Genomic DNA, 57671 nt, shown 5'->3' with positions numbered 1-57671 from the left:
AGGCCTATTACAAACGTCTGGGCAATCAGATTGATGTACGCAATGGCGCCAGTTTACAGGCAAATGCTTACTTTGAAGGGGAGCTGCTCTTTGGTATAGGTAGAGCCTATGGCCTGGAAGGGCAGCTGCGCAAGAACAGCGGCCGGCTAAAAGGCTGGATTAGCTATACCCTATCCAAAAGCCAGCGTAGATTTAACGGGATCAATGAAGGAAACTGGTTCAATGCACGCCAGGACCGTACACATGATCTCGCCATCGTGACGAATTATTCCCTTTCAAACAGCTGGACAGTCAGCGGAACATTTGTCTTCCATACCGGAAATGCCGTTACCTTCCCGAGCGGGAAATATCTCATCAACGGCAAATCCATGTTTTACTATACCGAGCGGAACGGTTATCGCATGCCTGACTATCATCGTTTGGATTTATCCGCAACCTTTGATCCAAAGAAAAATAAACGCTTTCATTCCAGCTGGACAATCGGAATATATAATGTCTATAACCGTAAAAATGCCTATAGCATTGACTTCCGCGAAAACAAGGCCGATCCCAACCAAACAGAAGCTTATAAGATTGTGCTCTTCGGCATTATCCCATCGGTCACCTGGAACTTTAAATTTTAGACGTTATGAATGTTAGACTACCTTTTATCTTATCCAGTCTATTCCTGCTGATTTCGTCCTGTGAGGAAAAAATAGATCTTGATCTTCATCAAGCCGCAGCCCGTGTGGTCATCGACGCCCAGTTATCGGACGCCGGTCCCGTTCAGCGCATACGTATCTCACATTCCGTGGGATTTGACGACGCAGTCAATACTTCGGGCATCAAAGGCGCAACAATAAACGTCAGAGACAACCAAAATCGGAGCTATTCCTTTCAATATGACAAAGACGGCTACTATATCCACCGTAATTTTATGCCTACCGCAGGCCGGGTATATATCTTATCGGCCAATGTAAATAAGACACAATACATCGCAAGCTGTCAGATGCCGGCCTATGTTGCTGTTGACAGCACAGCTATTTCCCAAAAAAGTATCGCCGGGAAAAGCTACTTTTTTGCAGCGCTGAGCTTTAAAGATCCTGCCCGCGTTTCCAACTATTATATCTACATGCTATCAATCAATGGCGGACCGTTTCGTTTTGCCAGTGCACAGTCTGACCAGTTCAATGACGGGCTGAAGGTGACACATTATATCGCTGATCTCGAAACAGATCTTTCTCCAGGAGACCATGTCAGCGTTCGCCGCTATTGTGTGGATCAGAAAACCTATCAATACTGGAACGAATATCAAAGCAATACGATGAGTAATGCTCCCGGTAATCCCAGATCCAATATATCCAACAATGCCTTGGGTTATTTCTCGGTAGCCCCATCAAAAGAGTATAAATTACAGATCGGAAAATAATCGCTAGCTACGGTTATCACTTTCCTCCTGGCGGCCTTCGCTTATGAGTTCGTCCACTTCCGCTAGTTCACCCGGATCAAGATGTTCGATATCTTCGGCCTGCTCTTCTGAATAACGGTCAATAAAAAAGGTGCAACCCATTGGGAAATGGTCCGACCCTACCGAAGGATAGATAAACAGTTTGTCGATAAACACATTGGGACTATGGAAAAGCAAGTCCAAAGGCACCCGGAAAAACCAATAATTTGCGTGAAAGGTGGATAAAATCCCACGCCCTATACGGGCATCGATCAGCTTGCTGGTTTTCTTGAACAGTATGGAAGACCTGGCCCAGGCCACATTATTAAAGTCACCCGTAACCACTACCGGCATTTTATAATCGCGAACCCGTTTTGCCACACTAAGCAGGTCACCATCCCGTTCTTTGGAGTTTTCCTCCTCCGTCGGACTAGGCGGCGGCGGATGCACAGCAAAAAAGATAAAACGGTGCCCGTCCACTGTCTCCAACTCAGCTTCTATACTGGGGATATCATCCGCCACAAAATAGTGGACCTGACTTTTATTGACCTTGAGCTTGGTATAAAAATGCATTCCATAGGTATTATCCAAGGTCACCTTGACCGCATTTGGATAATCTGATTCCAAGATCCGCAGCGCCTCCTCCCATGCCGCATCACTTTCCATTGTCAGAAAAATCTGCGGTTTTTCTTTTCGGATCAGCTCGATGAAACGCTGGTGCTCCTCATTAAACTGCAGCACATTGCAGGAGATAATTTTAATGCTTTCCGAGGCATCTTTGCCTTTGTCGTATTTTTCCTTGCGCCAAAATTTCGTGTAACGCACCAGGATAAATATATGATAGGTGATCAATAGGGCTTGTGCGATCTGTATTCCCCAGATCCAGGGCGATCCGTCAAGCAAATAGAACCCCCAAGCCAAAGCAGGTACCTGAAAAACCAGCAGCTGCAACTTAATAAATTCGGCCACACGAAAAATCCAGTGCTGACTCTTGAAAAAGGGCAATACGCTTATGATGATCAATAAGCCCGAGAAAACAAGAAAAAAGGTTTGCATATTCATCCCAAAATTACTCCAAAGATATTGCATTCTTTCGCAGGTTCTATAGCGAATTATTATAAACTATAACCAGCAAGGCGGAAGAACGTTTACTCTATTTTGATAAACGCTTATTCTACTTAAATAATGGTTCTAAGAAACAAAGAAAACTTAGATAAGCCAGAATCTTTGGTATATTTTTTGAAATAGGGTGGACTATTGCACAATCAACACTAAATCGATGATTATCGTCGATATGATATACTATTAAATAGACAAATCCGTTTTATACAGATGAAATCAAACAAAAAAATAAAACTATCCAAGAAAAATTAAACCAAAAACATATATACAAAACTATGAGCAAGAAAAAAGACAATTCAAGATGGCTGAATGTGGCCATATCCTGGGGCGCAAGTATCGTCATCATTGGGGTGCTGTTCAAGATCCTCCATATCGGCGGCAGCACAGCCAATTATATGATCGGGATCGGGCTCGGTGTAGAGGCGCTGCTTTTCTTTCTGATGGGTTTCAATCCTCCGGCACCTGAACCCGACTGGACACGGGTGTATCCTGAACTGGATGATAATTTTAATGGCGAATTGCCTGTTCGTGGCAAAGCAGTTGTGGCACAGCCTGCAGGTCCGTCCGCAACAGCAGCACTTGACAAAATGTTTGCCGACGCCCATATCGAACCGGCAAGTATCGAAAGCCTGGGCCGTGGATTACGCGATTTCAGTGAAAAAGTATCCGCCATCAATAAACTCTCCGATGTGTCGCTGGCAACCGATGAATTTACACAGAAACTGCGCACAGCGACCTCAAAATTTGATCACTTAAGCCTTGCTTTTGAAAAAGCATCGGAAAATCTCGTGGCCATGTCCAATACCTCCGGTGATACCGCAAACTACCACGACCAGGTCAAAAACCTGACGAGCAACCTTGGTCAACTCAATGCCATGTATGAGCGCGAATTACGTGACTCTGCATCTCACCTGCAATCGATGAATAAGTTTTACGAGAACTTAAGCTATACCATGCAAAACTTCAACGAATCACTGGATGACTCCAAAGCATTTAAAGAAGAAGTGGGCAAACTGGCGAAAAATCTGAATGCATTAAATGCCATCTATGGCAATATGCTGAGTGCCATGAACCAGCCACGTGTATAATTTACCCTTGTATTACTTAAATCAGAAAAAATGGCTTTAGGAAGAGAAACGCCAAGACAGCGGATGATCGGCATCCTCTATCTGGTACTGCTTGCTTTACTGGCACTCAATGTACCGGATTCTATCTTGGACGCATTCAAAAATATCAACAATAGTCTCGAGACATCCAAGACCAATGTCAACACGGCTGTACAACAGCTGTTCGCAGCATTTGAACATACCAAATTAAAAGAAGAGCCGGCACGTGCCAAACCGATCTACGATAAGGCGAAAAAGGCACAGGCCATTATTGGCGAACTGGATAAATATATTGTTTCCCTTAAAGAAGAATTTGTCAAACAGGGCGGCGGCTATGATGAGGAGAAGGGCGATCTCGTGAAACGGGAAAATGAGGATATCTCACCCAATCTTATGATTAACGAGAAAAAAGGAACGCTCCTGAAAGACAAAATCAATGAGACCCGTACCAAATTATTGGCATTACTTACCCCTGAAGAGCAGAAATTGGTATCTTTTTCATTGGAAGCCAAAAATCCGGAGAAATCGGTGAACGGAAAAAAAACCTGGGAAGAAATCAATTTTGGCAGTGGCACGCCATTGACCGCAGCGATGACCATTCTGACCAAGATCCAGACCGACGCACAGAACGCGGAGTCTGATGTCGTCAAGATTATCCTGGGCAAAATGGATCAGGCAGTAGTCAATCTGGACAAATTTGCTGCAGTAGCTGTTGCACCTACCTCCTATTTGGTACAGGGGCAGCCCTACAAAGCTGAAGTCTTTTTGACGGCATCCGATTCAAAATCCCAGCCAGCCATTTCGGTCAACGGCTCTGCGTTACAGATCGTAGATGGCAAAGGGGTGTACAGCGTACCGACCAGCCGGGAGGGAATTTTTAGCTGGACCGGCGTGATCCGGGTCAAACAGACCGATGGCACCTTTAAAGAATACCGGACGCCACAGCAGACCTACCAGGTGGCACGGCCTTCGGCGGTGGTATCCCCGGATAAAATGAATGTACTGTATATCGGGGTCAATAATCCCATCTCCGTTTCTGCTCCGGGAACGCCTACGGATAAAATCCGGGTAAGCATGAGCGGTGGAAGCATATCCAGTGCAGGTGGCGGAAAATATAATGTGCGTGTCAGTTCACCGGGCACAGCCCGTATCTCCGTCTCGGCCGAAGTCGCACCGGGCAAAACACAGACCTTGAGTTCGACCGAATTCCGTGTCAAAAGAATCCCTGATCCGATTGCCAAATTTGCTGGCAAAACTGGCGGATCCATGGCCACTGTAGCGCTCAAGGCACAGAATGCTTTATTTGCCAAACTGGACAATTTTGACTTTGATGCTTCTTTCAGGGTGACCAAGTTTACCATGATCTTGGCCAAGCCACGTGCCGATGCGATCGTGCTGTCCACTTCGGGCGGACAGCTGAGCTCCAGCATGTCATCGGCCTTAAATGGCATCGTTCCGGGTACTCGGGTTATTTTTGACAATATCGTTGCCGTGGGACCAGATGGAACAGCAAGACAGCTCAATGCTGTCGCGCTAACAGCAAATTAGAAAAATCACCCCTACTATATATACATTCGGCCTGCACTTTGATTAGCGCAGGCCGTTTTTTTACCAAAAAGCCATTCCTTGATAGAAATGGCTCATAAAAAATATACTAAATGTTACTGTTATTTACGTTGACAATCAGCTGTCCAGACCTGGTCATCTTTGGTATAACCGATGGTTAATTTACCCGCATCAATACGGATCACGCCCGTACCGGCCGAGCCAATATTAATCAACACATTGTCTTTCTCTTCAAAGTCAACGCCATTGAGATTGGGAATACTATTGCCAAAAGCAAAGTTATAAGTATTGCCTGTTTTCGTTACGGTAACCGTACCGTCAGCAGAAGCTACATCCTTACTGTTGTCCTTTAGGTCGTCAAATGCGATTTTCCCTTCGTATTTACCAATAAAAAGGTTGTTGTCTGCAGGATCATCATCTTTGCTACATGAAGTAAAACCAATTACAGTTGTCAAAATAAGCATGCCTAAACCCAATGTTTGAATAAATTTTCTCATAGTTCGTGTGTATATGTTAATCTAAATTTTATTAAAACCAAGAGTTTAAATCCAAACTTTATGCCATTCCAGCATAGCGCAAATAATACCCGTATCCAGCAAGCTATAAAAAAGTATAAATACATATCCAACGTATAAATACCAATTATCCTTCAAAATGGGCACCTAAAGTAGATGCGCACTGTTCACTTTCGCCTGAAGATCCTATTCAGGACTCTACTCAATAGGAAGCTAACAAGTGTACCCATCAATGCTGTTAACGCCCCATTGAGCAGGTGCTTATAGTTGCATCAACAGTACACGCCACGCTACCCATCAGAACAGCGTCCCAGGGCGTGTCTTTTGCTTTAATAACCAATCATTACTCTTTTATGTACGATAAACTAGCTTTTACTATTGATGAACAAAGAATCAGAATCGAAATCCGAATCGGGCTGCCAACTTAGAATCAACCTATGATTACCTTTCCAATTTCCAATGTATCTGTTATTTATATCTTTTAGTTTCATGACAAGCGTTAATGATCCAAAGTTGCCTTAATGTTATTTCTGCTGCCGCATCACATTCCAAAAATTATAGTCCAGCATAGGCGCTTTCAGAACACCTACATGATGCCCTATGGTGACTATCTGACCGCGGTGATACGTTGTATGGATAATCAAATGCTGGAGGTATTCATACTTGGGAAAATTAGAAGAGAACCATTGTGATTCGATGAGATGAGGTTCATTCATCGCTTCAGTATTTTCCTTTACATAGGCAGCTAAAAGTTTGGCTTCATTAACGATGTTGTTCATTTCTGTTTCAACATCCACCGATGTAGCGATATAATCAAAGCTTGGTGTCGCCGTCCCCCTGATCATCGATGACCAATACAATTGTGTATCGCTAATGTGTTTGAGCGTTTTTGCAATACTACTGAAACTCGACGGACATTCTGTTTGTAACAATTCCTCAGGGTAGCCCCTCAGCCACGCAACTAACTGTTCGATGACCCAAATGTTATAATCAACACTGTTTGTAATAGATGTTTTTAGACTCATATTGTTTTTATTTTCTATTTAATAAATTAAAATTGGGAAATATTCAAAGATGCGTACCACACAGCAGAACGCTGCTAAACACTGGCTATTAACCAATTAAATATAGTGAATTTTATGACTTGAAGCTATACCAATAAATTGATCCCTCTTTTGCATTTTTCTATGCCTGTCCTAAGAGCTTTCTCCTTCCTGTCTTTTATTGTTTGCCGGATGGTAATTTTTTACCGAGAAATGCCCTATTATGAACATGCTTGGTAAAACTTATACCAAGGCACATTAAGACTGGTAAATTTCTTACCAGAATTGCTATACTATAAACACGGTTGGAAAAATTTATACCTAGATAGGTACTTGTAGATTTCCCATGAAAGTAGTGATTGCACCCTAATTGCATACAGCCTTTTAAACACCCACATTTAACTTCAAAAATAAATGTATATATTTATTGTAAATAATTATAGTAAATAACCAATAAAAAGTATACGATTTGAGACCTACTGAGGAAAAGACAATACAAGAAGCTTTTTCGAAAGTTCAAGAATTTTATAAGCAGCACGGCAGAACACCTATTCGTCGTGAAATGGAAAACATCAACACCATTGGACGACGCTACTTTGGGTCATGGAACAATTTTATTCTGGCGGCAGGACTTAAGCCCCGTATCAATAAAACAGCGGAAGAAATCAAAGCTGAGCTACTCGTCTTGCTAAATGACTTTTACAAAAAAAATGACCGCATTCCCATGCGCAGGGAATTTTCGGCAAAATCAACAAATGTCCGTAAATATTTTGGCACTTGGAACAAGTTTATAGCTGCAGCTGGTTTTGCCCCCAATGACCGCCGGATACCTTCTATTGGAAAGCTTAAAAACTCGCTGGTTAAATTTTATATCAAGCACCATCGTTCTCCAACTGTCGGGGATTGTGTCCATAAAAATGGCCTCTATAATTATAAGTCTTACTTTATCCATTTCAAGGTCAATACATGGGCAGATGTCCTTGAATATGCGGGCTTGCACTCTTATTTCAGAGTAACTACCATGACCGAATCCGAGGCTAAAGCAGCAGTAATCCAGCTGATCAAAAAGCATCATATTAAACACTATAAAGATTACAAACGGCTTAAACCCGAAAATTATCCTTCGGTCTGGTATCTGGTGGACAAATTTGGCTGGAACAACCTATGTTATCTCGCTGGGACCAAAATTCCGGTAACCAGGTTTAGTATCAAGGATTATTACCTCAGTCTCGCAAAAGAACTCGGCAGAACCCCGACGACGAAAGAACTGGAAGCCAAAATGGGGATAACTAGCGGAGCAATGACGTGGAAGACCGGTCAACGCTTGAACCATTTTATCCAATCTTTTGGTCAAAAGCCCGCCCATAGCACACCTGAACGATGCAAATTGAGCAAAAAGCAGCTCGTCGATCTCTATAAGCGTAAAAGTATTGAACACGGTTTTGAAAACGGCATGCCCCGATCAAAACTGTTTGAATTGACGGGATATACCAGAGATATTTACGACAATCGTTTTCACAATATCAATGGACTACGTGTGGCCTGTGGATTTAAAATCATTCCAGCAGCGTGTAAGCCCTATACAGCAGGAGAACTTAAAAATATTCTGAAAAAACCAACATATGCAAAGAAGCGTTAGGATCCGCCCGTCAATTCTTAATATATCTGAGTCCCATATGATTTCGATAAGCAGGTTTATTTTGTTCATTCAAAAGGAATGAGCAATCAATTTTAACGCTTTGTCTAAGAGTTTTTCTAACCAAATACTTAAATAATTTACAAACTTTAGCTAATTAAATATAAGCTAAGTTGATTTTTTTATATCTTTGATATTAATACGCAAATCTTTCTGTTTCAAACAGTATTATGACCAATAAACAACAGTCGAGAAAGCAATATCAGGGCGAAAAGAATAATAAAGAGCGGACCATGGGCAAGCTAATTGCTGCCGTTGGAGAAGTTCTCAAAGAAAAAGGTTACCCTGGACTTACCATCGCTAATATTTCAAAAAAGGCAGGTGTTGACCGTAAGCTTATTGGTTTATACTTTGGCACATTGGACAACCTGGTAGAAACATACATCAGGGGCAAAGACTATTGGCTTTCTGCGACCGTGAACGCCGTCGAATTTTTTGGGAATGCGCCCGAGGTCGGATCAAGAGGTTTTTTGGAATCGTTATTACTAAATCAATTTGAAGATTTTCTGACCAATACCGAAATGCAAAAGATATTAGCCTGGCAGATCTGCGAAGAGTCGATCCTTATGTCTGAGATTTCTCAGGAACGGGAAAAGATGAGCGCGCTGTTTTTCGCTTTTGCAGACAAGGAACTTCAAGGTAAGGATCTTGACCTGCGGGCAGTTGTCACAATTCTCGTTGCCGGTATTTACTATCTTGTTCTTCATTCGGTACATACAAAAAGTACCGTCTGTGAGATTGATATCTCCACGCCAGAAGGGTTAAATAGGATAAAAGATTCCATTAAGAATATTTTGGGCTGGGCTTATAACTCCGTGGAAGAACCCGCCAAATAAGTAGATTTTTAATTACAGCAGTTAATATAGGCATAAATCTAAGCTATCTATGCCACCAATAATTCCAAGTTTCCCGAAAATCTCTTGAATTCTACTCATTTTCAACGGTATCTTCGCTAACGAATTCACCTGCGGGACGATCCTCCAAGCGGGCAACGACCCTAAAGGCACGATAGATCTGATCTACCGAATAGTTGTGTTCCATTAACGTTTCAAAAAATACTTCGTTGAGTGTCTTTACCATCTTTTCAATCTGATCGTAGGACTGCAGTACAGTTATTGTAAATCTTATGCCGGAATGATTTTGGGATACGGCGGGAAATACCCCAATGTTCAGCAAAAATCCACGCTTGATCATTTTTTCCATAATACTATAAGCCAGCTCGGCTCTTGATGTTCCGACGAAGAATATACCCGAATCAAAATTCGATATTAAGGGCAATGAAGTTTCTTTAAATAAGGAATTGGCATATTTTATTCTATTCGCTAATTCGGTTTGAAGCACAGCGATTTCGTCTGTTAGATGAATCTTTGCCGAGGCTACTGCGGCACCCAAGGTCGCAGGTTGAAGCGGTCCTGAGGAGTTGAATGGTGCACCACAGGCACGCACCCGTCGCGCTATTTCCTTATTCGGAAAAACCAAAATTCCGCCCCCTGTCGCAAAAGCTTTGGCCATTGACGAAGCAACGATCATCCTTTCGTGTATCGTATGGTTGCTGAGGATGTGTCCCCTTCCATTTTTCCCCAATATACTCATACTATGTGCATCGTCTATATACGTATGGAATGAAGGATAGGCTGCCAACATATTAAAAATCTCATCGGCGGGACAGCGATCCCCAAACATGGAATAAATACCATCAGCAAAATACCAAACCCGGTTATGGCTTTTCTGGAGTATTTCGATACGTTCCTTCAATAAATCCAAACGATTATGACGGAGAACCTCAAAGTGAACTGGCCAATTTGCCCGGAATACATTGATGCCACTCAGGACCGAATTGTGGAGTTGCTGATCCGCAATAACCGCGTCACCCGCATCCAAAATCACAGGAATGGCAGACAAATGCGCGAGCGTGGTCGTAGGAGCTACAATCGTAGGAGCTTCAAAAATTTTGCTCATCAACTCTTCCAGTTCGCGGTATAAATCGATGGAAACATATGCCCTCGATTCGGAAAATTGCACCCCGTATTTTTCTACGGCATCTATTGCAGCACGTTTTAAACGTTCATCATGTTCCAGTCCAAGATAGCTACAAGAGGTAAAATTCACTAATTCTGCGTCATTAATACGGATGAGATTGTCGGTTGTTAGCTGGCCTTGTTGCGTTAAATGGAGAATACCTCTTTTGACCCCCTCAGAAATACTCCGATCAACCGCGTTCATAAAATTATCGTGGTTCATGTCTATGGTTTTTTATTAAAGTTATTGATTTCTTACTAAATAGTAGTGATATTTCTCGTTATTTGATCGTCATACTATCCCATGAAAAAAACGGATAACATTCCTGCTATCCGTTTTTCCCTATCACAAACACTTTTCTACAAATCGTCACGATAAATCATGATTCGCCATTTTGCCAATCACTACTTGTCCAAAACCGAAAAATCTGAATTCTGGGAGCGATATTCAGGCACGATATCCTTAATCAGCTGTACCAAATTCATTTTATCATCATTAGGATCCGCAGCTTTCGCAAATGCACATAATTGTTCTACCCGTGCTTTTTGCAGATGAATATCACTGGTATTGACCTTAGCAATCATAATCTTTTCATGATAGGTCTTTTCGGTATTCTCCCCGTTGGCCAAAAGCTCTTCAAAAATTTTCTCCCCAGGGCGAAGACCAACAATTTTAATATCAATATCTTCCGGATAATTATAGCCTTTGAGCCGGATCATTTGCTTAGCTAGCTCCATAATTTTGACGGGCTCGCCCATATCAAAGACAAATATTTCTCCACCTTTACCCATTACTGCAGCCTCCTGTACCAATTGGCAGGCCTCGGGTATGGTCATAAAATATCGGGTTATATTTGGATCTGTAATGGTTAACGGTCCGCCCTTGAGCATCTGCTTTTCAAATAAGGGGATCACCGAACCGTTTGAACCTAATACATTGCCAAAGCGGGTCACAATAAAATTCGTTCTAGAGTATATATTGACAGTAGATACAGCTATTTCGGCAACACGTTTGGTCGCTCCCATGACATTCGTCGGGTTGACCGCTTTATCTGTGGACACCATCACGAATTTGGAAACATTGTATTTATCGGCCAATAATGCCACGTTATAAGAGCCCCATACATTTGTTAGGATAGACTCATAGGGGTTGGCTTCCATTAGTGGCACATGCTTATAAGCTGCCGCATGGAAAACATAGGTCGGTCTATAAAATTGGAACAAGGTATCCATAAAAGCCTCATCGCGAACGTTCCCAACAACAAAGTTACAACGCGAGAAATGATCGCTGTTACTCAGTTCCTGTTGAATATCATATAAAGCAGATTCAGCCTGATCGAGCACGATAAGCTGTTTCAAATCGGTATGTGCAAGCTGCCGTACCAGTTCGCCACCAATAGAACCCGCTCCACCTGTGACCAGTACAATCTGGCCTTTCATCTCGGAAGCTATGGTAGGATTATCCAGATCAATGGCTTTCCGTCCCAGTAAATCCTCGATCCGTAAACTTCGGATTTGTCTTGTAGCCACTTCACCCGCCAATAGACGTGCCGTATCCGGAATAATTTTAACAATCAATGGAATCGGTTCGGCAAGCTTAAACACCGTGTTCAATCGCTCCGGTTTACGGTCATCCACGGCGATAATAATTTCGGAGGCATTTCCATGGCGCTGTGCAAATTCTTTGTTCAGTGTATTAATGTCGTGGATTTTAAATCCTTGGATACGATTACCGATACGATGTGGATTATCGTCCATAATCGCGACAATCCGGTATTTATTCCGCGAAGTAGTATGGATAAAGTGAAAGGTGGTATTTCCCATATTACCGGCACCAAAAAGAATCACCGGAATACGGTTATCTTTACCCCACATCAGCTCATGGTATAATGCGCGATACAGTACCCTACTGAAAGTCATGCCAAAACCGGCAATCAACGCGTGAAAAAGCAGCTGCGTATCCGAAAAAGGAAGCATATCATCATAGGATGGGTATAGCCACTCAATTACTTTACAAATCAGCGCAGTGGAAAAATAGGCCAATCCAATGGCCAGCACAATACGTTGCAATTCACGAATCCCAGTCTTATGGACAACACCTTTAAATGTGCCGAAAATACAAAACCATATTAAATATACTATCGAAACAAGTAGTGCCTGTCTGGCCATGTTGTCAAGCTCCACACCCCCTCTATGCTTAAAAATTAGCACATAACTGGCAAAAAAAGCGGCAGCTACAATAATCATATCCAATAGCAATATGATCCAACGCGGCTTGTTGATGGACAAGCCCCCTCTCCATAAATTACCCATCTAAGTATAATAAATCAACTATTCAGTAAATGACAAAACGCTCTTTTCGACGTTTTAGTATAAACGTAGTTAGAGACACGCGATACGATAATCAGGCCATTTATTGAGCCATTATTTGGCACGGCATTCTCTCTAAGCATAAGTCTATAAAGGTACTAATTTGTTTGAAGATGTTACCACTTTTCCTCTGTGCAGGTGGAATAGCCTCGAACATCGTAAGAATTTATTCCACCTACAGCTATGCTGAAACCCAAAGCTAGATATTTTTTCATTTCTTATTGACTATAGAACAGAATGCAATGGGAGATTTAGGAAAAAAGAAAGCGTTTATCACCGAGCTTTTAATAAGAGTGGATGCTCCATAATCCATTGAGGGGCATGATGCTATCGAAGATGACGTATACTGGATGATACACCATAAATAAGGCCGCGAAAATCTGGTATTTTCACGGCCTCAGCTACTATTAATAAATTAAACTGCAGCACAGCTAGCGATTCTGCAAGATGACTACCTCTTCCGCCTGGTCCGTCTGCCAAGTAACTGGCTTACGGCAAAGCTGACCAAAGTGCCCAGTGCAGCTGTCAAAAGCGTATGCAGCAGATCCCCTAAAGAGATACTCGCCCATAGCGAGCAGAGGGTACCCCCCAGCGCGCCCACGCGTATATCATTGATTTTCATCCTCCCCTCCTCTCTGCTCGTCTGGCGCCTTCTTTTCGCCGCCTTGCTCATCCGTGAGGGCCTCCATGATGCCCACGCCGATCGCCAGGTATTTTAGAATCGTCGGCACCTTGCCGGGCAATTTTACCGGAGCCAATAAGATTACCTGCAGCGCCTGGCCGATTTTATGAATTATTTTTTTCATCGCATTAAGTTCTTAACGTGATTTGATAGTTACATACACCTCCGCCGATTAAGATATGTGGAGAAATACCAGATCACCCATATCCCAAAGGCTATATACAAGCGCTTTGAGTTTAATGAGTGCCTTTTGGCTTTCTTCACCTCTCCCCTCGCCTGTGAGCGTCATTATCGGCGCGATACAGCCTTGCAGCTCCTGCTGGGCGTCATTTGCCGCATGGAACATAATCGCCTCACGGCCCAGTACATTGGTAATAGCGATCTGCTCTCCATTTTTCCGGAACTGCTGTTTTTTGAGCCTATAGGTCCCTGCCGGAATACAGCTCAGGCGCCGCAGGTTGTTACGGTCGGGCAGCTCTATGGTATGACAGATCTTTTGGTTATTGTAATATAAGGTTCCATTGGTGCCCTGAGCTCCATAAGTCCGGTGGAGCCTCAAGGTATGTTTGATTGACATTTTTTATTTTTAACACATCATTTTCCAAATAATAGGTATTTAATAGGTTCCAGCGATCAGCTAGCAAAGCACCGTAGACTTCGGGCAGCGACCCATTGTCTACGGTCTTTACCACAGGTGCCAGACCAGCATCTGTCAGTACGCTTCGCTTACCATTTATTAAGGTACATAGACCTGTTTAATGGTGAGCGCATTGTATTGTCCATTCGAGAGCGGGTAGTAAGCACCGTTCACCAACTGGAAGTATTCCATTCCCGCCAATAGTAGGACGGATTTGGCCGCATCCGCCGCCAGCGTAGCTGTCAGCCGCAGGTTCATCGGTGTCAAATCGTTCAGCTCTATATATGCTGAGCGATTGATAGCCGGTCGCTGATCGCTATTTTCACCATTGAATTCCTGTAGCACGATGGTATACCGCACATGTGTGGCCCCCTGTAGCTTGGCGATGTTTAGGTGCGGGATAAGCCCCATACATTCTAGGATTCCGTCACCACTTATTCGGTCGAAATCCAATAGGACCGGCACCAGGGATATCGAAGCTAGCTTGGTGCGGTCGTTGCATTCCAGGTCCTGCAGCATCACTAGATTTTCGGGCTTGAGTACACGTTCGCCCCGTGCACTCAGCGTATCGCTCTGCACGACTTTGAGCAGGCGGCTGGCCAGGCGAGTGCTGAATCTGCTGTCCGAATTCTGGAACAATGCATCGCGCAGCAGGTCGCGTAGCCGCTTGCCATACTGCTGTGCACGGCCAAACTCGCTGCCATTCTCCCGGGTTCGGGCAAAAGCAGGATCATTGGCGATGCGATCACCGGATACACCGGTCTTCATGCGAGCCTGAAAACCGACGGTCTTTGATTTGAAGAAAGAAAGGTCCCCGACGTTTCCTTCTAATTTGATTAAACTGACTTGTTTTGCCATGACATTATCTGATGTTGACAATACGAAGGTGCAAAAGCCTTTAATAAGACCGGGAAGAGATGGCAATAGGTGGAAAAAATGGCAAAAAATGGCTATAAATTTCAAAAAAACAGGTACCTTAAATTCCTTAACATGGCCTCTTAAAAGCCATGGAGAGGAATCAGACCCCTAGCTGCAGATCCGATCAGACTAGCCGTAAAGTATAGACCAAGCATAGATAAACCCGTAAGACAACAGGCTACAAGCGTATCGCGCCATGTACCATCTCCGGATGGGCTAAGTGTATCTTTAATGCGTCAACAGTGCACTGTTGACGCAGTCACAACACTGTATCTACGCTTAGGCAACGCTTTATAGACGCTATGTATACGCTTGATCCCCTTCTTTTTCGGTCAGATATGACTTTTGGAGCCTCCAAAAATCAAAGCAATGAAAAAACACACTCGAATGCTGATCTACCCCCGAGAGGCCGCTCCCCTATTGGGCAAATCCGAACGGCAGTGCTACCGTCTTTTTGAAGATATCCGGGCAGCCTACAATCTGCCACCTAAGACGGCTATCCCCATAAAATTTTTTGCAGCCTATTTTTATCTCGATGAGCTGCAGGTACAGGGTAGCCTGATTTAAACCATTACCCGAATCAGCTGGAGAGGGCTGATTCACTCATCAACCATCAGTCACCGCTCATCCACTATGTTTTTTTCCTCCAGCGGTAGCTGTTCAGGGGACATTGCAGCAATTTTCTTCTGGTTTATAGCGGTCTGTCCCGCAAGCCAATTTTTCCAGCCGGGCTGCTTCCTTCGATAGGATTCGCCATATTCAATCCGTTCCCTAAGGTGCAAAACAGTAAGTAAAGGTGTGTTTCTCCGTAGCATCTCATATTTTACGATGGCCTGTCCGGAGATCAGGTAGTTGCGCGAGATATGCTTGAGTGTAGGGAATATCCTGAGCAGATCACTCAAAGATTTTAAAGCCGGATGATATTTGGTTCCGTCCATCAGCACGATTTCCTGGAAAGAATCCTCACCTTTGCGGTGATGACCATAGCAATAGGCGATATCCTGTTCGAAAATAGCAATTTCAGCGCCGTTTACCTTAAAGTGAAATACAACATCCGATTGCCCCCCATGACTTATCCCAGCATTGCTATTTTGGTGGGGCGATGCTCTGCATTCAGCAATCTCCAACAGGAGCTGCTGACTGCGCGTCTCAGCTTGGATACGTGCCTGGATCTCAACGTTTCTTTCGTCCTCCAACTGTTGTACACGTTTCAGCTGGCGGCTGTTTTCCATCCGTAATTCGTGCAGCTCCAAAGTGAGTATATTTTTACCTTCGATGAGGCCATTGACCGTTTTATCGGTCCTGGCCGCCAGCAGTTCATATTGCTGGGCATCGTTTTTATAATGCGCTATTTCAGTCCTCAAAAATTCGATCTGCTGCAGCAAACGATCTCTGTCGCTGATCAGCTTCTGTTTGCTATCCGCACTGCTATCGAGTTGGTACCGAAGCATTCGGTTGGCCAGCCAATAGTTTAATATAACCAAGAGCAGTAGCATAAAAAGGATATCCCATTGAAAGCGGTGATCGTCGACGATGGTAGCCGGATAAACGAGCAGAATTAATCCAAAGGCGATGGTAGCAGGCAAGGCCACACCGCCAAGTGCATGGATCAGTATGGCCCTACCGACCGCACGCTGCCAAAAGCCCGAAATAAAAATCTGATAGCCAACCCAAAACTCAAGACTTAGGATGATCACACCGATCCCCAAAGTATTGCCTATTACTGCCAGCACATTCGGTTTAATAAGATAAGCAAAGGACATATTGTCGAAGGGAAAGAGCGCCACCGCAGCAGAAGCGATCAGCAACAGACCACACCACCACAAAATAGGAAAAACTTGTAAATAAGACTTAAGAGTAGGCGCCATGAAAATACAAACGATTTGGTTATATGGAATACACGTTAATCTATTATCACTCAAACGAACACAATATAACTATAAATATTATTTTCTCCAAAAGTCGATTGGATATCTCATTGAGGGGGTTGGATGAAAAAAAATCGGGTTTGGATTTTTTAACGAACAAAAACATCTCTTAAACCGAGTCTTAGGCTGTATATTGGCCATTTTAATTTGATATGATATGAAAAATCAACAATTCAGTTTTGATGGACCGGGTGTCCAGCTTTGGCAAAATTATCTTTATGCGCAAGGTTCTATCGTGATCGAAGAAGAAAGAGTCTTTATTAAGACCAAGCTATTGGAATGGCTTTCCGAGCGTTTTCAGTTGACCCCAGCACAGCTGCAGTATGCAGTCGACTTAGGAATCGCTGCACAGGACTATTTCGCTTCGCAGGTCGCTGATGCCATTGCATTGCGTACCCCAATTCTACTGGAACGCGAGGTTCCCCAAGAAGGTGCTGGCAACAGCAAGACCGGTAGCGTTACACAGCGCTTTACCCCCATGGGCGGAGATCCCGCTATCTATAACAGATTATTAATCACACAGTTCAATTACAGTTAATGCCATGGATAACCTAACTTATGAAAATCAATTCTATGCCATTTTAGAACAGTCCGGGCCTGTAGGGCCGGCCCTTCGTCATGAGCTCAAAAGCATAATACAGCCACAATTTATCAAGAAAGGAAAAATCCTGTTGGCGCAGCCTTATGATATGCATATCCTACTCGTGGGGATGGTCATCAAACGTCGCGATTATGCTGAAGGCATGTATATCCGGTCGGAAGTGCTGGATTTTATCGGGGCAAATGAGGCGATTTATCATATGCCTACCGAAGCAGATAGCTATTTTCAGGCCGAACTGGACAGCGTAGCCATGCTGATCCGTCAGCCCGATATTGTCGGCATTATCCAACGTCACCCGCGGTTTTCCGAGCAGCTCAATGCCATTCTCTCACACCTGCTTTTGGAACGCACCTTTCGGGGGAGGTTAATCAATATGAGTTCCAAAGAAAAAAAAGAAGCGTTCAGGCGCCATTATCCCCTGGCCACCCGCTATTGCCGTATCAAAGATATCTGCTCTTTTTTGGGGATCAACCCCAATACCTATTCGGGTTTGTAGGAAGCAAGTAGGGGAATAAAAGCTTGGGGGGATAGGAGAATGGAGGTTGAACACGATGAGATCCACAGAAATATGAGGTTATTTTCTCATAAATACGAAATTTAAACAGCTGCTTCGTCCGCTAACTTTACGTTAGCTGATCGGACGGACGGTTACCGATGTCTCCTCTCCCATCCGTAAGCAGATGACCGATCAGCAAAAAAGCTTTATAAAATCAGGCAATTGTGCGGGACAGTACAGTTAAAAAAGAGCGCTCCACAGCTACCTGGTACAAAGCAAGAGGAACGAAACAAAAATGGCAAGCATGAAGCAGTCACAGACAAATGGCAAAGGACAAGGATACGGGCATCGCCTGACGGGATGCTCCGGCTGCTCGGTTGTGGGCAAGCAGCTATGGGGCTATGCAGCCTTGCTGCGGGAGGCTAGGCCTTACCTTGCGGGGGATCGGATGATCCTGCCAGCAGCCTGTCGCTGTGCCGGCCTTACCATCAGGTGGTACAGGCGTAAATTTGCCGTATTCCCGCCTGGCGGTAGCGAAATCATTGGTCTGACAGAATAAGGAGTCCCACCGCCAGACCAAAGGGACCGCTACGGGCGGTCCCGGGGCCAATGTGCTGTCCACCTTTTGACCGATAAGGGCAACGGCATTGTGATCAATTCGTAAATCTATTTAGGCAATTTAAATCATACGATTATGGCATGGTTTTCATTTACGGGTACAAACCCATCAAATCCTACCCATTATTCAGCGCCATCCTCAACGCCGCCATCTTGTACCAGTCCAACGGAGCAGATGTGTGCATTGCAGGCAAATGATAATGGCAGTAATCAGCCTGTTATTACTGATGCGCTGAAAAATGAAATCATCAATTCCCTGCAAAATCAGGTTGACGGACCCAATGTCCGTCTAAAAACCAGATAGCAGGTTCTGAATTGGAAGACATCAGCGTTCGCTAAACTTTAGGATAGGGTATGGATGACCATACCCTATATTCTTATGTTGTGATCTGCTATTTATCCTCTTCAATGACCAGAACTTCGAGCTCGCCTGGTCCCACCTCTGCCCTGATGCCATAGACAACGAGCTGTTCGTTCAGCTCCGCCAGATTGTCATAGGCTCCCAACGTAATTTTATCCTTGCTTTTGACCAAATCCAGGACAGGTGGAAATACACCTGATAGATCTGTCATTACCGCTATTGCCCCAGTCCCTTCATACAGCATACCATCAAGGGGCCTTTGCCCTGTGTATGATTTCTTGGGACAGGGCCTCAGCACAAGGCAGGGTATTTCTTTCATGGCTTTATAACTGCGGATACCCAGAAAGCTGTGCAGGTCATTCAGTACCAGCATAGCCTGTGCCGAGTCCGTCCGGCGGATGGAATCCAGGCGCTCGTATGAAATTGCATATTCGGTATACCATATATTTCCTGTGTTGGAAATATCCTTATACCGGTTTTGATCTTTCACTTGCAGTACCAATCGCTCAGGCCGCGGGATATAGTCCGACTTTTTTATTTTGGCCCAAGCTGACATCACAGCACTATAGATCGAAACATTATAAAAGGAAGTGCGCTGTAGGCCGGTTACCGAATCTTTTTGAAAGCGCAACGATTCGAAAGGCACGCCATGCTGATATCCCGAAAGTGTTACGGCACCTTTAAGCTGCATTTCCTGGCGCTCCGACCCGATCAGTTTTCCCTTTCCGAAATCATCTTTTAACGGTAGATCAATCTTTCCATTACGGAATAGCTCCAAAATATGCTCTTCGGTGATCAGCTTACTGCCCGTGACCGCCTGTACTTTTCCTTTAAATAAAAAGACCACATGGGGCACAGTCTGATGTGGGAACCGCTCTTTGAGGTAGACATCCGCGTAGATCACAGGGAGATTTACCTTATTTTCTTTTAGAAATTCATTCCGATCAAAAAATTTTTCCAAAGTAGCCTTATCCTGCCAGCCGACGGTAATAATCTGGAGTTTATTTTTAAGCTTGTCCTGCAGCTTCTGCAGCCTGGGCATCGCCTGTATGCAGGTGCCGCAAAAAGTATCAAAGAAATCCAGAATAACCACTTTATCTTCTAATTTCTGTAGATCTATTTCCTTACCATCACCGCGCATCTGCTGGATGGCTGCTGGGGGCACAAAGGTATCCCCCACTTTAATCGCTTTGCTTAAGTCAATATTTCCCACATGCTGTGCATTCAGATATCCAATAATCATCAGTAGGATGTAAGTCAGTACAATTATTTTTAAAGCTTTCATTTCTATTTGTTTTGTCGTTAACGTTTGTTTTGTGGGATCTTCCCATTATTGACCACGATTTCAGGCAGCCGAAAAGCATATTTAGGGCTGTTTGGTTCCAAGCTGTAGACCGTGCCATGCACCTCCCGCTGGAGTATTTTTTCGAACCGGGGTTCCAGGTTCAATCTTTTGAGGTCAGACCAGCGGCGACCACGGAATATCAGCTCCCGCTGTCTTTCCTTTAAAATCAATGGTAGCAGCAATGCGGGATCCCGCTCGGCAACGGGTACAAATTGCCCCCTGACAAACCTCTTTTCCCCCAGGGCATTCAGCGCTGTCAATGCAGCATCAATTTTTCCGGTCCGCACCCCTGCCTCCGCTTTGATCAGGTATACCTCGCTTGTGGTGAGCCCCACAAACAGGTTTGCCATCGCATTGTCATAGCTACCTTTGTAACCATACGTATCTGCCGGGAATGCATTGGCTCTAAAAAACACCTGCTTTCTCAAGTCTTGCGACGAGTAGCTCTTGTGCAGATCACTATCCACCAGACCGTTGTCGAGACTCATGGCGGTAGCTGTAGCAGACACAGCAGCAAAAAGCACCTCACTATTGAATTTTGGTATCGGTAGATCTTTAGTTGCATCGAGCTCATTAAAATCCATCAACTCCGGTCTCAGCTGTAAGCAAGAGTCGGCATAGGCGTAGGCTTCCTCATATCTACCCATGACCAGATAGGTTCTTGCCAGGCCAGCATAGGCCGCAGGACGTGCAGGCCGTCCCTTGATCCCCTCTTGTACAGGCAGGAAAAGGGAAGCCGCCTGATAATCCCGAATAATCTGATCGTAGGTTTCCTGCACTGATGCACGCACCGAACTCCCGTCGATATCCGGACTCAAGCGCAAGGGTATCCCCATTTCAGTCGGGGCCGTAGCTGCCAGGTAAGCCGGAGAAAAGACTTCGGCCAGTTGCTGAAAAGCAAATGCGCGAAAAAAATATGCGATACCACGCAGATTTTTCTTTTTTTCAGTATCCGCATGTCCTTCAGTGTTTGCATCCCCAATAATCTCCAGGGCCTGATTGGCATTATATACGGCTTTATAGGGTCTTTGCCATTGGCTCACATCATCATATAGGACATCCTGCCAGGTATAGATGCTTCGGCCATGGAAGTCCAGCATTCCATCGAATGTTTCTGTGGACAGGCTATATTCATCCGCAGAAAGCTCACCATATACCGGATAGCCGGTATTCATGGCCGAATAATCATTGAGCAGTAGCTCCGCATCTTGCAAGCTCTTTGGGATCACCATTTTTATATCCGGCTTTTCCTCCAGAAATTTGCTGCAGCAGCAGCATGACAGCAGCGTAAAGAGGCAGCATAGTGAAAGATATATTTTCATGATTGTATGAATTAAAGATTAAAACTTAGACCTAATGAGGTCATGATCGGCTCGGGTATATTAAAGCCATACTCGCTATCGATCCCTCTTTTATTGGCCCTCCAGATTGTCCCTACATGCTGCATATACGCATAGACCTTGCAATTTTTCAGTTTAAAACGAGCGGCAGAGGGAATGTCCACTGTCAGCCGGATATCCCGCAATTTGATCTGGCCCCCATTCTCCAGCAGGGCGGAAGAGCGCATGAACACCTGGCTCCCCAGATCGGCCGGATAGCTAAATGCCGGTACATCCGTGGTCAGCTCATCCCCCGGTTTTTGCCAGCGCAGCGCATAGTCCTTATGGCCAATATCACTGTTCAGAAAAAGATTGTTGTCAAATGAGTTCCGCAGGAATTTATGTCCCAGCTGATAAGAAATATTCCAGGACAGCTCCACCGTCTTATAGCCGATGCTATTGCGCCAGCTTCCCATATACAAGGGCACAGTACTTCCCAGATTTTCGAGATCGTGCACATTCATTGCTAAAATGGCATTGTAATCTTTGGAGACCTTGCCGTTCAGGTATGCCCTGGCCTCCCCTGTTTCCGGGTCCAGTCCTGCCCATTTATAGGCCAGCAGACTATACATATCCATTCCAGAGATTGGGGTAGCTACGCTGGATTGCCCCGCACCGATAAAATCCTTCCCGTTCTCATTTTCAATGTATGAATGGCGTACTTTGGTACGGGCATAGGAAAAGACCAGATTGCTGTTCCATGTCCAGTACCTGTGCCGCAGTGGAATTGCATGGATCGAAATATCCCAGCCTCTGGTCCGGATATTCCCACTATTGACCATTAGGGTGGTAAATCCCGTACTTGGATCAACACGATCCGGAGCGATCAGATCTTTTGCATTTTTGACGTAGTACTCCACAGTTCCCGATAGCCTGTTTCCTTTTAGGCCAAAGTCAAGACCAAAGTTGGTAATCCCCACCCGTTCCCAGCGCAGCCCCGGATTTGGAGGGTTGGTGATCATCCCATAATTCTGATTGGTGATATAATGCGCTTCATTTTGGATAGAAATGATCGGGTATGCCGAGACACTGTTATTGACATTGCCATTATACCCATAGGTACCGCGCAGTTTTAACAGTTCAAAAGGACTTTGTTGCATAAAAGCCTCTTTGGACAGTATCCAGGCGCCACCGATGGACCAGAATGGCTGGCCACGGTCGTTACTCCGGACACCAAACAGGTTCGAAGCATCTTTCCTATACGATCCGCTCAGCAGATATCTCTCCAGGTAGCTGTATCCGATATTCGCAAAATACGAACGGAAGTTATTCCGATAAAGTTGATACCGGTTGGGGTCATCAATGGTGCCTACGCCAGCTATACCATTTAATTTGGGCAGCAATACGCCATAGGGAACGGATTTAAAGGATCCAGTTTCCGGATCATAGCCATGGTATTGGCTGGAGGTCACATTTTTCTGAATCTTTCGCACCTCGACACCGGTAAATAAGGTCAGTTCATGCTGATCGTTCCATTTTTTTGCATATTCTGCCGTCGCCCTACCCTGATGCGTCTGGTTATTCCAGTGTTCTATGGTCCGATAATCCCCTACCGGGACATTCCAGGTTACCGCAGCAGCATCCCAGTTTGCGAACAGATTGATGTAATCGCGCTGTGCCATGGAACCAATTCCACGCCATGCCTCCAACGCCGTGGAAGCGCGTTGATAAGCGTATAAAAAGTTCAGCTTCAATCCAAAATCTAAACTATAACTGGCATTGGTCGTGGCAAAAAGTTCCCTGATATGCTGTGTTTCTTTGGTATCGTCCAGTTCATCCAGAGGCCTGTACGCCCAGTCCAACAGACGCCCACCTGCAACGGTATCCCTGAAAACAGGATTATATCCACCCACATTTACCTCCAGCGGATTTCCATTTTTATCTGCCAGCTCCATATAGGGATAATTTTGCAGGCCCTTGCCCAACCTGTTGTAAGCAGTCCCCAAAAGGGATTCCTGATTTTTTATTTCGCTATAATGCAGGCCCATATCCAGCATCAGATTTTTGACCGGCCTGAATTGGGAATTCGATTTTAGGTTCACCCTGCTGAACGATGAGGTAATCAGTTCATTCAGGTTTTTGTCATATCCGGCAGAAAATACCGTATTGACTTTTTCGCCCCCGCTCTGGAGCCGGGCATGGTACTGCTGATTCAGGGCATTGCGGTAGATATACCGCAGAAAATCATCCCTTACATCTAGCTGTTTCAACCTGTTGATCTCTTCGTTAAACTCAGATTCCGACAGGTCACCATTCCTTCTATTGTACATTAACCAGAGCACAGGCTGCGGATTGCGGAGCCGATTTCTAAACCAGCTATTGTATTTCCCTTTGTCAAACAGGTATTGCTGGGCATCGATGTAATCGGCAGTGTTCATCTGCGGATAGTAATACAGGTCAGGCTTTGCTTTGATACTGCTATTGGCATTGACATCCAGCTGTACCGGCTGGTTAAATTTTCCCCGTTTTGTGGTAACCACGATCACACCGTTACCCGACTGTGCTCCCCAGATGGAAGAAGCCGCTGCATCTTTCAGTACGGTAATACTTTCGATATCGTTGGGATTGATATTATTGAAAGCCCCTTTGCCAAAGTCAGCGCCCTTATTATCATAGGGTACACCATCGATAACGACCAAGGGCCACCGCTCAGAACGCAGCGTACTCACGCCGCGCACATTTATATTCAACAGGTTTCCTTTGTTGTCGGGATACAATTTGGATGACGAAATCCCCGGCACGACATCCTCCAGTCTACTGACAAAATCAGTAGACACCTTACGATTCAACAGCTTGTTGTCTACAAACTCGAAGCTTCCTGTCGCCCTTTCTTTTGGGATCTTCTGATAGCCAGTGGAGACCACTTCTACCTCCGCCAGCTGGTTGTCTTTGGTCTGCAGGCGGATATGCAACGGTATCCCGATTGTATAGTTCGCCTCTAGAGGAATATATCCCACATAGGTAAATTTCACTTTACCGTTTCGGTTCTTTACCTGCAGCACAAAGGCGCCATCTCTGTCCGTTGATGTGCGCAAGTTTTGAGCATCAATACGCACCGACACGCCCTGTAGCGGCTTACCGTCCGTTGTCAGCACAGTCCCTAAGAGCATTAGGGGCCCATCGGCCCCGCTGTCCTTGCGGGGCGGCTGAGCCGATAAACTAAACATAGAAAACCATAGGATAGCTAGTAGGGCACTACACAGTTTCATAGTCTTCACATTGGGCAAGAGCTCTCCTACCCTAAAAAAATATCTCATTTTTTTAAGTCTTAATGGAGTGGCTTCAGGAAGAGAATTCCTGTCCGATCGGAATCAGCAATTTTGTCCCAGGGTCTAGCCTGAGTCACTCCGGTAAATAAATAGAACTATTAATAGGTTCCCAGATACGGTGCTGGACAGTTACATGTGAATACATATGGACGATACCGCATCCGTCAGGAAATAAAATCCGGTCTTTAATTATAGAAAATCTATATTAAACGATTCAAGATCTTTGCTTATCAAAGTAAAATCCGTATTTTTAAAGTGCAAGTTTAAAAGAATAGGATACAACAGTGCGCATTGACCTAAAAGGTCCAGCCCGGCAAAACCTACAATAGCAATGTGATAAGATTAGCCATATGGCCTTTTCTTATTTACAGGACCAATACCCAGAGGTATGGGGCTTTGTAGGCTTTAAATATTGTTTGGCTGCTATTCCGGTGGACAGTACTTGTTCTTGATCAACAAGATGACTGCATGTTTGCGACAATGATCCTTGATATGCCGTTGTGATGATGAATGTATTCGTGACTCTCGTTGTTTCATAATTTAATAGCATTGGAGTTATTAAAAGGAGTCTCGTTGAGAAAAAGAAAGGGAAAGCTCTAAATATAAAGAGGCAAGCCCCACTATCTTCCACCAAATATCAAGCACGGCAAAGAGCTCAGACGCAGTTTCCAATAGGGGAGCTTGCCCCTCCTTGTTGTAAAGATACAAAAAGCATGGGGGTTCGCAAACCCTACGTCTCGCATCATTTGAAATTTGCCGTTTCGATATTTGAGACTAAATCAGATAAACCGATTACGAATCAAATATACGTAAATAAAACTTAACAACAAAATATTTTGTCAAAACAACAAATAAATAAGTATGAATATTGGAGAGAAAATAAAAGAGATTGCCGACAAAAAAAATTTTTCACAAAAAATGATTGGAGACTTAATCAATGAAAGCCAACAAAGTGTTGGTAACGATTATAAAAAGTCATCTCTTTCAATTGATAAACTACTGGCCTATTCCGGTGTTTTAAATCATAATTTCATCCAATACTATTATAACGAAGAGCCATTTAAAACATATCGAGAAGAAGAAAGCAAAGATTACCAAGATGAGATTGACTCCTTAAGATTGCAATTGAGTCAAACTAATCAAAACATAATAATTCAAGAGGAAACAATACAAACACAGAAGGAGCTTATCGCTACTCAAAAAGTATTAATTGAATCGCTATCAAATAAAAAATAGCACTCGTTTTAATCAAGCAACTTTCATATCAGCTATCACCCAAACTGATTGGGGATTGGCTTATGCGATTAGCATATTTTCATCCACAAGCAAAATGTTGTCAATAAAAAATGGGAAGCAATTGCTTCCCATTTTTTATTCCAAGAAATTCGTTTTTTATTGAACAGAAAAACAAGCTATTATTGTGTTGCTATTGTTTAATGCATTGGGGTTAGACACAAGAATTCCGTATTCACCGTGCTCCATACGGTTTATGCTCAATTTATAGGAACTGTCTTTAAATTTTTTTGCTTGGTAGGCGACGAAATCTTCGTTACCGGTTGATCCCCCTGAAAATGTTCCGACCTCAGCTATCTGAAATTTACGTTCTTTTTTAGTGGTTTCAAATTTAACAACGCTCACAATCGAAAGCGGATCAGACTTATTATCAAAACTCTTAACGATAAAAGTCACAGGTTCATTCGATGGAATTACTACCGGAGAAGTTGCACCTTTGATGACCATTTTTGATTTGACTTTACCTATACCGATAATGTACATGGAAGCATTCGCTTTACTTTTGATTTGCACACTTTGCTTTTCAAGCGGAAGAGATATTCCGTCGTTTTTTACATATACCGCCTCCCCGATATATTCAGGTTCGTCGATATGGTCAAAATTTTGCTGGCTGAACCCTTGTAAAGCAAATGTCAATAGGCTAATAATTAATATAATTCTTTTCATTTCATAATTAATAATTCGGTGTAAATATAGAAAAAGAAATAACATCTATCCAAATATTCAAAAAGGAAAGAGCCGCTTTAATCTAACTTATAAAAAGGATCATAAGTTCAAACCGTCCAATGTTTCAAAAAAACAGAGTTCTGCGAGCAATATTACGAGGTGTCTATTTTAATTTAACCTTTACAACTTCACCTTCTTTTTTCACTTCAACAAAAGTTTCTAAAAATTCATTAAAACTTTACTGTAGGAATCCGGCGCATAATAGTCTATTCTGCCATAGCCATTGTAACCGCTTCCGGTGTATTTATTATAGTTATAATTCAGCGTATAATCTAAACTTCCATAGGAGTACGCTTGAAAATCATTATCTTTGGATAAATTGTTTTTGCTGCACATTTAAATGAACAACCAACTAAAGGGTATATTTTTTCAATTGTTACGGATCGGTTTATGGGGAGAGGAAACCTTATCTTTAGATCAGCCACTGACTATTGACGACTGGAATAAAGTATACCGATACGCGACCAATCACACAATAGAAGGGTTAATATACGACAGCTTTTCTTTTTTAGAAGAAAGTCAACTTCCACCAGCCTCGCTACGCTTAAAATGGGCAGTACGGGTAGATCAAATTGAACGCCACAACGCAAAAATGAATAGCGTAATCGCAGAACAATTTACTGCTTTCAGTGTCCATGGTATCCGCCCCATCTTGCAAAAAGGTCAAGGCGTAGCCTCCTATTATCGCGTGTCCAATCATCGTATCAGTGGCGATGTTGATTTCTGTTTTGAGGAAGACGGTTATGCAAAAGCACGAAATTTTCTAAAAGAGAACCAAATAAAATTCCAGGATACCGCTGGTTTCAGCTTAGATTATGACTGGAAGGGCATTCATATCGAACATCATAAAAAGACATTTGACTTTCGTAGTCCCCTAAAGAAAATATATCTCAATAGACTTTTGACAGAATATAAGGGAAAGCAACAAACCATACTAATAAATGATGTACCAGTCAGGGTATTAGCAGCAGAGCTACAGTTGCTTCAAGTCAATATTCATATCTTAAAGCATCTGATTACTTATGGTATAGGTCTACGACAATTTTGTGATTCCGCAAGACTTTACTATGCAACCGCTTCTCAGATCGATCATGAAGCACTGCAACAGATTTATGAAAAAACCGGCATTCTGAAATGGATCCAACTTTTGCATAAAATCTTGGTTGAAAACCTGGGTCTCCCTAAAAGTAAACTTCCTTTTCCGTATCCAGAAAACCTTGAAACCGACTGGATGCTTGATGAAGTATGGTATTCCGGCAATTTCGGATTTAATGATGAACGATTTGAAACAGGCAAGACTCCAGTATTTTTTGCACGGCCAGATTCTCCAAAGCGTCTGTGGCAGAATTTCAAACGTTATGTGAAATATGCTCCACAGGAAGCCATCGCCTTTCCGTTAATACATACCTATTCGAAATTCCTGGGGAAGGATAGTGATTAACATATATCAAGAAGACGTATCTCCCATCAATAAGCAGATACGTCTTCTTTTAAAACTAACTTATTTTAGAAATCCAGGTAAATACTCTCGTCGACCAGCTTCTTTACCGGCCACAATCGTCTAGGATAATGACGAGCATCGATCAACTGTTGGATACTTTTTTGCACCTGATCTTTATCTTCCTTATAGGTTACACCAAACCATTTCGCATCTGTAGGAAGCACCACGAACTTCGCCAAACCTTGTTTTACCATATAGTCCGGCAGATCGGGTATGAAAAATTCAGCTTTGGGATTTTCATAATTCTGTTCGACGAAATCGGGAAACAGTGCGCGGGCAACCTCAAATATTTTAGGTGTAAATCCCCAGAAGTTCATCGAAACTCTTGTATTATCGGGCAGCATTGTTTCATTCTCATGTTGCGCATACACAATATTTTCGCCCTTACGATAAATATTGGTTCGTTCGGTTACGCCCTGTAAATGATCCGCATCATTGACGTCGCATACCCCTCGGGATACATAACCAAAATCAGACAATGTATTTCCTATTTCAAATCCAACCAGGGCCATCTCCTGATCAGTTGCTCTTTCCCTTAAAAAGTCAGCCATCTTTTGAAATGCATCATAGCCATAAAAATCATCGGCATTGATTACACAGAACGGACGGTCTACTGCATGCTCAGCACTCATGACTGCATGTCCTGTGCCCCAGGGTTTTTGTCGCTCAACAATACGATCTACGCCAAACTTGCTTAAGTCAAAGTCCTGAAAGACATATTCTACTTCAACAGAATCAGGAAGTTTATCGCCAACATTGTCCTTCATGACCTGCAGAAACTCTTCGCGAATGACAAAAACCACTTTACCGAAACCTGCGCGTATGGCATCGTAAATAGAATAATCAATAATTTTTTCGCCAAATGGGCCAAAACTTTCTACTTGTTTTGCTGAACCGTAACGGCTTGCCATCCCGGCAGCCAAAATGACCAAAATTGGGTTTTGGCCTTTTTGAATTTCTTTCATTTTTTCTGTTCGTTCAAAGTGATTTTTTAATTAAAAAGAATTATCCCTCTATCTAGTGTAATACATAGGCAATATCTATACCAATCACATCCGTAGGATCTTTAATAAATCATGAAATTAAAATGAAGAAAGCGAATTGTTCGATAGAAATGAAACAACTCGCTTTCAACAGCTTATTTCTTCAACTTATAGTTTTTCCTCTGTTTTCTGGTTGTTCTCTGGACTTTCAGATTTACTTTCCTCCTGCTCTTCCAACTGAGTCTGTTTTTGCCCGGTCTCCGTTTGATGGGACTGGTTCCCTTCTAGTTCCTCCGCCTTCACCCCTTTTGGATTACTCCACAGTTTCTTTTTATAGGCATCCAATTTCTCTTCCACTTTTCGACCATCCAATAATTGCGTTCCATTTTCAGATTCCTTTACGTTCTGTAACATCCCAGGTGAAGATTCGCGTACAATCGTACTTGCAAATTTGTTCTGTACAAAGAAGTCGTCCATCGTCATATCGTAGAGACCCTTATCCGGATCCGAGATATCCACCTGCACCAAACTATACCGTAATTGTGGGAAATAGAGCCAAAAAGCAGGTGTTGCACCGACAGATTCCGCCAATTCAGCAGAAGTCGTAATATTCATTAAGGGGGCTACACCAATAATACGTGTCTCCAACCGGCTCCGTTGCTTATCGAAAAAGATATCTTCTTTCACCCGAAATTTCGTTACCCGACTCGGGTCAAATTCGTTAAGCGCCATTTTTGAGTCGATTTGATTCCCCTCACCGTCAAAGATCGGAACCAATACGCTATCTGCAAAACGTGCCATACCTTCCTGGGCACTTAAACGGCCTTTGAATGAATCATCATCAGGGCTGTACAAGGATAGCTTTCCTTTTTCAATCGCCTTCATCACGACTTCGATCAAGGAGTTTCCCGGGATAGCCAAGATATAATTCTTTTCATCTTTTAGGTCGATATCGCGCCATACCCGTTTGTAGAAACGAATATTCTTCTTGTTCACCTCAGGATAAGCAAATGGCACCGCATCTTCCATACTATTTGCCTGATAAAATCCATCGGTTGTCGGAATCGTATCCGGGTTAACCTCGCCTGGGGCAGTTGGGATAGCTGAAATTACATTATTTAACGTATCCTGTGTTCTAGCAACCGTGTCTATTGTTGTCTCTTGTTGAGCGAACAATGATCCATTGACCAGTATCATCGCAACTGTCATTATTGTTTTCGTGTTCATCATTATCGATTTTATAATTTACAGCCTGAATTAATACTTACGTGTTTTACTTTGCACGGTTGGCATTTCGAATGCAGACATTACACAACGGAAACCGATGTAAGAATGCGGTTCGTAATCGACTGAATAATTCCGTGTCTCGCTATTCAACTGTTCGCCGTTGTCTTTCCAGGAACCGCCACGTACGACTTTTCTTTTCAACGCATCGCCATCCTTTGCATCGGCGTCGTATAATAATGCCGGGTTAAGGTCATTGACAAATACGACCGCTGAAGGACTATAGGCATCCAATGTCCATTCGGAAACATTACCAGCCATATTATAGACACCAAAGGCGTTAGGCATATAGGATTTAACAGGTAATGTGAAGGTTGCTCCGTCACGGGAGTAAGTACCTTCGCCCTGTTTAAAGTTGACCGCCAATTTCTTTTTGCCTTCTGTTCCATCAATCGTGTACCGTGAGCCAGCAATTGTATCCTGTGGATCTAATTTACCGGATGCGGCATATTGCCACTGTGCTTCTGTCGGCAGACTCAGGCTTAACTGATAGCCATTCAGGTAAGAATTTTTCAATACTGTTGCAGCCATTTCGCTCGCGCGCCAGTCGGTAAATGCACGCGCTTGCCGCCATGTTACGCCCACAACAGGATAATAATCAAAAGAAGGATGTGTGAAATAATTCGCATCCAAAGAAGCTAATTGTGCATTTGGAAAATCTTTTGTCCAAATGTCCTCCACTGGCATAACAGCAACTGAGTCCGTTACATAGGCTTTTTTCATATTGCCTTTGGATTGTAAATAGGAGAAGCGATATTTAATGACCTCCGGATTAAGTGCCCGTCTATTCCCGCGCATTTCCAACATTGGTGCAAGACGCTCCTGGATACTGGGATCATTGCTTTTCCACAAAGGCGAAACCTTCTTGACTTTTGCCCAATTAATCCTGCGTTGTCCCACTTGTTCGCCCGCAATCTCTAAAAAGTACTGGTCGTCCTGCAGGTAATCGGTAACAGCGACCGAATCCGCTACCCAATTCACAAATTCGCGATACTGTTTATTAGTCACTTCAGCTTCGTCGATAAAAAAAGCACTTACGCTTACATTTTTTCCTACGTTGCCACTATCCAGAGAGCCTTTAAAAAGAATTGTTCCGGAGGGAATATAAACCATTCCTGGAGGCGCGGGCAACTTACCGCCGCGGAAGGCATTCACCTTGGGCGCTTTATACATTGCTGAGTTCGATTTACATGCAGAGAAACCGATCAAAAGTGCAAAAGCACCAAAGCCCAACAGACGATTTTTATAGAGCTGTTTAATTATCGTTATCATCATATAGTTATTAAATTAGGTTGTTTGATTCGCTTATTTACGGTTGAAAAGAGCATATTTCAAGCCTAAAGACACGAAACCATATTGATCGTTTTTTTTATTCTTTATGCCGTCGAGGTTATCATTGGTTGTTAAGGTATGCTGATAGTTGACGTTGATTGCCCATTGTGGTCCATATAAGGTACGACCGAAGGGGATATCCACCCCAACATTTATCGGTACTACAAAATGGATTTCTCCTAAATCCTCGGCTAGTTCACCACCTTGATTAGCGATAGCTTCTACATAAAGGGGATCAATCTGGCGCTTTATACGATTTTTAACCAACCCCGCACCTGCACCTACGTAAACATTCGAAAGGATACGCTCAAATGTATTTGCCTGCAAGGTATAATAGCTGTAATTGCGTGCCTGTCCCATAAATTGGCCTAAACGTACTTTCCCATTGATGTTCCCTGCGAAGTATCGATTTTCAAACTCACTATTATGGCCATTCCCACTTAATGTACCTTTCTCTCCGTGCAAGCCAACTGATATAAAAGGATTAATTAAATAATCAGCTTCGCCATAAAAAGCGAATTTAGCCTCTACATTCGCTAAGTCTGTTAAATTATAGGCAACCCCCGCACCTGCTCCCACACTAACGGGCCGTGAAAATTGTGCTGATACGGATCCTATCATAAAGCCTAACATCCCTATTGTTGTACATAATAGTTTTTTTTTCATCGTGTGTTGATTAGTATTAAAATTTTTACAATCATAACGGATTGTATCGCTAATTATTATAAAGTAAAACCCCAAGTCGAGGATTCGACTTGGGGTTTTACAACAATAAGGCCAAAATTAATTCCAATTGGAATCTATTTTATATTTAATCGATCTTTTAAATCCTGCCAAATCTTTGCGACACCTGTTTTCTTCTTCTTACCTTTATCCCCATAACCGTAACCATAGCCATAGCCGTAACCGTAGCCGCGGGCAAAGTCAACATCATTGACTACAGCAGCAAGATTTTTCAATTTGCCATCTACATAAAGCTCACGCGGCACTTGTAATAAACGTTTGTCAAGATAATTAACACGAGAAACATACAGAGTCAAGTCGGCATTATGTGCAATTAATAGCGTATCGGTAACCAAACTGACTGGTGCAGTATCCACTAAAATATAATCATAATGTTCACGGGTATATTTGATTACATCATCGAAGTGGCCATTCATCAACAACTCGGCAGGGTTTGGTGCAATATATCCTGAATAGATCACATCAAAATCATAATTTCCCGGCTTTTTGATAATAATATTATCCACATTCATTTCCGGATTAATTAAGAATTGTGTAATTCCCACATTGGTATGTTGCAAATGAGAAAGACCTAAATAATCTAAAACCTTAGGACTACGAATATCGGCACCAATTAGCACAACTTTTTTTCCAGACATGGATAAGATCTGTGCCAGGTTTGTGGTGACAAATGATTTACCTTCACCAGAAATTGTTGAGGTTACAAAGACAACTTTTGAAGATTCCTTTTGATCTGCCCCGAACATAAAGTTCATATTGGTACGTAAAATACGGAAGGCCTCTGCCAAAGAAGAGCGGTCATTAAGATGCACAATGGTATCCTCCGCCGTTGGAATCTCTCCCAGAACCGGTACTTTGACAATATCTTCAATATCTTTACGCGAATGTATCTTATTGTCCAATAAAAACTTCAGATAAAGAATAGCTAACGGAATAAGTAAACCGATAATTATGGCTCCTAAGAGAACGATTCCTTTTTTGGGTGAAACTGGTATCCCATTTCCATACGCTGCGTCTATAATCTTCAGATTATCTGGTGTTGCAGCCGCCTTTACTTCGCTTTCTTCTCGCTTTTGCAACAATAGCAAATATAAGGATTCCACAATTTGTTGTTGCCTAGAAATCTTCTTAAATCCCTGTTCTTGAGATGGGATTGAACTTATTCTTCCTTTAATTTCATTCGACTTACGCTCAATACTATTTAAAGCGAGCTGAGTCACTTTCTGATAATTCTGTAGTGAACGCTTGATATTATTACTGCTCTCAGCAATATTCTCATTTAGAGCAATAACAGTAGGGTTCTGCTCTGATGCCGACTTTAAAAGATCATCGCGTTCCAAGACTAATTTATTATATGCTTCAATTGCCGAACCGATTGAAGCATCCTGCAAGCCGATATTTGATGGTAATAATTTACCAACTTCCTGCCCTCTAAGATAGTCGTTCATATGATCCACGAGTTGCAGCTGAGTACGATATTCCAACACTTTTTTATCGTTGTCAGAAGCCGTGTTAAGGAACACTCCTGCTTCAGTCGCCATATCAACCATTGAATTGGAAGATTTAAAATTAGCAGCTTCTTCATCCGCGCCTGATAAATCTTTTGAAATGAGCATTAATCTTTTATTTATAAAATCAGATGTTGCCCTTGTCATCCGCATTTTATCATTGGTTAGATCAGCATTATAAACATCTATTAATGTGTTCAATATTAGCTCGGCTTTACTCCCTAACACTGATACCATCGAAAAATTCACAATATAAGACTGTGTTTCTTTACTTGGTGTGATACTCATTGCCGCTAAGTTAGCATCCACAGCCCAGTCTTTTGGGACGACTGTTACTGTATAATCAGCATTACGGTCTAAATTATAATTACTATTCTTTCGACTGATTGAATTATTTTTTCGAAAAATAACGGGGACAGTTCCAATTTTTACTGCTGTATCAAAATTGCATTTTAATTTATCACCTGTAGCGAGATTGGTGACATGGATTTCTTTATCCCCTTTTAATTGCGCCTTTATTCTCAGTCGTGTTGTATCTTGGTCACCCAAGGGCACCAAATTAAAAGGCATTTCGTTCTCTAAAACTTCCGAGGAACGAATTTTCCCTTTGATCGAATAGATTACGTTTAAATGAAATTGATCGACTACTTTTCGCATCAACCTACGAGAAGAAAGTACCTCAATTTGGTCAGTTACAAAGGCAGCCTTCGCACTTCCTAATCCCATAGAACTCGTAAGCTCTGTAATTCCCGCTAGCTCGCCAGCAGATCCGCTTCTTTCATCTTTTAATAAAATCTTAGCAGTAGTATTATATGTCTTTTGTGCATATCTAAGATATACGATTGAAATACCGATCGAGAGAATCAGCGCAAGTACAAACCATTTCCAATAAAAAGCATATTGTTCAAATAATTGCCTAACATTGATTTCCTCTTCTTTATTATCGTTGTTATGTAAAGGTTTTTGTTCCATGAAATTTGTTAACGAGTCAATACTGAAATAACGGTAATTAATAAGCTGGCGATAGAAATAATAATATTTGTATTTGCGCCGAGTTTTGAATTATTAATTTGTGATTTATTTGGCTCAACATAAATAACGTCATTTTGAGCCAAATAATAATAAGGCGAATTTAAAGTTCCTTGTTGAGTTAAATCTAAACGGTGCATCGTCTTTTGACCATCGACTTCTCTTATTAACATGACATTCTCTCTCACGCCTCGAATCGTAAGATCGCCTGCCATGCCTAAAGCTTCAAGAACAGTAACACGTTCTGTAGGCATAATAAATGAGCCGGGACGAGTAACCTCACCCAAGACAGAAATCCTAAAATTATTAAAATTGATATTTACTCCTGGATCTTTGATATATTGACTTAGTTCATTTCGAATTTTTTCAATCGCTTGTACACGAGTTAATCCTGCAACATGAACTTTCCCCAACATAGGCAAAGTTAGATCTCCAGCATCATCCACAGTATACGTGGGACGTAGTGCCATATCCGTTTGTTGGGTTAGATTGCCATTTGCCATGCTACTAATTGGATTAAAGGGCGTTGTGACCTTTGGATCCGCAGCTGTAACCACAACCGTTAATATATCATTAGTTTGAATTTTAGGAACATATTGTTCATATAATGTATTAATCTGGGTTGAATCAGGTTGAAGGTAAACCATATTCTTACGTGAACCGCAGGAAGAAAACATTGTTAATATTACTGCACATAGTACCAATATTAACCCACTCTTTGAAATTAACCGCATTTGCTATTTTAAATTATAATTTGATTTGCCTCTTTGAAGACACAAATATTTTTTTCCTTGAACCATGCTTAAAAATACCAATTTAAAATGGCAAATTTAGCTGAATGATCCAATCAAAATTTATGCCTAAAAAATGAAAATCAGATTTTATATAATAAGCCTCTTTTAAATAATAGATTGTACCAATCTTTAAATACTAAAAACTTTTTCAACCTTTACCTTAATACGCTCCTTTTCTGCTTCTGTCAAATTAGAACCAGAAGGCAAGCAAAGACCATTTTCAAACAATCTTTCACCAATATTTTCACCATAATAAGAAGCATCGGCAAATACAGGTTGCAAATGCATTGGTTTCCATAATGGCCTGGATTCGATATTATCTTCCAATAAAGCCAGTCTAAGATCTTCACGAGTTTGCCCCACTTTATTCGCTTCAATTGTGATTGCCGCTAACCAATGGTTAGAATAGAAATCTGCTGAAGGCTCTGTAAAAACATTTACACCTTCAATATTAGCAAATAACTCAATATAAAATTGAGTCATTTCACGACGTGCCTGAATACGATCTTTTAGAACTTCCATTTGCCCCCGACCAATACCTGCACAGATATTAGACATTCTATAATTATAACCAATATGAGAATGTTGATAGTGTGGAGCATTATCACGGGCTTGCGTAGATAAAAACACAGCTTTATCTTTATCTTCCTGTGTATGGCAGACTAATGCGCCACCACCCGATGTAGTTATAATTTTATTTCCATTAAAGCTTAATACGCCAAATCTTCCGAATGTCCCGCATGATTTTCCTTTATAAGAAGATCCTAAAGCTTCTGCAGCATCTTCAATCACAGGAATATCAAACTCTTTTGCTACCGCAAGAATCTCATCCATTTTTGCCGGCATTCCATAGAGATGAACGACAATAATAGCCTTGGGTTTCTTGCCTTTTGCAAAACGATCGCGAATAGCCTCTCTCAAAGCTACTGGACACATATTCCAAGTGTCTATTTCAGAGTCAACAAACACTGGTATAGCCCCTTGATACGCTATTGGATTGGCAGAAGCAGAGAATGTCATTGATTGACAGATCACCTCATCTCCGTAGCCGACACCGCATTCAATTAATGCTAAATGCAATGCAGCTGTTCCAGCAGATAATGCCGCAACCTTAACATCTGTATTTAAAAATTTCTCCAAATCCTGCTCAAACCCATTAACATTGGGACCTAGAGGGGCAACCCAATTATTATCAAACGCATCATGAATATATTTCAATTCATTTCCTCCCATATGTGGGGAAGAAAGCCATATTTTATCTGACATAACAGTAAAAATTTATCTTTATTTTCTTATTATTCTTCCTGGATTACCGACAACCGTACAACCATCCGGTACATCTTTAATAATTACTGTACCCGCGCCAACTGTACACCATCTACCTACTTTTATTCCTTGAATTACACATGCCCCTATCCCGATATGGGTGCCTTCTCCTATTGAAACTGTCCCTGCTAGAGCTACATTTGGTGATAAGTGCACAAAATCCTCAATGATACAATCATGATCAATTGAAGCATTTGTGTTAACAATACAATGTTTGCCAACTCTGACATCCGTATTTATAGATGCTCCGGCCATTACTACTGTTCCTTCGCCTATTAAAGCACGGTTCGAAATCTGTGTTTTTGGGTGAACTAAAGTAACAAAAGTATTTTTAAGAACGCCTGCTAATCTTTTACGAACTGCATTATTTCCAATCGCCAGTACACATTCTTCCCCATCATCAATTTTTGATACAACGGGATAATTCCATATCTGACTTTTACTTGGTTGATCTTCACAAAAAAACAGTTCTGCATAGTGATTAAGTTCAGCAAGCTCAGCAATCACCTTGGCATGTCCGCCGGCACCATATAAAACTAATTTATTCATTATTATTACCTTTGAAAGCTTCCATAGTGGCCTGCCCCTCTGCTGAAATCCCCTCTCTTACAAATACCTTTTTAATTGTTAAAAAGAAAATCTTCAAATCCAATAAAAAGGACACATGGTTGACATACCATACGTCATATTTAAATTTCTGATCCCAAGAAATAGCATTTCGACCGTTAACCTGCGCCCAGCCCGTTATTCCCGGGCGAACCTCATGTCTGCGTTTTTGAAATTCGTTGTATAGAGGCAAATATTGCACCAATAATGGGCGGGGACCAATCAGTGACATATCTCCTTTCAGCACATTGATCAGCTGAGGTATTTCGTCAAGCGATGTTTTTCGCACGAATGCGCCAATTGGTGTCAACCGCTCTGCATCGGACAATAGATTGCCTTGTACGTCTTTCTTGTCATTCATTGTCTTAAACTTTATAATTTTAAAGACTCGGCCATCTTTGCCAGGGCGCGATTGAAAGAAGAAAGGTTTACCGTTATTTGCAAAATATAACCCAACGACAACAATAATGAATATCGGAGATAATATGAGTATTCCAATCAAAGCAATAATGAAGTCTCCTGCACGTTTAATTAAATTTTTATACATGAGCAATTCTTTGGATTTCTACAAGATAACGTTCTGCCAATACTTTTCTGTCAAAGTTTTCCTTTGCATAAATATACCCATTTTGTCCTTCACGCAATAAACGTGCAGGGTCAGCGAGATAAGCCCTAATAATCCGATTATATTCAGAAGCATTCTCTGGTTCAACATAAGTTCCGGCTTGAGCTTGTTCTACCAATTCCCTGGATACGCCATCAATAGCCATCAGTATGGGTTTTTGGCAAGAGAAATAATCGAATGTTTTATTTGAATAAACGGTTTTGAATGTGTCCACCTTTTTTAAAACTGATGCGCCCATTTCAGATGCCAATATAAATTTGAAAACATCACGTTTTGGAACCGGGTCGTGAAAACGTACATTAGTTACTTGCATATCATCCGCTTTTTTTATCAATCGTTCCTTTTCCATTCCCTGCCCGATAAGTAAAAAAAGTATATTCGTGTCCTCCAGTAATTTTCCGGCTTCCAACAATTGATCCAAATGGTTTGCTACTCCATGCGCACCGACATAAGTGATAACAAATTTATCTTCCAAGCCATTTTCCTTCCGAAAGCTAGATCGGTCAAAAGTTTGGACAATATCTTCAGATAATGAAAAATCAGCCGCATTGGGTATCATGATCAACTTATCCGTTGCTATTCCTTTCTTGTCTCTTAATGTATTGAAGAAAGCCGGCGTCAATACATTAATTAATCTTGCTTTTTTATAAATAAAACGCTCTACTGCATAAGCTAGTTTGATAATCCACTTATTGGTCAATACGCCTGTATCGATTGCCGATTCGGGCCAGAGGTCCCGTATCTCGAACACCATAGGTAGACGTTTAAACAAAGCGATTAGATAACCAGAAATCCCCACAAATAATGGCGGCGAGGTCACAATAACCACATCGTATTTGCCTTTTACTTTGAATAATCCAGTCCATAAAGAGGAAAACATAAACGAAAAATATCCCCAAAGCCTCCCTAAAAATCCGCTGTTATAAGATTCAGATACATGGGCTCTATAGACATCAACCTTCCCTTGCTTTTTCTTAACAAAATATTTCCCTTTATATTCTTCTCGCTTGGCATTTCCATTATAATGCATCATTCCGCCAATTACCGCAACTTCATGGCCAAGATCAGTCCACGTTTTTGTGATTTCATTCCAACGGGATCCACCGGGATCATCTTCCTCCAAGAAATATTGGTGTAACAGTAAAATTTTCATTATATATTAAAAGTAATTATTGATGATATTTTGTTATGAAATTCAAAAAATATTGATTTTTCTTTTGTATAACTACCGTAATAATCAGAATTATAAGAGCTGAATTCTGACTTAGCGCATTCAGCCTCAATTTTTAACCGCGGATCAGCAGGATGCCACACCTGTTTCATCTTATAATTTTCAAGATTCCTTAGTTCATCCTCAATGATCCAATTTAAAGATTTTTTAGAAATATAAATTTTCCTTCTATGGGTAGCATTTTTGTTTAAAAATTGAAATGCTTTAATCTCCCCTGAAAAGATATAATCATTATTAGTTTCACTCCACCCAGCATGTAGTTTTTGTGTCCAATAATACCAAATAAATCGGCCTCCTTTTAACATTTGAGATTCTTCGTTCACAACAACTACATTGTGAGAAAGCGAGCCCATAAAATATCTTAACTTTTCACTATCTGTATTATATTTGTACGTTCCCGAATCTCTAAGAATATTTTTTCCTTGATACCAAATATCAAGATGTAAATTATCCGCTTGTGCGGGACGATCCTTATGATCCCCACACCTAATAAACGTAAAAAAGCCATTATCTCTACAGACAAAATATCCTCCAATATCAAAGGATTGTACCCCCTGCTGTTTCCTCAATGGAGGAAAGACATTAATACATGATATTTTTCCATTCCAATTTAAATCTTCCAAAATCTCCCTTTCTTCAAACAGAGCTTTATTAGTCAATATGTAATGTAGTGTATTCAATTGAGGCCGATAATCTCTATAATCCGCATCAGCTAATGGAAAAAATAAAGCTCCATCATTTGATCCATAGTTAGGAAGCTTTCCATTCTCGTCTTGCATACACTGATAGAGAAAATTAAGTGATCGATATGCTTTATTATAGATAAACTTAGGAAAGTTACGATTGTTTTTATGAAAAACAGAAATCCCCAACGATAATAATTGAATCACTACACGATGATAATTCATTGAAAATTGAAGGAATGTTCCATCGTCATAAATCTGGTAATTAATTTCGTCTTCAAACCATTTCAACCCTTTTTTCGACCAATCTTTAGTTTCTGGAATAAAGGGGAACAAAATGTTTGATAATGTCAGAAATAGGGTCTCGGTAATCGCATGATTGTTACGCACCGCTATTCGCGAAAAGTCTATATGGTGATAAACATGATGAATAGACGCATAAACAACATTCTGTATTTTTTGCCATCGCTCTTCTGTTAATGCATCAGAATTTTGATAATAATATATTGCGAAACACCAATTGAGAATACGTAAGGAAATCTCTTGGCTACATCTCCAATTTGGTCCTTGATTAATTGGATTTGAATCTATCCAATCCTCTATTTCAGAAAATATAAATTCGCTTAAGTCTTTATCAAAATGGTAATCATATCGAATTAGAGTCAATAGATAGGAAAAACGTGATTTTTCCCAGACAAATTTGATATCCCCCGCGTCCTCTGAAATATCAGGAATTTGAGACCAATGGGTAGTGATGTCATATTGATAACCTGTTGAAGGATTAGTGATCCAATTATAGTCTTTCCCCAAGGATCTCCATTCCGAACTAAAAAACTGTATCTCACCTGCCAAAATCCTTTCAGCCTTTTCTCTCAAAGGCTCAAAATGTTCCTTTGGTATCAATAAAGCTTCCTTCGGCTCAATTACATACGGATTATGGGAGGCTTTCCAATCGGAAATAGTAATCGGTACTTTAAATGAGAGGTTAACAGGATGTTTCTTCTTTAAGTAGCCTATCTTTTTTTCCAATTCATGCCGTATTCGATATATGGTATATCGAGTCCCCATATTTTGAAAAAGCTGTATAAATAAGTTAAGTTTCAATTTAATTGTTGTTAAAAATCAAGTTTAATTACTTTCCACCTGCCTGGTTTTCCAGATTCAGTACATTCCCAGCCAATAATCTTATCAGAGTTATCAATCGTTGCTTTATTACGCTTTTTAACAACGAAATCACCTTTAACAAAAGTTCCCTGACTGGGAAAAGTTGAACTAAACGTCAAAGATGAGTTGTTATTGGTCAAACTTGACATTTTTGTAGAGGCAGTGACTGCATTCAATCTATTTCCATTAATTCTGACATTTTGGGCACTCGCGACCAAAATTCGCTTGGTTTGATCTCTCTGGGAACCATCAATATCATAACAAATATTATTTAAAGCAGAAACTGTAGAGATTTGCATTCCTTTGAGAGGAACTATAGTTATATTATTTGTACCGGCATTTGCACATATATTACCATCCAACAAAATATTATTTCCTCCTGCAATCCTAATATTATCCAGTCTGCTCTCTATTATCAGATTTCTTGAAACTTTTAAATTATCTGAATTTGATATTAAAATTCCTTGAGTTTTAGAATTTTTAATTTGATTATCAGTTATTACATGTCCGCCTCCATTCTTGTCACATCTAATCCCTACAGACTCTTCTCCTTTTGCGAGAATTTTATTTCCACTAATAACACAATCTGATGCATCTTTCCCAATTAGAATTCCATGGGAAAACGACTCTATTAGGTTGTTTTTGACAATAATGTTTATGCCATTCGCTTTGATCCCATAAAAGATCTTATAGTCACTACCGCTATAAAGATTTTTAATTTTGTTATTCGAAATCGTTATATTACGACTTGTCAAATACCGTCCGCCGTTATTTTCATGAGTTTCCGTTTTAAACCCAGCAGCAGCGCCATCTACGCTATTATTCAAAATTTTTACATTTTCAGATCCCCCACTTGCGTCGACCGCCATTCCACTTCCATAACCAGAGCTAAGCATTTTCATTAATCCAACTCTTCGAAAGCTACTATTTTTGACAGTCATATTATTAATTAATCCTACACCTATTCCATGACAACCAATACTTCTAAACACGCAGTTATTCACAAACACGTTTTTTGTTTTGTATTTTGGTCCGGGATCTGCCGGCCTAGTATATGTATGTATGGCATCAAAAAAAGAGTTCGACAATTCCAACCTTTCAAAATAAATATTTGAAACAGCGAAATCAGATTTAGGCTTAATGAAAAACAAATGATATGCTCCATCGACGTCCCAAGTTTGATTTTTTCTATCATCTAATATTATTTGATTATAATTACTGGCACCACCATCGATGTGGAAACTTTTAAAAGTTACATTCGACGCCTCTGTCAACAAAAAACCATAAAGGAGTTTTTTAGTAATACTAAATTTGGGCCATCTATATTGGAGTCTAGTTTTACTTCCCTTTCCAACTATTGTAATATTTGACTTAACATTTAATGTGCGTTTGATTAGATAAATGCCTTCTGGAATTAGCAAAACACCACCTTTTTTCAAACTATTAATTGCAGTCTGAAATGAATTCCCGTCATCATCAATCCCATTTCCTTTCGCGCCAAAATCTTTTACATTAATTGTATCAGAAATAGCAACTTTTAATTCGGATGGTGCCTCAGCCTTGTTAGAATACTTAATATCCGAAGTTGAGTCGTCCTTATTAAAAAGGAATTTGTTGACCGAATTTTCTTTAGGTTTTGGCTCAATCTCTGAATTGTTTGAAACTTTAGAGCTTTCACTATCTATACAAGATAAAATAGTCAAGAAAAGACATATACCTGCACAGAAACAGACTATTTTTTTCATATCCAAAAATTTTAACCTTTTTTTCCTTTTTACAAATGTACTTAATTTGCTATCCTTAAATCAAACATTCAAATACTCCAAACTTAAATGATTATAACATTCGGAGGTTATAAAACATCGACCCAACTATTTCGCTTCAAACTCTCGATAGCAGCAAAAGAAGCTCTTGTAGTGTTAATAATCTCATCTAAAGAAATAAGGCAGTCTCCACCCATTTTAGTTTTACCTATTAATTGCTGAAATTGGGCTTTATGTCCTTTGTCCAAACTTGTTTTCAATGTAGAAAAACCTTTTACACCGAAGGCCTCAGTTCTTCTAAAATTATCCATAATAAATGTTCTTTCTTGTGAAAAGACCTCTACCCTTTCTTTTGAATAAGCTTTAGAGCCATTAGCAAAATAGTTAATTACTCCTGTAGATCCATTTTCGTATCTGAGCAGAATACTGGCGTTATCTGTATTTTCTTCGGGATTTAAACCTAAGGAATTCATACACACAGATTTAACTCTGCTTCCAGTCAAAAATGTAATTAAATCAATATAGTGACAGGCTTCTCCAATGATTCGTCCTCCTCCCACTTTCATATCATGAACCCAAACATTCGAAGGTATTGTACCAGCATTCATCGTAGCAATAACATTCATCGGTGCATCCCCAACAAACTGCTTAATTTTAACTATATGTGGAGAAAACCTTCTATTAAATCCTACAGTAATATTTTTAGCCGATCTTTGCTGTGCTTCAATCACCCTTTCCAATTCTTCCTGATTTAGTGCCAAGGGCTTTTCCACAAAAACGTTCTTTCCTGCGTTCAAGGCCTCAATAACCATTGAAGCATGTAAATTATGACGTGTTGTGATTAAAACTAAATCAACGTCCGAATCCCTAAGTATCTCATGGTAATCTGTCGTTGAATTTGCAATATTATATTTTTGGGCTAAAGCAGTTCCTGTTACACCTCCGTTACTAGCTATATATTTATAAATCGCCCCGCTATCTTTAAGCGCAGGCATTAAAGTCATTTTTGTAAAATTACCCGCACCGACGATACCAATTACGCCTTTTGAAGCTGAAAAGTCTGCATCTATTAATTTCACATTATGGCTGGGGGATAATTGCACTTTTTCATCGTATTGCAAAATGGAGGCTATAGAGTTTCGGCTTCCAATTTCACCGTAAATTTTAATATAGTCATTTATTGGAACAACCTCGGTGATCATCTCTTCCACATGAATTCGGCTAGAACTTATAGCTTGTAATATTGTTTCAAAATTTCTCTTCTCTGTCCAACGCACAAATGCCAATGGATAATCAATACCCTTCTGCTCATAATCTTCATCATATCTTCCCGGACCATATGAACAAGAGACCTGAAAGGTCAGCTCTTTCTCATAAAACTCAGCGCGACTTATATCCAGCCCGATCACACCAACCAAAACAATCCGCCCTCTTTTTCTACTCATTCTAGCAGCTTGAGAAATAATACTGTTGTTTTTCGAAGAAGCTGTAATAATCACTCCATCGGTACCAATGCCATCTGTGAGATCTTCAACAAATTTAACCACATCCCCTTTAATAGGATTAAATGGAATCACCCCCCACTTCTTTGCTAGTTCCAATTTTGATTCATCAATATCCACACCAATAACTCGACAGCCATTCGCGATTAGAAGTTGAGCTGTTAACAACCCGATCAAACCTAATCCCACTACGACTACTGTTTCACCAATTGTCGGGTTCAATAGACGAATACCTTGAAGTCCTATGGATCCTATTACAGTGAAGGTTGCCTGTTCATCTGTAACATTCTCTGGAATATGAGCAACTAAGTTTTTGGGCACACATACAAATTCAGCATGTTGACCATTCGATGTTACACGGTCACCAATTTTAAAATCATTGACTCCTTCTCCAACCGCGATAACACGTCCAACGTTACAGTAACCTAAAGGCAGAGGTTCGCCCAATTTATTAAAGACTGTTTCTATGGTTGGAAGCAACCCATCCGTTTTAATCTTATCTAGGACCTGCTTTACCTTATCAGGCTGTTGTCTAGCTTTTTGAATCAAATTAGACTTTCCAAACTCGACTAACATTCTTTCTGTTCCCAATGATACCAATGATCGGGTGGTTTGAATTAAAACACAACCTCTTCTAACTTGCGGCGCAGGCACTTCTTCAAGTATAGTATCTCCTGTCTTAAAGGATTGAATAATTTGTTTCATTACTGTATCTCTTTATAAATTTTTATTAATTGATTAATAACTAATGATTCAGTTTCCGCCCCATCTTTATCTGCAGTTCCCAAATCAAAGTTGTATTCTCCTCGCTTATATAATCTTGTACCTGATGGCCTAGAAACGATATCGGTAGCAAAGGTTACCCTTTTTAAATGGAGAGACTCTCTCAATGAAATAGAGTCGCCATCTGTTGAGGTATTTCTTATACTTGCGTCTGCATGTTTTAACAGTTCATAAAATGAGTGGTGTTCATTGATAAAAAAAATGTTATCATTAGTTTTTATTTTATTTTCCACAATATAATTTAAATATTGAGAAGAGGGATCAGAGACCACCAAAGCATCATCGGCTTTATTATTAAAATGGTTAATTAAATCGAATATTCCATAAATTTCATTGTTATACTTATCGTATGTCAATCCATAGGCATTGGTAACATACAAACGTTTATATTTTTCCTTTATGGAATAAATTAACTTTTTGATTGCCCCACTTAACTCTTCCGTTTCAAACGGGGGAATAAAAGACGAAATTTTAATTGTATTAGTATTAAGGTCCTTCGCTATATCAAAACTTCCTTTATTTAAAACAATTGGAATATCTATGGTTTTTAAAACTTTCTCAACTTTTTTTAAGTCCTTTTCCGCAAATCTATTTAAATCTCCATGAAAGGTTATTATACATTTTGTTGAAGTAATTTTACACAGTACACTAATATATCTCTGAACGATAATACTCGATGTATGCAGGTGTAATACACTATAACGAGGCAAAATAAAACATAATGTTAATAATTTTATTGGCGTTAGCGGCAAATACCTAAAATTAAAGCCGTTAACCTTTAAACCATCTAACAATCTCTTAACATGTATTGTAACCCCGCCTATTGGCGGAGGTGTTTTCCCGATAATCAACAATTTATTAGCCACTCTAGTATTTTTTATTTGTAATTCTAATAAAATCCTCTCTTTTATACTTATCGATTGTCTTCACATTTTTATAGATATCTTTCCACATTAAATTAACCTTTTTGATGGAAAAAAATTGCTCTTTTTTTAATATGCGTATTGTACTTAAGTAGTGAGCTGCCATTGTCAAATACCATACTATTGTTGGTAAGTTATCCTTAAGGTTGGACATTCTCATAGAATAATGGTAGACCATGTTACCCATTTTTTCTTCCGAAATTTTAGACCTAGAAGCTCCCACTTTATGATAAATAATTGCTGGATATAAGCAGAATATTTTGGTGTTCATTTTTTTTAATCGAAAAGCGAACTCCATATCTTCTTCTCCTAAAAAAAACTTTTCGGAAAGTACTCCGGTTTTATTAATATTCATCATTAAAGCACAGCCCGTACCATAATCGACACGCTTTGCCCCTTGTTGAGGAACTTTATCAATATTATCAAATGCATAATCATATTTACGTACACCCAACCAATTGATACTTCCACCACAATTCCAAATTATATTATTGGGGTTGTAATAACGAATCTGTGGGATAACAGCAACAACATCCTTTTTTTCATTATCCAATAAAAACTGATACATTTTATCAAGAGCTTCGTGCTCTATCTCAGTATCATTATTCAATAAAATGGCATAGTGTTCATTAATGTTTTTCAAGAATTGTAGAGCTACATTATTACCTGCTGCAAAACCAAGATTTTCATTATTTTTTATAATCAAAATCCTATCTTGAGACCGGTGAGAATGGAAGTCATTTAGTATCTCTACCGATGAATTCAGAAAATATTCTTTATTCTCAGATATTACACATTTAAAATTCTCCCCACAATAAGATTCAATTTCCCTAACCTCATCCATAGAAGATCCGTTGTCTACTAAAACTATTGAGTATCTATTGGAAGATGTTCTATTCAGAATGCTGTCTATACAAAGTCGAGTATCATGCCAACCATTCCAATTCAAAATCACAATATAATAATTATTCATACTTTGCCTTTCTTATTAATAAAAAGTTAAAAATCACAGCAAAAAAGATAGACTCGTAGAATGCTACAGAATTCATATAAAAATCAAACCATCCAAAGCATAATAGTGCTAAAACATAGCAACTTAAAACCAAAAAAATAAAATTATTTTTCCTTTTGCTCAATTTAAAAATTATGTTACTGATTATTGAAAATATTATTACAGAAATTATCCCAATGGTTAGTCCACCGTATAAATAAATTGTACCAAAAAAGGTTTTTACATTAATAACTGTACCATTACCGATATCAGTCCATTCATTAGAAATTACTGTTTTAATTTCACCAGAGTTTCCTGTTAACATATAAAAGATATTATTGAGCGTTCTAAACAACATATCTGGTTCTATACCAACTGGGTTTTGCGCTGAAAAATAAGCGTTCATACTTGCCGTCCCTGAGACATAATATAACAACATATGATTCCAAATAAAGTCTATAGGAGCTAAATAACCAAAAACTAAGCTATATGATGCAAAAAAGATCCCAAATCCCAATCCCAAAGCCAAAAGTATATGTGTAATTCTAATAGTTTTATTAAAAAAGAATATCCATGAAAGGAAATAGCTCATTAAGAGAATCAACACTCCGCTTTTTGTAGCATACATTATAGATAGGCCTATGGCAACAAACACTACATATATATTTTTAAGTTTAAATAATCGATTTCCATCACCAAATAACGCTAAGAAAGAGATAATTGAGAGCAACTTGAAAACAATAACTAGGTGCGCTTGAATACCAACACCTAAGAATTTCTCAACGGCCTCTCCACCCTGGGTTATGTAGAGATTGTATGAAGTGATTAAAAAATAAGTTAATATTAAAGCGATTAAAAAGCTGAAATTTACAAGTTTCCTACTATAATTTTTTATATCGTTCTTTTTTTCGCTCAAGCTTGTCTTAATAACTTTTATTGGAATCAAAACGTTTGTGACTGTACCAGCTACCCAAAATATAATTAGGCCAAAAAACCAGATATACAAAACATCGTAATCCAAAGGTTTAAATCCCAAATTTTCCGAATTTAGGTCATACAAAATACAGATTATCAAAAATGGTACAGATAAAATAATGCTCGGCGTATAATATGTTTTATGATACCTCTTATCAAAAACTAATATAATAGCAATCAGTAAAATTAAAAGAAATAATGCCATCCTTTATTTTTTTAAGCACCTAATAATTAAGCCCAATAAGACAATCTCTGCTATTGCCATAGCAATAGCAGCTCCAATATCCTTGAAAAGATATGAAAGGATGAAGCTTGCTGAAATTCCTACAACGCCACTAACCCAAACCAGCCTATTAAATAGTGACTCTTTATTAAAATTAACCAGTCCCACTATTCCATAATAGTAATTAAGTCCACCAAATAATATCACTAAGCTCAAAACTTTAAAATCTATAATTGTCGAAGTATACCCTTTTCCAATATAGGCATTAATTATATAAGGAGACAGAATGATCATAAGAATTGTTCCAAAAAAGAATATTATAGTCAATAATTTTCCGATTTTTTGAAAGCTTACATACCCCTGAGATTCGTTTCCATTCATCTTCTTACTAAAATGCGGATATAATGCTGTCACAATAATATTAGTAAATGATTGTATGCCCTTGATTAATTTTTCAGCAGGAGAATATAAACCAACTGTAGAGTAACCAGCTACGATACCCAAAATTACAACATTGGACTCTCGATAAAGATTCATTCCTATTGTCGACAGAAATAAACTCCAGCCCTCGTTTAAATTCTCCTTTATAGATTTAATATTTGGCGAAGTAAAATTAATATTCAATTGGTATTTGACCAGAAACAAAGAAGCAACGCCCCCCAATACAAAGCTTAACGTTTGAATAAACATCAAAAAATTTACATCTGAGGGTGTCTGAATCATTAATATTATTAATATAAATGCCAAAAGCCTTACGAGTGTATTCACAGCTGTAATATATTTCATCTTTTCCAATCCTTGAAAAAGCCAAACTGGAATTAACCCCTGTCCAAAAAATATTCCAATGCCCATTATATACATTAGGAACTGATCCCTAATAAAAAAACCAGACAATAAAAGACCTATAGTAATTATTATCGAAAAACAAATTCGAATCAGCGTTACCGATGTATAAACGCCAGAAATCAAAGATTTATTTTCTTGATTTTTTGCCACTTTATTAGTTGCTGAAAAATTAAATCCATATTGAACGATCAAATTAAGATAATTTAGAATAGTGAATGCAAAAATATATTTTCCATAAACCTCTAATCCCAAACGTTTAATCAAAATTGGAATAATAATAAGAGGAAAAACATAATTAACAACATTTAATATCACTAAAGAAACAAAGTTGTTAATGATCTTTGAGTTGTTTCTTATTATATTTTTAAAATTCACAGGTGTCGTTTTATTATTGGCAAAGTATGGAAAAAAACACGATTACTTTTTATTAATCCGAATCAAATACTCTCCATATCCGCTTTTACGTAATGGTTCTGCAATTAAATGAAGTTGCTTTTTATCAATAAAACCCATTCTGTATGCTACTTCTTCAATAGCACCTATTTTCATTCCTTGCCTTTCTTCGATTACTTGGACAAACTGCCCCGCTTGCATTAGCGATTGAATTGTACCCGTATCCAACCAGGCGGTCCCACGGTCAAAAACACCAACTTGAAGTTTACCTCTTTTTAAGTATTCTTTATTAATATCCGTAATTTCCAGTTCTCCCCGAGCAGACGGCTGGATATTCTTCGCAATTTCAACAACATCGTTATCATAAAAATATAATCCAGGAACGGCATAGCTTGATTTAGGAGCTACGGGCTTCTCTTCTATAGAAACAACCTGTTTATTTTCATCAAACTCAACTACCCCATATCTTTCTGGATCATGGACAGGATATGCAAAGACTACTCCTCCATCAGGATCAGCACAAGATTGCAATAACTTTGACATTCCCGAACCATAAAAGATATTGTCTCCTAATATAAGCGCAACCTTGTCATTTCCGATAAATTCTGCTCCTAATATAAATGCTTGCGCAAGTCCGTCCGGGCTTGGCTGTTCAATATATTCAAATCGACATCCTATTTGCGAACCATCACCCAATAATTTCTTAAAATTCGGCAGATCTTGTGGTGTTGAAATGATTAAAATCTCATTAATTCCCGCCAACATCAATGTCGATAAAGGATAGTATATCATAGGTTTATCATACACAGGCATAAGTTGCTTGGAAACAGCTAATGTCAATGGATGAAGTCTAGTACCGGATCCTCCTGCTAAAATGATTCCTTTCATGTATAACGATTTTAATAACTTTAAATTTTATTTAACATTTCAATTAAACTATCTCTCCAATATGGAACGGAAATTTTAAATGTTCCCTTAACCTTCGTTTTATCTAATAACGAATAATGTGGGCGTCTTGCTGGGGTTGGATACGCGGCCGTAGGAATCGGATTAATCTGACAATCAATATGTTTAATATCACGAATTGCCAAAGCAAAATCGTACCATGATGTCTTACCTTCATTGCTATAATGATATACTCCCCCAACCCAACAATTACCATTAATAATATCGATAATAGCCTGCGCCAAATCTCGCGCATAAGTAGGTGAACCAATCTGGTCATTAATTACAGCAATCTCATCTCTTTCTGTCATTAAACGTACCATTGTTTTTACGAAATTATTGCCGTAAGTAGAATAAACCCAAGATGTACGAATAATAATACTTTCAGGCAACCACTTTTGAATCGCTTGTTCTCCTCTTAACTTAGAAAGGCCATAGGTATTGATTGGATCTACGTCAGCAGTTTCTTTTAAAGGTTTACTGGAGGTTCCATCAAAAACATAGTCAGTGGATATAGCAATCAACCGGACGTCATTAAGTCTGCAATATTGTGCAATTTCTTCTGTTGCCAGATGATTCACTGCATCTGCTAAATCCTGCTCAGACTCCGCTTTATCAACAGCAGTATACGCTCCTGCATGAATAATAAGATCAGGATGGTACATAGCAAGTATATCTTGAATGATACCAACTTGATCTAAAGGCAACTGCTTACGATCCAAAAAGAAGCACTCTTTAGTCGCATCTAATTTTAAGATATCTTGCAGTTCGGACCCTAATTGTCCGTTAGCCCCTGTAATTACAATTTTCATATTCCAAAAACTTCCTTAAAGCTCAATGCTTCCTTATCTTTATCCGACAAAATCATTTCCTCTATTGGAATTGCCCAATCCACAACCAGATCTTCATCTAATGGATTTACCCCACATTCTGCTTCTTTGTTATAAAAATTATCACATTTATAAAAAAAAGTTGCTGTTTCACTCAATACAACAAATCCATGCAAGAAACCTCTTGGGATAAAAAGTTGTAAGTTATTCTCGTCAGAAAGTTCCACCGCTACATATTCACCAAACGTCGGTGAATTAGGCCGAACATCAACGGCTACATCAAGTACTTTACCTTGAAGCACTCGGACCAATTTAGCTTGAGCATGCTCTCCTGCTTGAGCATGTAACCCACGTAGTACACCTTTCGTTGAGAAAGACTGATTATCCTGAACAAAATGTGTATTAGTATTTGTCAAAGTATTAAATGTTTTTTCATTAAAACTTTCAAAAAAATACCCCCGACTATCACCATACTTTGCTGGCTCTAAAATAAAACAGCCTTGTAGCTTTGTTTCCGTGGCTTTCATATTATCCTTGATATTGCTTTTTGTAGTAATTTTGATATTCTCCTGACGTTACCTGATCTAACCAATCCTGATTATTCAAATACCAATCAATCGTTTTAGACAGGCCTTCTTCGAAAGTTACAGATGGTTGATAGCCTAACTCTTGATTAATCTTACTAGCATCAATAGCATAACGCAGATCATGCCCAGGGCGATCTTTAACAAAGGTAATCAATGCGGCGGCCGTTCCCTGCGGTCTGTCTAACTTCTCATCAACTTGTTTACACAATTCTCTTACCAAATCAATATTTTGCCACTCGTTAAAACCACCAACATTATAAGAATCCCCATTTTTACCATTATGAAAAACTAAATCTATGGCACGCGCATGGTCTATTACAAACAACCAATCTCGTGTAAATTTTCCGTCTCCATAAATAGGCAGAGGCTTATTATTTAAAATATTATGAATACATAATGGGATAAGCTTCTCAGGAAAATGATTTGGACCATAATTATTAGAGCAATTTGTCAAAACAACTGGCAGACCGTAAGTGTCATGGTAAGCGCGCACAAAATGGTCTGATGATGCTTTAGAAGCCGAATATGGAGAATGCGGGTCATATGATGTTTGCTCAGTAAATAACCCCGTTTCACCCAGTGTCCCATAAACCTCATCGGTAGACACATGATGGAAACGTTTGCCATCGAAGTTGTCTTTCCAAATTCCTCTCGCTGCATTTAATAAATTTACCGTACCAATCACGTTGGTCATAACAAATGCTAAAGGATCTACAATAGAGCGATCAACATGAGACTCTGCCGCAAGATGAATTACGCCATCAGGGTTATATTGCTCGAAAATTTCTAAAATATGTTTTGCATCAGTAATATCCGCTTTAATAAACGAGTAATTAGCATGATGTTCGATATCTTTTAAATTCGCTAGATTCCCTGCGTAGGTTAAAGCATCCAGATTAATAATATTATAATTGGGATATTTTAAAACGAATTCACGCACAACATGTGACCCAATAAATCCCGCACCTCCTGTTATGATTATTGTTTTCATTTGTTATTTATTTGTAACTCCACAGAAATCCAACACTACTTTACCTGATTCAATATGGAGGGTCTTAAATTCATTATGCGCCACTAAGAAAACGATAATATCCGCTTTTGTTATCGCGTCCTTGTAATCGGTTAGCTTAAATACTTTATGTTCGTGTACATTTGGTTCAACAATAAACATATCTGCATCTCCCGAATCTTGTAGTACACGTTCTGCAATATGGATCGCTGGCGATTCTCTCAAATCATCGATATTTGGTTTAAAAGCCAATCCCATAATCGCAATAGATGGCTGACGACCATTTTTAATTTCAAATTCTAAACGTGCCGTTTTGACTTTCTCTGCACACCAGAAAGACTTATAATTATTGGTTTCTCTAGCTTGCGCGATCATACGTGACTCCATTGGGAAATCTGCTGTCAAAAAGTATGGATCAACAGCGATACAATGTCCACCTACCCCACAACCTGGCTGTAAAATATTCACACGAGGATGTTTATTCGCTAAACGAATTAGATCCCATACATTAATGTCTGCTTTATCACAGATCAATGAAAGTTCGTTCGCAAAAGCAATCTGAGAATCTCTGGAAGCATTTTCGGTTAACTTACACATCTCAGCTGTACGCGCATTTGTCGGATGCAATTCTCCTGTTACAAATTGACCATAAAATGCCAACGCTTTTTGCGTAGATGCTTCGTTCACCCCACCAATTACACGATCATTATGAACTAATTCGTACATTACATTTCCTGGAAGAACACGCTCTGGACAGTATGCCAAGGAAATTTTTCCTTCCAGCTCAGGACGTTTTGAAAAAATCAAAGCCATCATCTTTTCCGTCGTTCCAACAGGTGAAGTCGATTCGATTACATATAAATCACCTTCTTTAAGCAAAGGGATAATTCCCTCTGTCGCCGCTTGCACATAGGAGATGTCTGGCTGGTGATCACCCTTAAATGGAGTAGGAACAACAATTAAATAGGTATCAGCTTCAACAGGTTTTGTATCTGCCTTCAAGAAGCCTTCTGCCACAGCCTTCGCTACAGCTTTATCTAAATCCGGCTCAACTATATGAATTTTCCCTGCATTGATTGTGTCGACCACATGTTGTGAGATATCCACACCATGAACAGCGATACCGCTATTTGCGATTAATGCCGAGGTAGGTAATCCAATATATCCTAGACCAACGGTTACTACTTTTGCTTGCATTGATATGATTTATTTTAAGTTCTTAATAAAGTTAACAATTCTTTCACAGGCTTTACCATCTCCATACGGATTATGTAGCCCACTCATTTGCTGATACCTATTATTATTAGTCAACAAATCTTGTGCTTCTCTTACTATTTTCTCTTTATCTGTACCCACAAGGATAACTGTCCCAGCATCTACCGCTTCAGGTCTTTCGGTTGTGTCACGCATCACCAATACTGGTTTTCCAAGGCTTGGCGCCTCTTCTTGTACGCCCCCCGAATCGGTAATAATCAAGTAGGATTGATTCATCAACCATACAAAAGCTGGATAAGCCAAAGGATCAATTAAGTGAATATTGTGTACATCCGACAATATCTCATAGACAGGTTTCTTCACATTGGGATTTAAATGAACAGGATAGATAATCTGCACGTCGGCATTGGACAATGCGATTTCTTTTAAAGCCTGACAGATATTAATAAAACCCTGTCCGTGGTTTTCACGTCTATGGCCAGTCACCAAGATTAATTTCTTCGCAGGATCGACCAGTTCCTTTAGACGGCTAATTTCTTCATTATCTAGGTCTTTTACTCGGTCTGAGCTCTCAAACAAAGCATCAATAACTGTATTTCCTGTAACAAGCACATCTACATCTTGCACATTTTCGCGTAATAGATTTTGTCGCGAAGCCTCCGTAGGCGCAAAATGAAAATCACAGATGCGCCCTGCAACCTGCCGATTAATCTCTTCGGGAAAAGGTGAACGTTTATTATGGGTACGAAGTCCTGCTTCAACATGACACACCTGCGCACCGGCATAGAAAGCAGCAATACTTGAAGCCATCGTTGTGGTGGTATCACCATGCACATAGACATAATCTGGCTTAAAATCTTCCAGTACGGCCTTCATTTCAGTGATAATATCGGCCGTCAGGGAATATAAATTTTGATTTGGCTTCATTAAGTTCAAATCGTAATCAGGTTTAATATCGAAAAATTCCAATACCTGATCTAACATTTCACGATGCTGTGCCGTCACACATACTTTTGTTTCAAAAGATTTATCTTTTTGGAACTCTTTTACCAAGGGAGCCATCTTAATAGCCTCTGGCCTGGTTCCGAATACAATTAAATTCTTCTTCATATATTATTAGTCAAATCACAAGTTTTGCTCGTTGAAAATGTGCAATAATTTAATTCAAAATTTTGCTTAAGCTTTTAGCTTTGCAACACTTTCAAAAAGTATTATTTTGCGTTGTGTATTCAAATTTTTGAAATGGATCTTAATGTTTTTCCCTAATTTTTTTTCAACCTTGTCCGCTAACTGCAATAAATATGCCTGATTTATATTTTCGCCCAAAATTAACACTTCTATTCTTCCCGAATCCAGGCCCTCAGCATAGTCCCCGATCAAGCTAACCTCCTGAATATCTCCCGCTTTTTGTAGTATTTGTACGACAATTTCATCAATACCTAAATACGTATGAATTAATTTCTGAAGTGGCTTAAATAGCGAATGACTCGTATTGGCTCGGTATAATATTTTATTCTTTAATGTACTTTTTTCCAAATATCCCGCTTCCGAGAGCTGATTGAGTTCTTTACGGATCGCATTGGTCGATTCCTGAAACTCATCGGCCAGTCCTCTTAAATGCCCTTGATTACTCGCAGAAACAAAAAACTTAATCAACAATTTGAGCCGGGTCTTAGAAGTAATCAACGAATCCAACATCGGTTTAGTATTAATGAGTAACAAAAGTACTCAACACAAATCAGCTATGCAAATGAATAAATTGTTAAATCATGATTTACATCGTTAATAATTTGTCCAGATTTTATTAAATCACTTACTTACAAGGTTAAAAACTTAAAATTCACGTGGAACATTGGATTGGAATGAACACAAAATTTAGGCTCCCTGTAACAAGGAGCCTAAAAAAATGATAACAAGAGTTATTTGAGCTGATCTAAGCCTCCGTTTTTTGATAGAGATTCGAAATGGGTAAAGTTACCGTGAATGATTCAGGTTTACTTTCTTCAAAATTCAGCACACCAGAAATACTTACCCGGCCACCTGTCAAATCTCCGACCTTCGCATTCCGCCTATTGACCTTAAATCGCACAGAAACATCCGACCTGGCATTTCCCTTCCGTTCAAATGGAATAACCAAAATCTGCTCGAGATTGACATCCAAGTCAGCATGCAAGGGTTTTACTTTTCGAATAACAATATTTTTTAGCCGATCGTCGCTCCTTTCTGCCTGAAAAACAAATACCCCACCTTTAGCGTTTCTATCGCCACTATATTGCCCCGGGCGCTCCTGGAACATATAGCTGACCGTCATGCCAACGCTTCTATTGAACCGTTGTTTCTGTCGCTGTGTACGCCAAAAAAAATATCCTCCTAAAAATAAAAAAACAAGTAAGACTATGGTCATCATATCAATATGTTGGTTAAAATTAAATGACTAAAATGTTGCACACAGAGGCGCTATCAAACAAAACCAAATATCTCATATTGTTATTAATTCAACATTAAATAAGTAGGGACAAATCAGGGACAATTGCGAACGAGCGGACAAACAGCAGCTTATGCACATTATTTTTGTGTTAACAGTCCGCTGTAGGGAGGCCATATTGAATAGCGCCGATAATCTCCAAACAAAAAAGCCTGATCATTAATGATGTGACCCCAAAAAGTTGGACGGATTAACAAAATTAAGTTTTTTGTACGAGAGCTCGGTATTCCACCGGGCTCTTTCCATTTAATCTATTTTTTATTCTTTTATTGTTGT

Annotated in this window: 52 protein-coding genes (1 of these 52 running past the window's edge); 12 read left to right on the top strand and 40 right to left on the bottom strand. The window is 40.1% G+C overall.

All coding sequences use genetic code 11. The features are described 5' to 3' along the window. On the top strand, positions 1-623 hold the final stretch of the coding sequence (locus BWD42_RS23995; RefSeq protein ID WP_077438968.1) for a TonB-dependent receptor. The gene continues 1699 nt to the left of window position 1, outside the view; 623 of the gene's 2322 nt are visible here — the last part of the coding sequence; the start codon falls outside the window, past its left edge; it ends in the stop codon at positions 621-623. 5 nt (positions 624-628) lie between these two features. Further along, positions 629-1408, top strand: a complete 780-nt coding sequence (locus tag BWD42_RS23990; RefSeq protein WP_077438966.1) for a DUF4249 domain-containing protein — start codon at positions 629-631, stop codon at positions 1406-1408. 3 nt (positions 1409-1411) lie between these two features. Here BWD42_RS23990 and BWD42_RS23985 read toward each other — a convergent pair whose 3' ends face one another. Continuing rightward, positions 1412-2482 (bottom strand): endonuclease/exonuclease/phosphatase family protein, encoded by a 1071-nt coding sequence (locus BWD42_RS23985; RefSeq protein ID WP_077439040.1) that lies wholly within the window; start codon positions 2480-2482, stop codon positions 1412-1414. 341 nt (positions 2483-2823) lie between these two features. Between BWD42_RS23985 and gldL the strand changes: the two genes are divergently transcribed. Both gldL and gldM read left to right on the top strand, forming a co-directional pair. Continuing rightward, positions 2824-3636 carry a gliding motility protein GldL gene (gene gldL / locus BWD42_RS23980; protein WP_077438964.1) on the top strand — a complete coding sequence of 271 codons (813 nt, stop codon included), beginning with the start codon at positions 2824-2826 and terminating at the stop codon, positions 3634-3636. A 30-nt stretch (positions 3637-3666) separates the two neighbouring features. Next, entirely contained in the window at positions 3667-5202 is a 1536-nt protein-coding gene (gene gldM / locus BWD42_RS23975) for a gliding motility protein GldM (protein WP_077438962.1), read from the top strand. A gap of 119 nt (positions 5203-5321) precedes the next feature. On the opposite strand, the gene BWD42_RS23970 is transcribed toward gldM, so the two are convergent. Together BWD42_RS23970 and BWD42_RS23965 are read right to left on the bottom strand one after the other, a co-directional pair. Next, complete coding sequence (locus BWD42_RS23970) at positions 5322-5717, bottom strand: hypothetical protein (protein WP_077438960.1); 396 nt, start codon at positions 5715-5717, stop codon at positions 5322-5324. Between the two features lie 542 nt (positions 5718-6259). Beyond that, positions 6260-6760 carry a DinB family protein gene (locus tag BWD42_RS23965; protein ID WP_077438958.1) on the bottom strand — a complete coding sequence of 167 codons (501 nt, stop codon included), beginning with the start codon at positions 6758-6760 and terminating at the stop codon, positions 6260-6262. Positions 6761-7247: 487 nt separating this feature from the next. On the opposite strand from BWD42_RS23965, the gene BWD42_RS23960 reads away from it, so the two are divergent. Together BWD42_RS23960 and BWD42_RS23955 are read left to right on the top strand one after the other, a co-directional pair. Further along, on the top strand, positions 7248-8417 hold the full coding sequence (locus BWD42_RS23960; protein WP_139351272.1) for a homing endonuclease associated repeat-containing protein: 1170 nt from the start codon (positions 7248-7250) through the stop codon (positions 8415-8417). Between the two features lie 227 nt (positions 8418-8644). After that, positions 8645-9310: a TetR/AcrR family transcriptional regulator gene (locus BWD42_RS23955; protein ID WP_077438954.1), complete on the top strand. Its 666-nt coding sequence runs from the start codon at positions 8645-8647 to the stop codon at positions 9308-9310. A 91-nt stretch (positions 9311-9401) separates the two neighbouring features. Here BWD42_RS23955 and BWD42_RS23950 read toward each other — a convergent pair whose 3' ends face one another. The 5 genes from BWD42_RS23950 to BWD42_RS24570 form a co-directional block, all read right to left on the bottom strand. Continuing rightward, positions 9402-10715 (bottom strand): aminotransferase class I/II-fold pyridoxal phosphate-dependent enzyme, encoded by a 1314-nt coding sequence (locus BWD42_RS23950; protein ID WP_077438952.1) that lies wholly within the window; start codon positions 10713-10715, stop codon positions 9402-9404. A 182-nt stretch (positions 10716-10897) separates the two neighbouring features. Continuing rightward, entirely contained in the window at positions 10898-12805 is a 1908-nt protein-coding gene (locus tag BWD42_RS23945) for a polysaccharide biosynthesis protein (RefSeq protein ID WP_077438950.1), read from the bottom strand. Positions 12806-13470: 665 nt separating this feature from the next. Next, positions 13471-13668: a hypothetical protein gene (locus BWD42_RS23940; RefSeq protein WP_077438948.1), complete on the bottom strand. Its 198-nt coding sequence runs from the start codon at positions 13666-13668 to the stop codon at positions 13471-13473. A gap of 48 nt (positions 13669-13716) precedes the next feature. After that, a complete protein-coding gene (locus tag BWD42_RS23935) occupies positions 13717-14121 on the bottom strand; it encodes a DUF5675 family protein (RefSeq protein WP_077438946.1) in 405 nt (134 codons plus the stop codon). Positions 14122-14280: 159 nt separating this feature from the next. Then, positions 14281-14760 (bottom strand): hypothetical protein, encoded by a 480-nt coding sequence (locus BWD42_RS24570; protein WP_139351271.1) that lies wholly within the window; start codon positions 14758-14760, stop codon positions 14281-14283. Between the two features lie 708 nt (positions 14761-15468). Between BWD42_RS24570 and BWD42_RS23925 the strand changes: the two genes are divergently transcribed. Further along, a complete protein-coding gene (locus BWD42_RS23925; RefSeq protein WP_077438942.1) occupies positions 15469-15666 on the top strand; it encodes a hypothetical protein in 198 nt (65 codons plus the stop codon). Between the two features lie 50 nt (positions 15667-15716). Here the strand turns inward: BWD42_RS23925 and BWD42_RS23920 are convergent, their stop codons facing one another. After that, on the bottom strand, positions 15717-16967 hold the full coding sequence (locus tag BWD42_RS23920) for a hypothetical protein (protein WP_077438940.1): 1251 nt from the start codon (positions 16965-16967) through the stop codon (positions 15717-15719). A gap of 217 nt (positions 16968-17184) precedes the next feature. Here BWD42_RS23920 and BWD42_RS23915 point away from each other — a divergent pair, with 217 nt between their 5' ends. Both BWD42_RS23915 and BWD42_RS23910 read left to right on the top strand, forming a co-directional pair. Further along, entirely contained in the window at positions 17185-17565 is a 381-nt protein-coding gene (locus BWD42_RS23915) for a hypothetical protein (protein ID WP_077438939.1), read from the top strand. Between the two features lie 4 nt (positions 17566-17569). Further along, on the top strand, positions 17570-18124 hold the full coding sequence (locus tag BWD42_RS23910) for a hypothetical protein (protein WP_077438938.1): 555 nt from the start codon (positions 17570-17572) through the stop codon (positions 18122-18124). 391 nt (positions 18125-18515) lie between these two features. Here the strand turns inward: BWD42_RS23910 and BWD42_RS24565 are convergent, their stop codons facing one another. After that, entirely contained in the window at positions 18516-18746 is a 231-nt protein-coding gene (locus tag BWD42_RS24565; RefSeq protein ID WP_139351270.1) for a hypothetical protein, read from the bottom strand. Between the two features lie 72 nt (positions 18747-18818). On the opposite strand from BWD42_RS24565, the gene BWD42_RS23900 reads away from it, so the two are divergent. Continuing rightward, positions 18819-19046, top strand: coding sequence for a hypothetical protein (locus BWD42_RS23900; protein ID WP_077438936.1), 228 nt, complete (start codon positions 18819-18821; stop codon positions 19044-19046). An 88-nt stretch (positions 19047-19134) separates the two neighbouring features. Here the strand turns inward: BWD42_RS23900 and BWD42_RS23895 are convergent, their stop codons facing one another. The 3 genes from BWD42_RS23895 to BWD42_RS23885 are packed head-to-tail and all read right to left on the bottom strand — an operon-like array spanning position 19135 to position 25084. Beyond that, positions 19135-20388, bottom strand: a complete 1254-nt coding sequence (locus BWD42_RS23895; protein ID WP_077438935.1) for a TlpA family protein disulfide reductase — start codon at positions 20386-20388, stop codon at positions 19135-19137. A 17-nt stretch (positions 20389-20405) separates the two neighbouring features. Beyond that, entirely contained in the window at positions 20406-21770 is a 1365-nt protein-coding gene (locus BWD42_RS23890) for a RagB/SusD family nutrient uptake outer membrane protein (RefSeq protein ID WP_077438934.1), read from the bottom strand. A gap of 11 nt (positions 21771-21781) precedes the next feature. Beyond that, positions 21782-25084, bottom strand: coding sequence for a SusC/RagA family TonB-linked outer membrane protein (locus BWD42_RS23885; protein ID WP_077438933.1), 3303 nt, complete (start codon positions 25082-25084; stop codon positions 21782-21784). An 873-nt stretch (positions 25085-25957) separates the two neighbouring features. Here BWD42_RS23885 and BWD42_RS23880 point away from each other — a divergent pair. Continuing rightward, the gene (locus BWD42_RS23880; protein WP_077438932.1) at positions 25958-26332 is read left to right on the top strand and encodes a hypothetical protein; all 375 of its coding nucleotides are present in this window, start codon (positions 25958-25960) and stop codon (positions 26330-26332) included. Positions 26333-26488: 156 nt separating this feature from the next. Here BWD42_RS23880 and BWD42_RS23875 read toward each other — a convergent pair whose 3' ends face one another. Together BWD42_RS23875 and BWD42_RS23870 are read right to left on the bottom strand one after the other, a co-directional pair. Beyond that, a complete protein-coding gene (locus BWD42_RS23875) occupies positions 26489-27055 on the bottom strand; it encodes a hypothetical protein (protein WP_139351269.1) in 567 nt (188 codons plus the stop codon). A gap of 219 nt (positions 27056-27274) precedes the next feature. Next, complete coding sequence (locus BWD42_RS23870) at positions 27275-27451, bottom strand: hypothetical protein (RefSeq protein ID WP_217700126.1); 177 nt, start codon at positions 27449-27451, stop codon at positions 27275-27277. A 4-nt stretch (positions 27452-27455) separates the two neighbouring features. Here BWD42_RS23870 and BWD42_RS23865 point away from each other — a divergent pair, with 4 nt between their 5' ends. Then, positions 27456-28556, top strand: a complete 1101-nt coding sequence (locus tag BWD42_RS23865) for a nucleotidyltransferase family protein (protein WP_077438930.1) — start codon at positions 27456-27458, stop codon at positions 28554-28556. Positions 28557-28621: 65 nt separating this feature from the next. Here the strand turns inward: BWD42_RS23865 and BWD42_RS23860 are convergent, their stop codons facing one another. From BWD42_RS23860 to BWD42_RS23740, 25 genes are all read right to left on the bottom strand, one after another. Then, positions 28622-29581, bottom strand: a complete 960-nt coding sequence (locus BWD42_RS23860; protein WP_077438929.1) for an NDP-sugar synthase — start codon at positions 29579-29581, stop codon at positions 28622-28624. A 186-nt stretch (positions 29582-29767) separates the two neighbouring features. Then, positions 29768-30829: a gliding motility protein GldN gene (gene gldN, locus BWD42_RS23855; RefSeq protein ID WP_077438928.1), complete on the bottom strand. Its 1062-nt coding sequence runs from the start codon at positions 30827-30829 to the stop codon at positions 29768-29770. A 27-nt stretch (positions 30830-30856) separates the two neighbouring features. Then, positions 30857-32158, bottom strand: a complete 1302-nt coding sequence (locus tag BWD42_RS23850; RefSeq protein WP_077438927.1) for an SUMF1/EgtB/PvdO family nonheme iron enzyme — start codon at positions 32156-32158, stop codon at positions 30857-30859. 30 nt (positions 32159-32188) lie between these two features. Further along, positions 32189-32881: an outer membrane beta-barrel protein gene (locus BWD42_RS23845; protein WP_077438926.1), complete on the bottom strand. Its 693-nt coding sequence runs from the start codon at positions 32879-32881 to the stop codon at positions 32189-32191. Between the two features lie 134 nt (positions 32882-33015). Beyond that, a complete protein-coding gene (locus BWD42_RS23840) occupies positions 33016-35439 on the bottom strand; it encodes a GumC family protein (protein WP_077438925.1) in 2424 nt (807 codons plus the stop codon). Between the two features lie 8 nt (positions 35440-35447). Then, positions 35448-36230: a polysaccharide biosynthesis/export family protein gene (locus BWD42_RS23835; RefSeq protein WP_077438924.1), complete on the bottom strand. Its 783-nt coding sequence runs from the start codon at positions 36228-36230 to the stop codon at positions 35448-35450. 189 nt (positions 36231-36419) lie between these two features. Next, on the bottom strand, positions 36420-37556 hold the full coding sequence (locus BWD42_RS23830; protein ID WP_077438923.1) for a DegT/DnrJ/EryC1/StrS family aminotransferase: 1137 nt from the start codon (positions 37554-37556) through the stop codon (positions 36420-36422). Between the two features lie 18 nt (positions 37557-37574). Next, on the bottom strand, positions 37575-38165 hold the full coding sequence (locus BWD42_RS23825; protein ID WP_077438922.1) for an acetyltransferase: 591 nt from the start codon (positions 38163-38165) through the stop codon (positions 37575-37577). Then, a complete protein-coding gene (locus BWD42_RS23820; RefSeq protein ID WP_077438921.1) occupies positions 38158-38769 on the bottom strand; it encodes a sugar transferase in 612 nt (203 codons plus the stop codon). The genes BWD42_RS23825 and BWD42_RS23820 overlap by 8 nt, the downstream gene beginning before the upstream one ends. Next, positions 38762-40000 (bottom strand): glycosyltransferase family 4 protein, encoded by a 1239-nt coding sequence (locus BWD42_RS23815; RefSeq protein WP_077438920.1) that lies wholly within the window; start codon positions 39998-40000, stop codon positions 38762-38764. Before BWD42_RS23815 ends, BWD42_RS23820 begins: the two co-directional genes overlap by 8 nt. After that, on the bottom strand, positions 40000-41790 hold the full coding sequence (locus BWD42_RS23810; protein WP_217700125.1) for an alginate lyase family protein: 1791 nt from the start codon (positions 41788-41790) through the stop codon (positions 40000-40002). Before BWD42_RS23810 ends, BWD42_RS23815 begins: the two co-directional genes overlap by 1 nt. An 86-nt stretch (positions 41791-41876) precedes the next feature. Continuing rightward, the gene (locus BWD42_RS23805; RefSeq protein ID WP_077438918.1) at positions 41877-43670 is read right to left on the bottom strand and encodes a glycosyl hydrolase family 28-related protein; all 1794 of its coding nucleotides are present in this window, start codon (positions 43668-43670) and stop codon (positions 41877-41879) included. 107 nt (positions 43671-43777) lie between these two features. After that, positions 43778-45895, bottom strand: a complete 2118-nt coding sequence (locus BWD42_RS23800; protein WP_077438917.1) for a bi-domain-containing oxidoreductase — start codon at positions 45893-45895, stop codon at positions 43778-43780. After that, positions 45895-46839, bottom strand: a complete 945-nt coding sequence (locus BWD42_RS23795; protein ID WP_077438916.1) for a hypothetical protein — start codon at positions 46837-46839, stop codon at positions 45895-45897. The genes BWD42_RS23800 and BWD42_RS23795 overlap by 1 nt, the downstream gene beginning before the upstream one ends. 1 nt (position 46840) lies before the next feature. Further along, positions 46841-47869 carry a glycosyltransferase gene (locus BWD42_RS23790; RefSeq protein ID WP_077438915.1) on the bottom strand — a complete coding sequence of 343 codons (1029 nt, stop codon included), beginning with the start codon at positions 47867-47869 and terminating at the stop codon, positions 46841-46843. Then, on the bottom strand, positions 47862-49067 hold the full coding sequence (locus BWD42_RS23785) for a DUF6337 family protein (RefSeq protein WP_077438914.1): 1206 nt from the start codon (positions 49065-49067) through the stop codon (positions 47862-47864). The genes BWD42_RS23790 and BWD42_RS23785 overlap by 8 nt, the downstream gene beginning before the upstream one ends. A 3-nt stretch (positions 49068-49070) precedes the next feature. Next, entirely contained in the window at positions 49071-50306 is a 1236-nt protein-coding gene (locus BWD42_RS23780) for an oligosaccharide flippase family protein (protein WP_077438913.1), read from the bottom strand. Between the two features lie 42 nt (positions 50307-50348). Continuing rightward, positions 50349-51212, bottom strand: a complete 864-nt coding sequence (gene rfbA / locus BWD42_RS23775) for a glucose-1-phosphate thymidylyltransferase RfbA (protein ID WP_077438912.1) — start codon at positions 51210-51212, stop codon at positions 50349-50351. A gap of 20 nt (positions 51213-51232) precedes the next feature. After that, positions 51233-52081 carry a dTDP-4-dehydrorhamnose reductase gene (gene rfbD, locus BWD42_RS23770; RefSeq protein ID WP_077438911.1) on the bottom strand — a complete coding sequence of 283 codons (849 nt, stop codon included), beginning with the start codon at positions 52079-52081 and terminating at the stop codon, positions 51233-51235. Continuing rightward, positions 52078-52626 carry a dTDP-4-dehydrorhamnose 3,5-epimerase gene (gene rfbC, locus BWD42_RS23765; RefSeq protein ID WP_077438910.1) on the bottom strand — a complete coding sequence of 183 codons (549 nt, stop codon included), beginning with the start codon at positions 52624-52626 and terminating at the stop codon, positions 52078-52080. Before rfbC ends, rfbD begins: the two co-directional genes overlap by 4 nt. A gap of 1 nt (position 52627) precedes the next feature. Then, a complete protein-coding gene (gene rfbB / locus BWD42_RS23760) occupies positions 52628-53677 on the bottom strand; it encodes a dTDP-glucose 4,6-dehydratase (protein WP_077438909.1) in 1050 nt (349 codons plus the stop codon). A gap of 3 nt (positions 53678-53680) precedes the next feature. Further along, positions 53681-54892 (bottom strand): UDP-N-acetyl-D-mannosamine dehydrogenase, encoded by a 1212-nt coding sequence (gene wecC / locus BWD42_RS23755; protein WP_077438908.1) that lies wholly within the window; start codon positions 54890-54892, stop codon positions 53681-53683. A gap of 9 nt (positions 54893-54901) precedes the next feature. Further along, positions 54902-56020: a non-hydrolyzing UDP-N-acetylglucosamine 2-epimerase gene (gene wecB, locus BWD42_RS23750; protein WP_077438907.1), complete on the bottom strand. Its 1119-nt coding sequence runs from the start codon at positions 56018-56020 to the stop codon at positions 54902-54904. 66 nt (positions 56021-56086) lie between these two features. Continuing rightward, complete coding sequence (locus BWD42_RS23745) at positions 56087-56608, bottom strand: transcriptional regulator (RefSeq protein WP_077438906.1); 522 nt, start codon at positions 56606-56608, stop codon at positions 56087-56089. 235 nt (positions 56609-56843) lie between these two features. Further along, on the bottom strand, positions 56844-57317 hold the full coding sequence (locus BWD42_RS23740) for a hypothetical protein (protein WP_139351268.1): 474 nt from the start codon (positions 57315-57317) through the stop codon (positions 56844-56846). Positions 57318-57671: the final 354 nt, after the last annotated feature.

Origin of the sequence: Sphingobacterium sp. CZ-UAM, assembly GCF_002000245.1 — a bacterium.
GTDB lineage: Bacteria > Bacteroidota > Bacteroidia > Sphingobacteriales > Sphingobacteriaceae > Sphingobacterium.
This window is presented reverse-complemented; position numbering and strand designations above follow the sequence as displayed.

Excerpts from the sequence above, each read along its gene's own strand:
- gldL (WP_077438964.1), top strand. The coding sequence starts at position 2,824 with ATGAGCAAGAAAAAAGACAATTCAAGATGGCTGAATGTGGCCATATCC.
- BWD42_RS23790 (WP_077438915.1), bottom strand. The coding sequence starts at position 47,869 with ATGAATAATTATTATATTGTGATTTTGAATTGGAATGGTTGGCATGAT.
- BWD42_RS23870 (WP_217700126.1), bottom strand. The coding sequence starts at position 27,451 with ATGTGCAGCAAAAACAATTTATCCAAAGATAATGATTTTCAAGCGTAC.
- wecB (WP_077438907.1), bottom strand. The coding sequence starts at position 56,020 with ATGAAGAAGAATTTAATTGTATTCGGAACCAGGCCAGAGGCTATTAAG.
- gldN (WP_077438928.1), bottom strand. The coding sequence starts at position 30,829 with ATGATGAACACGAAAACAATAATGACAGTTGCGATGATACTGGTCAAT.
- BWD42_RS23940 (WP_077438948.1), bottom strand. The coding sequence starts at position 13,668 with ATGAAAAAAATAATTCATAAAATCGGCCAGGCGCTGCAGGTAATCTTA.
- BWD42_RS23850 (WP_077438927.1), bottom strand. The coding sequence starts at position 32,158 with ATGATGATAACGATAATTAAACAGCTCTATAAAAATCGTCTGTTGGGC.
- rfbC (WP_077438910.1), bottom strand. The coding sequence starts at position 52,626 with ATGAAAGCCACGGAAACAAAGCTACAAGGCTGTTTTATTTTAGAGCCA.
- BWD42_RS23860 (WP_077438929.1), bottom strand. The coding sequence starts at position 29,581 with ATGAAAGAAATTCAAAAAGGCCAAAACCCAATTTTGGTCATTTTGGCT.
- BWD42_RS23950 (WP_077438952.1), bottom strand. The coding sequence starts at position 10,715 with ATGAACCACGATAATTTTATGAACGCGGTTGATCGGAGTATTTCTGAG.
- BWD42_RS23890 (WP_077438934.1), bottom strand. The coding sequence starts at position 21,770 with ATGAAAATATATCTTTCACTATGCTGCCTCTTTACGCTGCTGTCATGC.
- gldM (WP_077438962.1), top strand. The coding sequence starts at position 3,667 with ATGGCTTTAGGAAGAGAAACGCCAAGACAGCGGATGATCGGCATCCTC.
- BWD42_RS23880 (WP_077438932.1), top strand. The coding sequence starts at position 25,958 with ATGAATATTGGAGAGAAAATAAAAGAGATTGCCGACAAAAAAAATTTT.
- BWD42_RS23915 (WP_077438939.1), top strand. The coding sequence starts at position 17,185 with ATGAAAAATCAACAATTCAGTTTTGATGGACCGGGTGTCCAGCTTTGG.
- rfbB (WP_077438909.1), bottom strand. The coding sequence starts at position 53,677 with ATGAAAACAATAATCATAACAGGAGGTGCGGGATTTATTGGGTCACAT.
- BWD42_RS23985 (WP_077439040.1), bottom strand. The coding sequence starts at position 2,482 with ATGCAAACCTTTTTTCTTGTTTTCTCGGGCTTATTGATCATCATAAGC.
- rfbD (WP_077438911.1), bottom strand. The coding sequence starts at position 52,081 with ATGAAAATTGTAATTACAGGGGCTAACGGACAATTAGGGTCCGAACTG.
- BWD42_RS23990 (WP_077438966.1), top strand. The coding sequence starts at position 629 with ATGAATGTTAGACTACCTTTTATCTTATCCAGTCTATTCCTGCTGATT.
- BWD42_RS23955 (WP_077438954.1), top strand. The coding sequence starts at position 8,645 with ATGACCAATAAACAACAGTCGAGAAAGCAATATCAGGGCGAAAAGAAT.
- BWD42_RS23745 (WP_077438906.1), bottom strand. The coding sequence starts at position 56,608 with ATGTTGGATTCGTTGATTACTTCTAAGACCCGGCTCAAATTGTTGATT.
- BWD42_RS23935 (WP_077438946.1), bottom strand. The coding sequence starts at position 14,121 with ATGTCAATCAAACATACCTTGAGGCTCCACCGGACTTATGGAGCTCAG.
- BWD42_RS23815 (WP_077438920.1), bottom strand. The coding sequence starts at position 40,000 with ATGAAAATTTTACTGTTACACCAATATTTCTTGGAGGAAGATGATCCC.
- BWD42_RS23825 (WP_077438922.1), bottom strand. The coding sequence starts at position 38,165 with ATGAATAAATTAGTTTTATATGGTGCCGGCGGACATGCCAAGGTGATT.
- BWD42_RS23925 (WP_077438942.1), top strand. The coding sequence starts at position 15,469 with ATGAAAAAACACACTCGAATGCTGATCTACCCCCGAGAGGCCGCTCCC.
- BWD42_RS23895 (WP_077438935.1), bottom strand. The coding sequence starts at position 20,388 with ATGAAAGCTTTAAAAATAATTGTACTGACTTACATCCTACTGATGATT.
- BWD42_RS23900 (WP_077438936.1), top strand. The coding sequence starts at position 18,819 with ATGGCATGGTTTTCATTTACGGGTACAAACCCATCAAATCCTACCCAT.
- wecC (WP_077438908.1), bottom strand. The coding sequence starts at position 54,892 with ATGCAAGCAAAAGTAGTAACCGTTGGTCTAGGATATATTGGATTACCT.
- BWD42_RS23865 (WP_077438930.1), top strand. The coding sequence starts at position 27,456 with ATGAACAACCAACTAAAGGGTATATTTTTTCAATTGTTACGGATCGGT.
- BWD42_RS23875 (WP_139351269.1), bottom strand. The coding sequence starts at position 27,055 with ATGAAAAGAATTATATTAATTATTAGCCTATTGACATTTGCTTTACAA.
- BWD42_RS23820 (WP_077438921.1), bottom strand. The coding sequence starts at position 38,769 with ATGTATAAAAATTTAATTAAACGTGCAGGAGACTTCATTATTGCTTTG.
- BWD42_RS23845 (WP_077438926.1), bottom strand. The coding sequence starts at position 32,881 with ATGAAAAAAAAACTATTATGTACAACAATAGGGATGTTAGGCTTTATG.
- BWD42_RS23945 (WP_077438950.1), bottom strand. The coding sequence starts at position 12,805 with ATGGGTAATTTATGGAGAGGGGGCTTGTCCATCAACAAGCCGCGTTGG.
- BWD42_RS23840 (WP_077438925.1), bottom strand. The coding sequence starts at position 35,439 with ATGGAACAAAAACCTTTACATAACAACGATAATAAAGAAGAGGAAATC.
- BWD42_RS23740 (WP_139351268.1), bottom strand. The coding sequence starts at position 57,317 with ATGATGACCATAGTCTTACTTGTTTTTTTATTTTTAGGAGGATATTTT.
- BWD42_RS23785 (WP_077438914.1), bottom strand. The coding sequence starts at position 49,067 with ATGGCATTATTTCTTTTAATTTTACTGATTGCTATTATATTAGTTTTT.
- BWD42_RS23800 (WP_077438917.1), bottom strand. The coding sequence starts at position 45,895 with ATGAAACAAATTATTCAATCCTTTAAGACAGGAGATACTATACTTGAA.
- rfbA (WP_077438912.1), bottom strand. The coding sequence starts at position 51,212 with ATGAAAGGAATCATTTTAGCAGGAGGATCCGGTACTAGACTTCATCCA.
- BWD42_RS23965 (WP_077438958.1), bottom strand. The coding sequence starts at position 6,760 with ATGAGTCTAAAAACATCTATTACAAACAGTGTTGATTATAACATTTGG.
- BWD42_RS23835 (WP_077438924.1), bottom strand. The coding sequence starts at position 36,230 with ATGCGGTTAATTTCAAAGAGTGGGTTAATATTGGTACTATGTGCAGTA.
- BWD42_RS23910 (WP_077438938.1), top strand. The coding sequence starts at position 17,570 with ATGGATAACCTAACTTATGAAAATCAATTCTATGCCATTTTAGAACAG.
- BWD42_RS23920 (WP_077438940.1), bottom strand. The coding sequence starts at position 16,967 with ATGGCGCCTACTCTTAAGTCTTATTTACAAGTTTTTCCTATTTTGTGG.
- BWD42_RS23885 (WP_077438933.1), bottom strand. The coding sequence starts at position 25,084 with ATGAGATATTTTTTTAGGGTAGGAGAGCTCTTGCCCAATGTGAAGACT.
- BWD42_RS23830 (WP_077438923.1), bottom strand. The coding sequence starts at position 37,556 with ATGTCAGATAAAATATGGCTTTCTTCCCCACATATGGGAGGAAATGAA.
- BWD42_RS23970 (WP_077438960.1), bottom strand. The coding sequence starts at position 5,717 with ATGAGAAAATTTATTCAAACATTGGGTTTAGGCATGCTTATTTTGACA.
- BWD42_RS23805 (WP_077438918.1), bottom strand. The coding sequence starts at position 43,670 with ATGAAAAAAATAGTCTGTTTCTGTGCAGGTATATGTCTTTTCTTGACT.